Source organism: Paenibacillus wenxiniae, from assembly GCF_039822605.1.
GTDB classification, from domain to species: domain Bacteria; phylum Bacillota; class Bacilli; order Paenibacillales; family Paenibacillaceae; genus Saccharibacillus; species Saccharibacillus wenxiniae.
Window position 1 is genome coordinate 1 of the sequence record NZ_JBCGUH010000009.1, and the last position, 57,671, is coordinate 57,671.

Genomic DNA, 57,671 nt, shown 5'->3' on the forward strand with positions numbered 1-57,671 from the left:
ATAGGTTGGAGGTGGAAGTGCAGCAATGCATGGAGCTGACCAATACTAATCGGTCGAGGGCTTATCCTACTTCTAAACACGCGGTGATTCGTTTCGGATTCAGTTTTCAGGTGATTAACCTGTATCTGGTATCTTTTATAGAGGCATTCGATGTTCTCGCCGAAGATTCCACGAAGTCAACGCTTCGAAAACCAACGTTTGGTGATGATGGCGGAGGGGTTCCACACGTACCCATCCCGAACACGACCGTTAAGCCCTCCAGCGCCAATGGTACTTGGACCGCAGGGTCCTGGGAGAGTAGGACGTCGCCAAGCGAAATGTAAGACTTTGTTTTACTTAAGGTTTTCAATGAAATACTTGAAAGCTTTACTTTATGCCGGTGTAGCTCAGTTGGTAGAGCAACTGACTTGTAATCAGTAGGTCGGGGGTTCAAATCCTCTCGCCGGCACCATTTTCTTTTAAGAAAATAAAAAGTGTTTGTGGCGGTCGTGGCGAAGGGGTTAACGCATCGGACTGTGACTCCGACATTCGCGGGTTCAATTCCCGTCGATCGCCCTTTATTTTTCTTTTCATACCGTAGGGGGTTAGCCAAGCGGTAAGGCAACGGACTTTGACTCCGTCACGCATAGGTTCAAATCCTATACCCCCTGCCATTTTATTTTTGTGAGCCATTAGCTCAGTTGGTAGAGCACCTGACTTTTAATCAGGGTGTCGAAGGTTCGAGTCCTTCATGGCTCACCATTTATTGTATAGATGGTGAATGTTTTTAATGTGTAATATGCGGTCGTGGCGGAATTGGCAGACGCGCACGGTTCAGGTCCGTGTGGGCTTACCCCCGTGGAGGTTCGAGTCCTCTCGACCGCACCATATTATGCGGACGTGGCTCAGCGGTAGAGCATCGCCTTGCCAAGGCGAGGGTCGCGGGTTCGATTCCCGTCGTCCGCTCCATATAGATTCCAGTAGGTGCCAGAATGGGCATAATAGAAACGGTTTAACGTTTCCTATATTCCCGATCGAAGGCGCTTTTGTTTTGGGTTTAAGGCTTGAATTTGGCTTGTAGGTAGGCGAAATGAGGTTCAATGAACGATATTGAATGTTATCATTGTCGATTGCCGTGTATTCACAAAGCGTTAAACCTTGACCTCCTGATCCGCGAGTGTCGTTCTGTGGTAGAACGTCCGGTTTACGTGACCTGTAGTTACTGAACTGGAGCTTGGGTTCGAATCCCATCACCCGCTTAATAAAAAGAGGCTGTTCTCATGTCGATCATGACATGGAGAGCAGCCTCTTTCTGTATAATTTACCTATTCACAAAAGATAATAGCTACTGAAAAAAGGTAATAGCTACTGGACTGGAGCTTAGATTCGGGTGGATCTAATTTAGCAAAAAGTCTAGTTTAGTAAAAAGGGAAGCAATAGGAGTGAAGCCATAGGATAGCCTAGAGCTTTCAGATACTTCCTGATGGTGTGAATGGTTATTTTGTGGGGTTCCATTGAAGAAGCATACCCATCTGTGTTAAACCTGCGCCAAAGCCGTACAGGAGCAGTGTATTGCCTGCTTGTACTTTTCCGTCTTCTACACCTTGTTGTAGGGCGAGTGGGATCGAAGCAGAGGACGTATTGCCGAACCATTCGGCACTCGTTAATGTACGGGTAAAGGGTATACCGGATTTCTCGCAAATCGAATCGATCATTTTGAGATTCGCGCTGTGCGGAATAAACCAGTCTACTTGCTCGGTTGTCCACTCATTCTGTTCGAGCAATTTGCGCAATCCTTGTGGAACTGTACGGACAGCCCATTTGTACACCTCACGGCCATTTTGATAAATGTTGCCGTTGCCTTCCATTGGCGTCCCATTGATATGTGTGGAAAGGCTGCTGCGATATACATGCTGTCCGCCGCCACCATCGCTATCCATAATAACATCGATAAAGCTTGGCTGATCGGCGTCGTATTCAATCAGGGCGGCACCTGCACCGTCACCAAATAAAATGCATGTGCTGCGGTCGGTATAATCTAATGTTTTGGTCATCGTCTCACTGGCAATGACGAGAATTTTGCGATGCATACCGGATGTAACCAGGCTATTTGCCATATGTAATGCATACACAAAACCAGCGCAGGTTGCGTTCAGGTCAAAGACTCCTGCTTTGGAAATGCCAAAATGAGCTTGAATTTGTGCGGCTACACTGGGAAATACATAGTCGGCTGTCGTAGTCGCTACGATGATCAATTCCACATCGTCAATCGTAACCGAGTGATGTTGGAGCATATGCTGTACAGCTTCTATACCGAGCGAAGAACTAAATTGGTCGGGAGCAGCGACTCTGCGTTCTCGCATACCGGTACGTTGGACAATCCATTCATCCGAAGTGTCGACCATTTGCTCCAGATCAGCATTGGTCAGTCGTTTTTCTGGTACGTATGTTCCAAGAGCAGTAAGACGAGCTTTAGATTGAATCATCCGGGTCACCTCATTTTATAGTTATACAGCGAATAATGATGTAGTGTACATGTACAGCGATAGCAAGCGATTGGAACAATAGACGAACCTGCTTCATTTTATGATAAGTGTACAAATAGGTTAGATGGAAGCATTAATTTAATAGTATACAATAGCAGTGGAATGGTACCGGTCTGATCCGATCTGTATCGTGGTCGTTGATGGCTGTAGAGCAGTGAATGATGGTGCATGTTACTGTTTTAGAAATGAAAAGATTGGGATATTGCATGATAATGCCGTCAGCGCTTATAGTCTATTGCTTGCAAAGAAATGAATAAGTCAAAGAATGAGTTAGTGTTTTATCATAGTGATGATGGATGAGGTAATAACAAAAATAATGACCACAAGATAATGATGAAAAGCAATAACTAGAAAGCAACAACTAAAATAACGACTAAAAACAATAACTAAAAACAATGACTGAAAATAATAAATGAAAATAATGACATAAACAATAGAGTAGGTAGAACCTCTAACTTGTAATCAGTAGGTTGGAGGTTCAACTCGTATTGAAAAGATACAGATCAGTTTACATATACAGCGATTCAAACATAATGATACAGAGTGATTTTTATAATACCTAGTATTAGTATCTGGTACTAATACTAACAAATCGTGAAGTCGAAGTAAATAAAAATTATAATACGTGATCAACTTCAGCTATAACAGCGTTCTACTGGTCTTCTTATAAGATAGCACTGCATTTATTCAAAGAATATAATGCTTGGGCGAATCGTGAGCTGATTGGGTCGTTTACATGCGGCGAGCTAACTGAAGCAACGTGAGCATCGTTATAAGTATATTTGTACAAATACGTATTTATTTAAATGAAAATAACACTATAGCTGAGATGGGGGCTTACAGAGTAGTTTACAGAGTCGTAAGCAAGGGGAGGAAAAGGCACAGCACTGTATTTGGTACGTTTCCAAAAGTCTGTTATGATGTTGGGGGATGAAAGCGGTAGTCGAGATCGGCTATTTATAGAATGGAGGAGAATGAATTGGAAATCAGACAGTTGAAAGCAGAAGAATTTGAACAGCATATGGAGTTGTCGAGTTATGCTTTTCAATATAAGCTCAATGCGGAAGAGATAGAGCAGTCACGACAGTTGTTTAAGCCGGAACGTGTATGGGGAGTTTTTGAAGACGGTGTGCTGCAAGCTCAGCTAAAGCTGATTCCTTTTCAAACGTACATACAGCAACAAAGTATGGAGATGGGCGGTATTGCGGGTGTAGCCACGTGGCCAGAAAATCGTCGTCAGGGGCTGGTGGATCAGCTGCTTCGTCATGCTTTGCAACTGATGAAGCAGCAAGGACAGTCGGTCTCCTTTTTACATCCGTTTTATTTTCCGTTTTATCGTAAATATGGTTGGGAGCTGTATACGGAATATATGCAATACACGATTCCAACTGCATTATTGCCTGCAAAAGTGCAAACGGATGGATATATCAAGCGTGGTGTACGTGATCTGGAATTATTGCACTCGATCTATGGGCAATATGCGAGTCAGTACAACGGCACGCTTGTGCGCGATATCGAAAGGTGGACAAATGCAACGCTTCGCTCGGACGATACGCGTACAGCTGTGTATTATGCAAATGATGGACAGGCGCAAGGGTATATTTTGTATACCGTGCTCGATAAAGAAATGAATATTAGTGAGATTGCCTATACGACCGAGGAAGCACGTCGCGGGTTGTGGACGTACATTTCCAATCATGATTCGATGGTGCAGCATGTGAAGCTAAAAGCGCCACTGGATGACGGTCTTCCGTATTTGTTGCAGGACCCGCGGATTGAGCAGCAGAAGGTCCCTTATTTTATGGCGCGGATTGTCGATGTGAAAGCATTTCTGGAGCAGTATCCATTTGAGCACGGTACTACCGGGCAGCTGACGATTGAAATTAGCGATCGGGTGGCAGAATGGAATGCTGGCGTATGGCAGATCGTATGGGATGCGGACGGACATGCAACGGTGAAGCAGATGGAGTCAGATGAAGATGTGGCGCAATCGGCAAACGATGTTCAAGTGAAGGCAGATATACGGGTATGGACAGCGATGCTGATGGGGTACAAGCGTCCGAGTGAGCTATCTCGTTGGGAGCAGCTAGATGGCGATGAGCAGGCGATTCAATTGCTGGAAAAGCTAATTCCGAGACGTGGAACGCATTTGATGGACTTTTTCTAAGTGAAATATCGAGGTTTACTCAGGTTAAGTATAGCGGGAACGCAATACAAGTTGGAATGGGATATGAACTTGAGCACGGGTTAAACCTGAACATAATCTAAGCTGGAATTTGATGTGAACTGGAATACGATAGGAAAAGGTCTTTTTGCCAGGAGATATATGCTGATGGATGAATAAGAGGTGACTCTTCGGAGCCGATTGTTCATTTTACAGGATGTGTTGGATGGGTAGAAAGGCCTTTTTGATTGTGGGGACGTCTTCGATTTAGGCGTTGGATGATAGAGAAGAGTGGAAGCGTGGGAGATGTTTGTAAGGGGAATGGGTTCTGAGAAAAGAGGGGGAGCAAAGAGAAGTATGTAGGCATGCAAGGGGAACTAGAAGTGAGCAATATTACTGAATCGTCTGCATAATAGGTTGAATTATGGTACATTTATACATGGTATTTTTATAGCAATCAGGTTACCATTTGCGACGAACGACGAACGACGAACGACGAACGACGAACGACGAACGACGAACGACGAACGACGAACGACGAACGACGAACGACGAACGACGAACGACGAACGACGAACGATCAAACACTAAACACGATATTTGAATGCGTGATGGAATGCGCGTTTGTAAACTTGAAAAGAATTATCGATCGATTTTGGCTCACAAACGATAGGGCTAGTATCTAAATCAAGTTAAATAGTAGCTTTGATCATGTGCTGGCATATCTACAATTCAGGATTTGAAGCGAATTTAAAGTTAAAATAAATCGTGGTCAAAGTGTTAAAGGTATTAGTACATTGACCGCGTTAAATACGTAATTTGATAATATACAGCCAAGATGAGTTCATGGCGTGATGTATGCAGGTGCATATTTCATACAATAGAGTAGATTAGACTTTCGATTTAAGCTGGTCAAAGTAGCGGTCTTACAGGTCAATTGATACGCGGGAATGTCCAATTATCATAGTTATAATCATACGCGATCACTTTCGTAGATACACGAATATCGTTCACTGGAATGTATTGAATATTAGATGACGATGAAAAGCAGAACAGCCATTAGAATCCAAACGGAAATAAGAAGGAAACAGGAACCGAGAGAGGACGGCAACATTATGAGTAAAACGCTTGTACTGGCGGAGAAGCCATCTGTCGCAAAAGAGATTGCACGCGTGATGGGAAGCGATCAACAGCATAAAGGATATTTGGAAGGGCCGACTTATATTGTCACATGGGCGCTGGGACATCTAGTTGGACTGGCTGAGCCGGAAGATTATAACAAGCAGTATCAGAAATGGAATTTGGAAGATTTACCGATTTTACCGGATCGGATGCGATTGAAAGTATTACGTGAGAGTTCGCATCAATATAAAATCGTGCAGCATCTGATGAAGCGCAACGATGTAGGCGCTCTTATTGTCGCTACAGATGCAGCGCGTGAAGGTGAATTGCTGGCACGCTGGATTATCAATATGGCGGGCTGGAAAAAGCCATTTCAGCGCTTATGGATTTCCTCGCAGACGGATCGAGCGATTCGAGAAGGGTTTAACAAGCTGCGACCAGGTAAAGAATTTGATCGTTTGTACGAATCGGCACGTTGCCGGGCAGAAGCCGATTGGATGATCGGACTCAATGTGACGCGTGCGTTGACGTGTAAATTCGATGCCCAGCTATCCGCAGGACGTGTGCAGACGCCTACACTGGGTATGATTATGCAACGTGAGCAGGACATTCGCAATTTCCGTTCGCAGGATTATCAGACGTTGCAGATTGATCTGGGTGAATTTCAAGCACAGTGGCGGAGTAAGCAAGGAGACGGTAGATTGTTTGAAGCTGCGCACGTACAACAGCTTCAGCAGAAGCTGGAAGGCAAGGAAGCTCGTATTCGTGAGATTAAAAAGAGTGAGCGACAGGAGCCGCATCCGCTTGCGTATGATCTGACCGAGCTGCAACGTGATGCGAATCGACGCCACGGATTTTCTGCCAAGCATACGTCGAATGTGCTGCAAAAGCTATATGAACAGCACAAGCTCGTAACGTATCCGCGTACAGATTCACGTTATTTATCCGCTGATATGACCGATACGTTCAAAGAGCGTCTGAACAGTGTCGCTGTCGGTCCGTATGCTACACTTGCCCGTCCGTTGCTGCGTGGCAAACTGAATGTCACACGCCGAATCGTCGATGATAGTAAAGTAAGCGATCATCATGCGATTATTCCGACAGAGGAAACGGTGCTTTTGAATCGTCTGACCGCGGATGAGCGCAAGCTATATGATTTGATTGCACGTCGATTTATTAGTTTATTTTATCCGGCTGCGCGTTATGATACGGTGCAGGTGACGGTTGAGGCGGCTGGTGAGACGTTTCATGCAAGTGGTGTGACTGTGAAGGAGCATGGCTGGAAAACAGTCTATGATGAATCATGGCAGGACGATGAGGATGAAGAGACAGAGAACCATTCCCCTGAAATGGAGCGGGAACATGCGACTCAATCGTTGCCAGAGCTAAAGCAGGGTGAGTCACATGGGATTCAACGTACGCTTGTACGTAATGGACGTACTTTACCACCCAAACGTTATACTGAAGCTACACTGTTATCACGGATGGAAAAGCACGGACTCGGCACACCTGCTACACGTGCAGATCTTATCGAAAAACTCGTGTCATCGGATACGATTGAGCGTCAGGGGCATTCGCTTCATCCGACTGGTAAAGGGACACAGCTAATCGAGCTAGCATCGCCCCAGCTGCGTACACCGGAGCTGACTGCGCGCTGGGAAGCAGAATTAGAGCGCATTGCCCGCGGGCAAGGGAAACCGGAAGCATTTTTGCAGGACATTCGTGAAATGGCAGCTTCGCTCGTAAATGCTGTAAAAGCGAGTGAGGTAGAGTATAAGCCGCATAATCTATCGCATAGCCACTGCCCGGACTGTGGTACACGTATGTTGGAGAAAAAGTCCAAGCGTAGCAAATTTCTCGTTTGCCCGGCAGAAAGTTGTGGATATCGACGTTCTACGGAAAAGCAGCTTGCAAATCGTCGTTGTCCGCAATGCCACAAAAAGATGGAGATCAAAGATGGCAAGGCAGGTAAATATGTGCAATGTATTGGCTGCGGAATTACAGAAGTATTGAACAAGGATGGCGGACGTCCAGTGAACAAGCGAGAGCAGCAAAAGCTGGTGAAGCAATTTGAACAAAAAGAGGAATTTGGTTCGAGTCTGGGGGATCTGCTGAAAGCTGCTTTGCAAAATAAATCGGAGTAACTGTAACCGGTGTCTGTATTACCAGTTTATTCTAAATATTGCTTGCTTATACAAGTAGAGACTGAGATTCAGGCAGGGATTACGTCATAAAAGTCGTATATATAGCAGTAGAACATTCAAGTTGTTGAATGGTGCATAACAGGCGAATAGCCGATCACGCGGGCGCTTCACATGGAGCGCCCTTATGGAGGTTAACATGAGCAAGACAATTGCAGATATTGCCCGAATTGCCGGTGTGGCAAAAAGTACGGTATCGCGCTATTTAAACGGAGGATCGGTCAGTGTAGCTACACGCCATAAAATTGAACAGGTGATCAAGGAAACAGGCTATGTGCCCAATACATTTGCCCAGAGCCTGAAAGCCAAAACAGCCAACATTATCGGCACGATCGTTCCGCGGCTGGATTCCTTTGCGACCTCGCATACGTTAATGGGGATTGACGATCAATTGCGCAATCAAGGCTGTCGGATGCTGATCACCAATACAAGTCAGGATATGAATCGGGAAATTGAAGCGATCTATGAGCTAGCTCGGCAGAAAATATCCGGTATTATTTTACTGGCAGCACGTATTACAGACGAACATCTGGAAGCTATTGAGACGACTAATATTCCTGTATTACTTGTCGGGCAGCAACATGAACAGATCCATAGTCTGATCCATAATGATTATGATGCAGGCTACGAGCTAGGTCGCTATGTACTGGATCGAGGGCATCGTCGTCTTGCTTATCTCGGTGTCACCGAGCAAGATATCGCAGTCGGAGTACGACGGAAGCAAGGCTTTACACGAGCGGTGGAGGAAACCGGGGCATGTACAGTTGCTTATTATGAAACAAGCTTTCGAATGTCGGATGCACGCCAGTATGCACTACAGCTCCTGCAACAACCTTTGGATGCAACGATTATCGTCTGTGCGACAGATAATATCGCCCTGGGGGTTATGAAGGCAGCACATGAATTAGGGATTGAAATTCCCGGTCAGTTGTCGATAACTGGATTCGGTGGATACGATGTGACAGAAGTTGTTCATCCTGCATTGACCACGATTCGTTATCCGTATCAGGAAGCGGGTAAAATCGCTGCTCAAGATATCGTGAAGCTGGTGCATCGTCAACATGTGCAGATGGTCACCGTGATGGATTACGAATTATTACAACGAGAAAGCGTTGACAAATGCTAAATTCGGTTTTATAATAACTTTGGAATCGGTTCCAAATCACTGTAACCGGATACAAGATCATAGCTGATCATGTATGGCGACTCGCAGCAATGGAAGCTGTTCTGTATGGTTGGATGAACATCTGGATCAATATAAGCGATTGGATGAATGTAAATAATAATCAACAACTGATCTCCACCAGGAATCAGTTGTTATTTAAACAATTTTGGAACCGGTTCCTTAGAGGCGATGAGAGTAGAATACGAAGTGGTAGTATCAGTATGTGATCACCTTTTGAAATGTATCTTATATCAAAATATCTATATATAATTATTAAAACATCTATACACGATATTACAATCAGGGACACGGATCATCTGATCAAGTTTCAAAAATAGTATCATTTAGCAGGTCGTATACAACGCCTTACATACACTAAATGATATTATTTTTTAAGCGAATTGGAACCGGTTCCGTAAATATGGAGAATAACGATGAAAATGACGAGAGAACAGAAATACCGACGATTGGAAGATGTCGCTCCCCAGGAAATAGAGCAGTTGCTGCATCAAAGTGAATCTTCACCGTGGCGTCAGCAGTATCATATTCAACCTGCGATGGGACTGCTTAATGATCCGAATGGATTTGCTTATTATGATGGCTACTATCATTTGTTTTATCAGTGGTTTCCGCTCGGTACGGATCATGGACTGAAATACTGGTATCATCTAAAATCAACCGATCTGACCAACTGGATCGATTGTGGAATTGGTGTGAAGCCTGGCGATTGGTTTGATTCGCACGGTGCTTACTCCGGTAGTGGCATCACACATGATGGCAAGCTGTACCTGATGTATACGGGCAATACGCGTGATACGCAGTGGCAGCGACATCCTTATCAATGTATGGCCATTATGAATGAGGATGGTGAGATTCATAAGCTGAAGGAGCCGGTCATTGCCAATGTACCAGCAGGGTATACGGATCATTTCCGTGATCCAAAAGTATGGCAGGATGGCGAATGGTTTTACTGTGTGATTGGAGCACAGCGGGATGATCTGACAGGCGCAATCGTGCTATATCGTTCACGTCATATGCTGGAATGGGAACTGCTCGGTGAATTGCAGACCATGCTTCCGCAGTTTGGATACATGTGGGAATGCCCGGATTATTTTGAAATGAACGGGCAGGCGGTGCTGTTGTTCTGTCCCCAGGGAATTGCTTCTGAAGGAGAACAGTATCGCAATATTTATCAATCCGGCTATGTGAGTGGGAAGCCCCTTCAATTGCCACAGCTAGAACTGGAGCATGGTTCATTTCGTGAATTGGATGTTGGATTCGACTTCTATGCTCCGCAAACCGCACTCGGTCCGAATGGCAGACGTATTCTGGTCGGATGGATGGGATTGCCGGATATCGCGTATCCGACAGATGATCAGGGTTGGGCGCATTGCCTAACATTACCGCGTGAGCTAGAACTGCGTAAAGATGGAGTGCTGTTGCAACGACCTGTTCAGGAGCTGGCATTACGACGTGGGGAGAAAGCGGAATTTGCAGGTATCCTCTCAGAAGGTCGTAGCAGTTATGCGGGTATAGACGGAATAGCGTATGAGCTGGATTGCCGGGTGGATCTGACTGCGATGGATACGAATACCACAGCAGCGCAAGCTTTTGGCATGGAGCTGCGTGTTGGAGAGCAGGAGCATACTCTACTTCGCTATGAAGCCAATCGTCAACGTTTAATACTGGATCGTTCGGCATCCGGACAGCCGCTCGCTGAAGATTATGGGACGATACGTAGTTGCGAATTGGAGCGTCCGCTGGAGCGATTACAGATTTTTGTAGATGTGTCGTCGATAGAGATTTTTGCGAATGATGGAGAGGCTGTGTTCACAAGCCGTATTTTCCCGCAGCCTAGCAGTCAGGGGATTGTATTTTTTGCCGAAGCTGGGCAGGTGGGGCTTCATGTTGAAAAATGGAATTACTGCTTTAAATCGCAACAATGAATGTACCTAATAGCAGAGGTGGACATGTGCTGCAATGGCAGATATATAGAAGAGAGGATGAATAAAGATGGCGCAAAATCATGAAATTGCCAATGAAGTGCTGGAGGCGGTTGGAGGACGGGACAATATTGCTTCCTTCGCCCATTGTGCGACCCGACTTCGCATTATGGTAAATGACAAGGAAAAAATCGATCAAAACCGGGTCGAAAACATAGATAAAGTTAAAGGTGCTTTTTTCAACTCCGGACAGTATCAGATCATCTTCGGAACAGGCACGGTGAATCAGATCTATGAGGAAATGGAGAAGATGGGTCTGGACGGCTCCAGCAAAGAGGAAGTGAAAAGCCAGGCGAAGCAGCAAGGAAGCGGCTTCCAGCGTGCGATTCGCACATTTGGCGACGTGTTCGTGCCGATTATTCCAGTGCTGGTTGCGACCGGCTTGTTCATGGGGATGCGTGGCTTGCTCACACAGCCTGAAATTCTAGCGCTGTTCGGAATGACCAAAGAGACGATTTCGCCGAACTTCCTGCTCTATACACAGGTGCTAACAGATACTGCTTTTGCCTTCTTACCAGCCTTAGTAGCATGGTCGGCATTCCGCGTATTTGGCGGCAGTCCGGTACTGGGGATTATTCTTGGTCTGATGCTCGTTAACCCGGCACTGCCGAATGCGTATTCAGTAGCAGATGGTTCCGCGCAAGCACTTCGCTTCTTTGACTTTATTCCGGTCGTTGGTTATCAAGGGTCGGTTATTCCGGCATTCGTTGTCGGCCTGCTTGGTGCGAAGCTGGAACGCTTTTTACGTAAGCGCATTCCGGAAGCGCTTGATTTGATTCTGACCCCATTTCTGACGTTGCTCATTATGATCACACTGGGGCTGTTTGCGATTGGTCCGATCTTCCACTCGCTTGAAGAAGTCGTATTGAATGCAACAACGGCTGTGCTTAATTTACCGTATGGCATTGCCGGTATTGTGATCGGTGGTCTGCATCAGATTGTCGTTGTTACCGGGGTGCATCATATTTTCAACCTGCTGGAAATTCAGCTTTTGGAGCGTACAGGTGCAAATCCATTTAATGCGATTATTACGTGCGCAATGGCTGCGCAGGCAGCCGCTTGTCTTGCAGTAGGTCTGAAAACGAAAGACAAAAAGCTAAAAGCACTGGCACTGCCATCCTCGTTCTCCGCTTTCCTCGGTATTACCGAGCCAGCGATCTTCGGTGTGAATTTGCGCTATATGAAACCGTTTGTGATGGGACTGATCGGTGGAGCAGCAGGTGGTTTCCTTGCTTCCCTGTTCCATCTTGCTGGTACAGGTATGGCGATTACGGTATTGCCGGGCACACTGCTGTATCTGAACTCGCAGTTGCCGATGTACATTTTGTGCAATGGGGTAGCGATTGCGGTTGGATTTGTGCTGACATGGGTATTCGGGTTCAGCGATAAGATGTTGAATGAGATGAAGATTTCAGGGAAATAAGAGCTTGCTGGAAAAGGGTAGTGGATAACGTGTAGTAGTTATCCTACAGCTTTGCTAGAATTAATTAGTAGCAAGTAGCAAGTAGCAAGTAGCAAGTAGCAAAGTGCTGGAAGTGTGCTGTAGCATGTCGGACAGCATGTAAGAAATTCGTAGCGGGGTATGCGCGTATTTTCATAAGAGGCAGTAAAGCCAGCTTTGCACTTGAGTAGGTCCAAGTAGATAGCGATGTAGTAGCATATTGCTAGAGCTATTGCGGTCAAACACGACAAAATCGTAAATGATATAACATCATCTCTATAAAAAGCAGGCAGCCATCGCTCTCACGGTTGCCTGCTTTTTAGTTTTCATTTTGCTATAGTAAGCATACAAACTACGATATAGAAATGCGAATCATCCACCCTGTACATCATAAAATGATAAGCTATGACCTATACAGTGGATGATCCGGCAGGAGCGAATATTCATGACGTTATGGAAACAATTAAAACACACACAACATCTGACGACACAGGAGCGCCATGTCGTCGATTATATTGTAAAACAGCCACAGGTCGTGTTTGATCATAATGCGCAGCAGCTAGCACGTCTGACATTAACGAGTGCATCCACGATTGTGCGCCTATGCAAAAAGCTAGGCTTGAGCGGTTATCCCGATTTTCAATTAAAGCTGGCGTTAGAACTGTCGCCAGAGCAGCGCCAGGCGACGCAATCGTCACACGTACAGGACACAATCGGTGTAGCCCAGCATTTGCAGACGATCACTGATGTGTACGATGAAGCGCTGATTGAGACGCAGCGGATGTGTGTACCAGAAACACTACAGCAAGTGATCCAATGGATTAGCGAAGCAAAGCGGATTGATGTGTATGGCAGTGATAGCAATTATTATACTGCCGAGCTTGCCTGTGCACGTTGGAATGAGATCGGTCTAACCGCGATTGCGCAAAACCATGCCAATCATCATTATTTGTCCAGCCCACATATGGACCGATCCACCCTATCCTTCGTCATCTCGCACACCGGGCGCAATCACAGCATGCTCGATATTGCGCATACGTTGAAAAGTAATAATCGGCGCGTCGTCGCGCTCACCGTGCAAGATTCGCCGTTGTCAGAGTTATGTTATTATACGTTATATACGTATGCACAGCGTCCTGGCATGCTGGGAAAAATGTATGCGATGATGTCGGCGCAGTACGTATTTGATGTGCTGTATGCAGGTACGATAGCAGATAGGACAGATACAGAAGATTAGGAACAGAGGCAAGGAACTAAAGGGAGGGATGACTTCTAGTGTTAGCGATCTTCTAACACGAGGTGCAATGAGAAAGTGATTTTTGCGGAAGCAAAATATGTTACAGCTTCTAGTGTTAGCGATCTTCTAACACGGGGTGCAATGAGAAAGTGATTTTTGCGAAGCAAAATATGTTACAGCTTCTAGTGTTAGCGATCTTCTAACACGGGGTGCAATGAGAAAGTGATTTTTGCGGAAGCAAAATATGTTACAGTCTCTAGTGTTAGCAATCTTCTAACACGAGGTGCAATGAGAAAGTGATTTTTGCGAAGCAAAATATGTTACAGCTTCTAGTGTTAGCGATCTTCTAACACGAGGTGCAATGAAAAAGTGATTTTTGCGAAGCAAAATATGTTACAGCTTCTAGTGTTAGCGATCTTCTAACACGGGGTGGAATGAGAAAGTGATTTTGCGGAAGCCAAATATCACACTGCCTTTGAGCACGGGAATCTACAATGACTTGCTACTCCGTAGATTCCTGTACGAGACTGGAGTTTGTCCCCTTATTGCTTGCTAGAATCGTTTATGCCCAGCAAAACAGTTTGCGTACACGCACTAGTATGAATGAAACAATCGATCAAGCCGCATTTTTTGTTTTGCATTATGACAACACTGTTTGATCCAGCCTGCTATTCAATATTAATGCTGGCTTGACATCGCATCCGCTGTAAACACAATACCTGCATCGTATCGTGCCCTATCAAGCGTTTGCATCACCTCATAGCTATAATGAAGCAACTGATAACACTCGTCGTAATCGCCATCACGATACATGTTCACAAAGTCGACCAGTTCATAATAGAGCGTGTTGTCGGTAGTGTGTGCATTGTATTGCTCGGTTGTATCCCCGATATGCAAATGGATCGAACGACAGCCATTAGCGCCATTTTCCACATGAATAAATCCCTTTTCCCCTTGAATAAGTACAAAGTTCATACCCGTCGTATCTTTGCTGCCTACAGCGGTTGCGATAAAGCCATCATATTGCATGACCAGCACGCCTGACGTATCGATGCCATTATCATGCTTATTCGCTGTATAGCTGAGCTGCTGCGGCCTGCCGAACAGATTCATAATAAAATGCAGATTATACACATTAATATCCATCAGCGCACCGCCGGAAAAATGCGGATTGAACACATTGGGTGTCTCTCCAGCGAGTAACCGGTCATATTGGCGTGAATATTGACTGTAATTACACTGCACGATACGTAGCTGACCGAGGCGATGGATTTGCTCTTTCAGCCAGCGGTAATTGGGCAGATGGATATTCGTAATCGCTTCAAATAGGAATAGATGCTGCCCTTTGGCGAGTTGAATCAGCTGCTGCAATTCATGGGCATTGGATGTGAATGGCTTTTCGCAAATGACGTGCTTGCCATGCTGTAATGCTCGCTTTGCGTACTCAAAATGAAGACTGTTTGGTGAGGCGATATACACACAGTCCACATCATCGCTGGAGAGCATGTCCTCCAGATTAGTGTACAGATGAGCAATATTGTATTGCTGTGTGAACAGGCGTGCATTCGTTTCTTTGCGTGAATAGATGGCAGTACAAGTAGCCTGTTCTACTTGCGACAGAGCAGCGAGAAAAGCTTCGGTAATGCTACCTGTACTGATTATGCCGATTTTCATCATAGACGTTGTACGGTTCATTGCATAATCTCCTTTAGCATATAGACGAATAAAATATAACCATCTCGTAATGATAGCATCGGAAGATGAGATCAAATAGAGAATGAATGTCGATTGGTAGCTGTTTGCACCATTTAGCATATGATCGAACAAATGGTGAAATTCAATTTTAAAAAAGGAAGTAAATGGAAAGCGTAAAAAGAAATAATTTTATATTACATATCCATTGACGAAAATAGTTTTCTTAATATATGTTTAAAAGAAAATATTTTCAGGTGGTGAGCGTAGATGAAAACGTTTTTCGAAAAGGCACAGCGATTTGGCAAATCATTTATGTTACCGATTGCTGTATTGCCAGCGGCAGGGTTGCTGCTCGGTATTGGTGGCGCATTATCCAATCCGAATACGGTCAGTACGTATCCGCTGCTGCAAATCGAATGGCTACAGCATATTTTCAAAGTGATGAGCAGTGCGGGCAGTATCGCTTTTGACAATCTGGCGTTGATCTTTGCGATTGGTGTGGCGGTAGGGCTGGCACGTTCGGACAAAGGAACAGCCGGGCTGGCAGCAGCGCTCGCATATCTTGTCATGAATGCCTCGATCAACGCGATGCTTATCAATGCGGGCCAGCTGGCTGAAGAGAATCCAGCAGCAGCCGGGCAGGGAATGATTCTCGGCATTCCGTCTCTGCAAACTGGTGTGCTCGGCGGGATCATAATCGGTCTCGTCACGGCAGCGCTGCATAATCGCTATAACAAAATTGAATTGCCGCAGTTTCTCGGCTTTTTCGGAGGATCGCGTTTTATTCCGATCATCTCATCGTTTGCAGCCATCTTCGTCGGTTTGCTGCTATTCCTGATCTGGCCAACGATTCAGCTGGGCATTATGAAGCTGGGTAATATTGTCGATGCGACCGGGTATGTTGGGACATTGTTTTATGGATTTTTCCTGCGGATGCTTGGGCCGCTGGGACTGCATCATATTTTTTATTTACCATTCTGGCAAACCGGACTTGGCGGAACGTTGGAAGTATCTGGTAAGATATATGAAGGTACACAAAATATTTTCTTTGCTCAGCTAGGTGATCCGAGTACATCCAAATTTTTTATCGGCACATCGCGGTTTATGTCCGGACGTTTCATTACGATGATGTTCGGACTGCTTGGAGCGGCGCTGGCGATTTATCACACAGCACGACCGGAACGGAAAAAGATAGTTGGTGGGCTGATGCTGTCTGCGGCCTTAACGTCATTTCTGACAGGGATTACCGAGCCGCTGGAGTTCTCGTTCCTGTTTGTAGCACCTGTGCTGTATGTCATTCATGCGGCATTTGACGGATTGGCATTTATGCTGGCGCATATGTTCCAGATTACGATTGGACAGACTTTTTCCGGCGGACTGATTGACTTTATTCTGTTCGGTATTTTACAGGGCAATGCCAAAACGAACTGGGTAGTCGTTCCGATTATCGGGGTAGTGTGGTTCTGCCTGTACTATTTCACCTTCCGTTTCCTGATCGTGAAGTTCAACTTCAAAACGCCGGGGCGTGAGGATGATGGAGCTATCGCACCAGAGGGTACAGCAAGTACAGCAGATCGTGTGGCTGGAGCAATAAACCATGCACAGGATGGCGATAGGGCAGCAGCGCCGTCGATGTCCGCATCTGCATCTCACGCATCATCTGCGCAATCATCACGCTCCGAAACTATTGTGCATGCGCTGGGTGGAGTAAGCAATATTAAAGACCTGGATTGCTGCGCCACCAGACTACGGGTATCGGTGTATGATCCGGGTCAGGTGAATAAGGAGGCTTTTCCAGCGACCGGTGCGAAAGGTGTGCTCGTGAATGGAAATGGAGTGCAGGTCATCTATGGCCCGCAGGTGAGCGTGATTAAAAACGAAATCGAAGAGTATATGGAAGGTGAGTGATTGACGTATGGAGCTAGATTCCCTCGGATTACAACACAAACTGATCGTATCCTGTCAGGCACTTCCGGACGAACCATTGCATAGTTCATGGATCATGGGGAAAATGGCTCTGGCTGCTAAGCAAGGCGGTGCGGCAGGAATTCGTGCCAATTCGGTAGCGGATATTGTGGAAATTCGCAAAGAAGTGGATCTACCGGTCATCGGTATTATTAAACGGAATTATGGCGAGCATCCGGTGTTTATTACACCGACATTGCGGGAGATAGAGGAGCTGGCAACGACAGGTTGCGAGATCGTCGCGCTGGATGCAACGAGCCGTCCACGCCCGGATGGAATGGAACTGACAGAGCTGGTGCAGCAGATTCGCCTGAACTATCCGCAATTGCTGCTGATGGCGGATGTATCAACGGTGGAAGAAGGGATCGAGGCGCAGCGGCTCGGCTTTGATCTGGTGTCGGCGACATTAGTCGGGTATACGGCGTACACGCAGGGACAGAAGGTGTATGCGGATGATTTTGCGATTTTAAAAGAAATGGTGCGGCAGATTCGTACACCACTCGTAGCAGAGGGTAATATTCTTACGCCAGAAATGGCGGCGCGTTGTCTGGAGCTAGGTGTGTACAGTGTAGTAGTCGGTGGAGCGATTACACGACCGCAGCAGATTACGGGAAGGTTTGTGGAGCAGATGAATGAGGTACAGCCGGCTTCGGTGACAGAGGAGTAAAAAGGAAGACTCTCTAGTTGTTTTTTTAACTAGAAAGTCTTCCTTTTCATCTAAATGTATTTAAAAGAGATTATTATCTAAGTGATAATTTTTAATTATTTTTAATAATGTATCTTGATTAGAAACAAAATACAATTCGCCATCTTGTATTGTTAATTTCGGAAAGCCACCATCATGATAATGTAATACTTTATGATGGAATGGACACACAACTATAGCATTTTTATAGGTATCTAACTCGTCGTCAAATCCTAAATTGGATTCCTTAGTAATATTATTTAAAGCAATAATATGGTGAACTTCTACATAGTAGCTTCCGTCTTCTTTTTGAATAATAGGAATAACTGAGTCTTTAGTACAAAGCTGGCATTCATAATTGTATAGTTGTTTAAGTTTGCTTACTAAAGATTGATTCCTATTAATTTTTTCATCAATAGTTAAACTGAATTCTAAGCGTCCTTGTATTTTTTCTATTTCTTTGAGCTTACTTTTTATATCTGACATATCTGTAGAATCTTGAGTATTTGAGCTTTTCAAAAAACCACTTTGTTTGTTATATATCCTTTCAAAACCCAATTCTCTTATAAAGTTATCTAATGAAATATCTCTTCTTTTTGAGAAAGAATATAGTTTTTGATATAGTAAACTATCGCTTTTAATAATTACTTTATTTGAACTTTCCTCTATGAGGTATTCTTTTAATTCGTTTATATACTTTTGGATTTTAAAATCATAATTTGAATTGAGTCTACTTTCTATTTTTATATACCCTAAAAATTCAAATAATTCTTCTAGAATCATATTTGCTCTGGAAGCTCTATTAGTGAAGTTATGATAGTGTGGAGAATTAACAGGAAAGAAAACAAGATTATCTTCAATTATATATGTCTTGATGATCTCAACTAGTTCTTGGTCAGTTATAGTTCGATGATCACAATAACCATCTTTATAACCATGAATTTTACAGTACTCATCTAAAGTTAAATTCCGCTTTCTACAGTAAGTAGAAACTTGTTGAACAAAGTTTTTATCAATTCTTGCTTTTTCTAAACCGAGAACTGATACAGGAGTCATATATTCTTTAAATTTAAAGTCTTTTTCTCTAAAAGTATCTAAGTTATTGTTAGAAAATTTTGATATAAGTTGTTCGTTTAGATCAAATATAACTTTAACACCATTAGAAGTAACCAATATTATACAAGGAGTCATATAATTTGTTTTTATTGAAACAATTAATTCTTCTTCTTCATAATTAATTACTTGTTGCTCAATCATGTTTTCTAAAATATCTTCCTCTGAGTCATTCAAATTTTCAGCTACCCAGCTTGTGGTTTGCACTTTTCTTTGTAATTTATCATTTATAGCTTGTCTAGTAATTTTAAACCAATTTGCCATTTCTTGCTGAGTAACGCCAAAATCGTTTATTAATTTAATAGCAGTTGAATAATCAAATTTAGATCCAATTGTTCTTGTTTTCTTTTTATATATAAATCCGTTGGTTTCCAAGAAATACGTCAAATCAATAGAATTTTCTCGAGTATATCTGGATATTATTTGATATAAAGAACTATTATGCGAAGCAAAGTTTTCAATGATTTTATTGGGATATTGATTACTCAATTTTTGGAGAATATATTTTTTCATTGCATTTGCCTCCTATCGATTTTTAATAATTATCGGTAGGAAATAGAGAAAACGTTTACACTGATTATATTTGCTTAATCAATGTAAACGTTCTATTGAAAGTTATCTCATTCCTGCTCCGTCCGATACAACGCATCCAGCGTCTGCTGCCGCGCCATTTGCATTTGCTCATCCTCTAATAGCAACATCGAGATCATATCCAGTACATAAATAATCGCGAGCTGGCTATTCACAAACTGCACATCGCCCACTCGTTGTAAGCCTGGCGTGAACAGGCATAGATCGGTCGTTTCTGTAAAAGGGGTATGGTCAAAGTTCGTAATTCCGATAATATAAGCTCCGCGGCTGCGCGCGGTTGCCAGTGCGGTTGTGACTTCATCGGTATGACCGGAATTGGACAGTCCGATCACCACATCATGTGCATCGGTCAGGGCGGCATTCATCAGCATCATATGCGAGTCGCTGACGGCATCAATCGTCATATTCATGCGCATCAGTCGGTACTTGAATTCCAGCGCGGACAGACCGGAGCTACCGATGCCGTACACATAGACACGGCGTGCGTCTGTAATTTTGCGGACGACCTGCTGGACGAGTTCAGGCTGAATCATCTCGGCCGTAGCGCTAATCATTTCATTGTAAATATGCTGGGTTTGAGCGAAGACGTTCATATCGTCGCGCGGTTGAGCCACTTCGCGGTTCAGGTTAATTTTGAAATCGACAAAGCTGGAAAAGCCGACCTTCCGGCAAAAGCGTGTAATCGTCGACATCGATGCCTGCGTTAAAGCAGACAGATCGCGAATATTAATATTGTGAATGGAACCTCGGTTACGTATCACATAGTCAGCGATCTCCTTTTCTTTGGCGGACAGCTGCCGATATTTTAACTGTAGCTCGTCTAGCACACTGAGAGCCATCGTATTTCCTCCTTTTCCTTCTTATGTATGTATCATTATACGAATTAGGAATGAACGCAAGGAACCATGAAAATCATGGATCATGCCATTTTTTTCTGCCGCTAATCGTCCTACAATAAGAATGTAAGCGTTATAGTAGAAAGCGGACAGCACAGCACTGTTAGTATTGTAGCAGATATGGAGCATCGATATGGGTTTATTCAATGTCGTAGCTGGCGGATGCTTGTTGCGCAATACGGTATCGATCGTTGCGTGTATAGACGTCATCCAATGCTTGCTGTACCGGTCATGATTTGGGAGGAAGAGAAAGATGCCAATTTTATTTGATCAACAACAACAGCTTTTCCATTTGCAAACGAATGCGACGAGCTATGTGATTCAACTTGTTCATGACCGTCATCCTGCACATTTATACTGGGGTCCACGTCTGCGCCAGCCTTCGGTTAGCAGTTTGCTGTACCAGATCGAGCGTTGTTCGTTCAGCCCTAACTATCATGCAGAAGATCGGACATTTGCTTTTGATACATTGCCGCAAGAATATCCAGGTTATGGACGCGGAGACTACCGCGAGCCTGCCTTTGAAATTGCGCTGAATAACGGATCAACTGTCAGTGATCTGCATTATGTGAGTCACCGGATTACGACAGGTAAACCGAAGCTGGAAGGTCTTCCTGCGACGTATGTAGAGCAGGAAGCTGAAGCGGATACACTGGAAATTGTACTGAAGGATGAGTTGACTGGTATCGAAGCGGTTATGCAGTATTCGGTCTTTAACGAGCTGAATGCGATTACACGTTCGGTGCGTATAACGAATCAAGGTACAGCGTCGGTATCGATTGAGCGTGCACTGAGCAGCAGTGTGGATTTTAACGGTGATCAATTCGAGATGCTGCATCTGTCCGGTGCCTGGGTGCGCGAGCGTCATATGCATTATCGCAAGCTGGCGCCGGGTTTACAGCGCGTCGAAAGCAAGCGCGGTTCCAGCAGTCACCAGCACAATCCATTTATCGCACTGCTTGAAAAGGGCGCGAATGAAGAGCATGGTGGGGTATACGGCATGAGTCTGGTGTACAGCGGCAATTTTGTCGCTCAGGTCGAAGTAGAACAATTCGGTACGACTCGTATGCAGATCGGGATGTCTCCATTTGACTTCAACTGGAAGCTGGAGCCAGGTGCAGCGTTCCAGACACCGGAAGCGGTACTCGTATATTCCAATCACGGACTGGGCGAATTGTCTCGCACGTATCATCGTCTGTATCGCACCCGTCTGAGCCGTGGTGAGCATCGCGATCAAGTACGTCCGATTTTGATCAATAACTGGGAAGCGACGTATTTTGATTTTGACGCGCCGAAGATCAAAAGCATCGCTGCTGCGGGTAAGGAACTCGGTATCGAGCTGTTCGTACTGGATGATGGCTGGTTCGGTCATCGGGATAATGATCGTTCCTCGCTCGGAGACTGGGTAGAAGATCGTCGTAAGCTGCCGGAAGGACTGGGCAAGCTGGCACAGGATATCGTGGATACAGGCATGCAGTTTGGACTATGGTTCGAGCCGGAAATGATCTCGCCGGATAGCGATCTATATCGCGCCCATCCCGACTGGTGTTTGCATGTGCCGGATCGTAGCCGCACGATGGGACGTGAGCAGCTGATTCTCGATCTGTCACGCGCCGATGTGTGCGATTATATTGTGGATTCGGTGAGCCAGGTGCTATCTTCTGCGCCGATCACCTATGTAAAATGGGATATGAATCGTAATATGACGGAGATCGGTTCAGCACTGCTGCCTGCGGATCGTCAGCGCGAAACGGCGCATCGTTATATGCTCGGTCTGTACCATGTATTGGAGCGCATCACGACGGCATTCCCGCATGTGCTGTTTGAAAGTTGCTCTGGTGGTGGCGGACGCTTTGATCCAGGTATGCTCTATTATATGCCGCAAACATGGACAAGCGATGATACCGATGCAATGGAGCGTTTGAAAATCCAATACGGTACGAGTGTGGTGTACCCAGCAAGTGCAATGGGTTCACACGTATCGGCTGTGCCGAATCATCAGGTGGGACGTGTGACGTCGATTGCGACACGCGGTCATGTAGCGATGTCTGGTAATTTTGGCTACGAACTGGATTTGACCCGTTTAACCGACGAGGAAAAGCAGGAAGTTCGCGAGCAGGTAAACCAGTATAAAGAGCTGCGTAAGTTAATCCAGTTTGGCGATTTCTACCGTTTGCTCAGTCCATTTGAAGGGGATCAGACGGCATGGATGTTTGTGTCTGGTGATCGTAGCGAAGCTTTTGCTGGCTATTTCAAAGTGCTGGCTGAGCCGAATCCGCCACTACGTAGATTGAAGCTGCAAGGACTGGAGCCAGAGCGTCAATATCGGATGAGTATTAATGGTGTTGCCGAAGGGTTGTATTATGGCGACGAGCTGATGTATCATGGCATCGTCTTGCCAGAGCGCTATGGCGATTTCCAGAGTACGCTGTTTTCGTTTCGTGCCGAGTAACCGAGTCGATCTAAAGCATAGCTCTATTGCTTTCATATGATGAGGTTACTTAAAGAAATGAATGATGATATTAAGGGGTGTACTTTAAGAAATGAATGATGATAGGGAACACTGACCCATATAAACGATATCATTACAAATGAGAACAAACATTTACAATCAACCAAAACAATAACCAGACCTACGAAGAGAACGTCAGTATGACGTTCTCTTTGTTTGTTCCGAGCAACATGGCAAGGTATACTGTTCATAGTTCTTTGGCTTGGACTTACCCGAAGATGGTTGTAAGCTCTAGCATTCGCTATTAAGAACGAGTATAGGAGCTGGAATGAGGGACGGATGATGATCGAACAAATTTTGGACATCTGGCTGGTGGTCATTAATGTGATCGCGTATAGTACGATGTCATTGGATAAAAGCCGAGCGGTGCGCGGACGAAGTCGGCAACGTATTCCGGAAAAGAGATTATTCACGCTGGCTGCGATCGGTGGCGCTGTCGGCATCTGGATCGCGATGCTCACCCGTCGTCATAAAACAAAGCATCGCTCCTTTGTCATCGGTGTACCTGCTTTGCTAGTATTGAATGTACTGGTGTATGGGTATATCTTTTACTTTTTGTTGAGAGGGTAGAGTCAGAGGTAGAATCGCAGCATAATAATCAGTACCGCCATTGTTCACAACAAATAACCGGAAGCATGCTCACCCTATGCGTGCTTCCGGTTATTTGTTGTATGCAGTGTATTTTTGTTCTATGTTGCATTTTGTTGTCTGCGTTAAATTTTGCTAGAGCGTATGCGAGTTTGTGTATACGCCCTGTTCACTTGCCGCTAAGAGAGAATTGCCTGTATCTAAGCGACTGCTCCTTGCAGGCAAACTTAGCGACGCATATGTTGGCGATAGTGGCTCGGTGTGGAACCGAAGCGTTCTTTGAATTTTTTATGGAAAAAGGACGGGCTGGAATAGCCGACTTCTTCGGCTATAGCAGGAATAGCCATTTCGGAGTTCGTTAAAAATAAAGCCGCCCTGTTCAAGCGTTCCATTTGCAGTAAATCCATAAAGGAGTGTCCGGTTTCTTTTTTTAGAAAAGCAGATACATAATTCGGATGATAGTCGAACTGTGCTGCCAGTTCAATCAGATTGCAATCACGATAATGCTCCCGCACATAGCGCAGCATGTCCAGCACCATCCGATCACGCGTTTCTGGTTGTTCCTGTCCGGTGCCTGTGCTACTATGTCGCACTAGCTCGGTGAATAAAATAGAGCAATACGAATCGATAAGCTCAGCAGAGCAGAAGTCACGATCAAAATATTCGCACATGATCTGGACGAGTGTAGGTTGAAGCGATCGATCGGGCTTCGCTTTAAAATATAGATAGCCATTCGTCCGACGACGATCGATTAGCGAATGGATTAAAAACGGAGTCGTCATATTCGTACTGGCTAGACGGCTCGATAAACTGGCACATAAATAATCCCGTTTGAGCTTCACATCGATAATAATATCGTCTGTGCTCGTTGCATTGATCCGATGCGGCGTCTGTTTATCGATTAAAATGAGATCTCCTTGCTGCATCACCATTTGCTGATTCAACAAAGACACTGTACATTGTCCGCGATATACATACGTTAATTCGATATATTGATGCATATGAAATGGAATATACACGCCGGGAAGCTGCTGTGAGATTACGATACTGTCCTCGATGGGCACATCGGGCATATGCAGATGGAGATCGAACAGATACACTTGCTGTCCCTGTACGGTGACAGATGAAGGCGGATCTTCTGCCATCCATTGCTGCAATTGCTGTTCGTCAGACCCAGGGGGCTGATTATGTTCAAGCAGTAACGCATCCAGTTGTGCTGGGTTCATGAGTGTGCTCCTTTCAACAGGATTTCTATACACAGGTAAACCGGAATTGAAATTTCCTTAATTGAACGCAATGTTGATATATTGATTATACAACTCGTTCATGAAGAGAAAATGAACGGCAGTTAAATTGTTGAATAGATTGGCATAATTCGCTGCATTTCATCTATTCAAGTTTGTGAGAGAGCTTGTATGATAAGAAGTCCGCTTCTAATTGATGTATTCCAATGATGTATTTTGATTTTACCGGTATCGCGAGCGCCAACAGTAGCTCGTTGCAACGCCCTGCAAAGCCTTTTCGTTTCAGCAGGAAAGTGTTGCGGGTAATTCAATATACAGGCATATATCCGCATCTGTATTTGCTTATCACTCCAATGTGTGAAGTGGTTGGTATATCGCTGTATGCTGTTTATATGTTAACAATGGTATAATAGAAGTGGGCCTGATAATTGCCCGAGTATGTACATAACCGTTTGCAGCACGAATAATCGGGCAGCGGCTATTATTTTGACATCAGCACTACGCTGAGAAAGAGAGGGGAACAAACATGCTATTTTCTAACATTTTGCTTGCTTACGATGGTTCCAAAGCATCCAATAAGGCACTGAATCGTGCGATTGAGCTAGCTCAGGCGAATCCGGAGGCACATATCGACGCGATCCATGTGTTTGATTTTCCACGTTATTTTATGGGCGAAGGCATTGTACCTGTACCAACGACCTCGAATGAAGAGCTGTACGAGATGGCGATGCAAACGGCGAAGGAAGCGAAGCGTCGTCTGGATGAATCCGGGATTACGAACAAATACGATGTAGAAATGATTCAAGGCTCCGCAGCGCAGAGCATTCTTGAATTTGCTGACAGTCACAACTCTGATGTGATCATTATCGGTAGCCGTGGACTGGGCAGCATTCGTGAATTTGTACTGGGTAGTGTGAGCCACAATGTAGTGCAGCATGCTCGTATTCCGGTATTGATTGTAAAATAAAGCCGTTAGTGCAGTTAGTGCATGCGAAGAACAGATGTCCTGCTTGCGTTTGAAAGTTATACACCTTTAGAAGCTACACATCAATCATAGTAAGCAGAATAGCCATATTGTCTTTATCGATGTAAAACGATCGATGTAAAACAATCCATGTAAAACTGTAAAACCAGCCAGCGAGCTTCCTAGGAAGTGCGTTGACTGGTTTTTTTGTATAATCCTACCAAATTACTACAAAAATAAACATGATAACAGCCGATAACATACATACGTTGTGCATCGCGTTTGACGAATGCACAGATTGAATTTGATCCATAAGCATAAATAACTCGTTAAAAAGGTTAATAACAAAGTATACCAAATAGCAAGTAACGTCTTTTATTCGCCAATTGATGCAAATACGCTATACAACACAATACAGTGATGCAAGTGAGAAGGGAGCAATTATAAATGGAAATACGGCTGCAAGTATCGGAACAGATGTTAGGCAAGCTCGACCTGCTCATGGAGCGCATTCCTTATCTCGCTGAAGACATTACAGGTGTGACGTATAGTGAAGAGGATCGTGCGGTTGTTGTTGGGTTGGATACAGAAGTAGACGCTGCGGCGAATGAGTTGCGTGAAGACTATACGGCCCTGTGCGATAGTCTGATGCAGACGCGTGTGATTAGTAAAACGGTCGTGCGCAGCAATCAATCCCCTGCTGATCGGTCTGTGATGCCCTACGCATCGAAAGTAAAAGAAGCAGCGGTGTCTGCTGCTTATTTGGATGAAACGGACATTACGCTGCTGGAGCAATTGGATCGTGCGTTTATCGAGATTGCCCGTCGGCATGGCGCTGTGCTGCGCGAGTATCCGTCTACGTTTACAAAGGCGAATATGGCACGAAACCAGTATCATATTAACTTTCCACAAAATATTGTCGGTGTAGCGACCGTACCGCATCAGTTCAAAACGATCAATCGTTTTCGTGAGCAGGCTGCTACACATACCCATCATCAGTCGCTCGTGCCAACCGGGGAAATTTTGCAGCCGTGTATTTGTTATCATTGTTATGAAGAACAGCAGGGGAGCCGTTCCAGCACTCGCCGGATGATGACAGCGAAAGGCAAATGCTTCCGCAATGAAATCGCCTGGCGCAAAGATGAGTTTCGTCGTACCGAATTTATGATGCGTGAGATCGTATTTGTCGGTGATCAGGAGTGGGTGATGGACAAACGCAATGCGATCATGGACGAAGTATGGGAGCTGTTCACAGGTCTTGGCTTGATCGGTAAAATTGAAACGGCGACAGATCCGTTCTTTTTCAGTCAGGATGTGAAAACAAAGGGCACGTATCAGATGGTAAGTAATGCCAAGTATGAGCTGGCCGCGATGCGTGTGAATGGGCAGGAAAGCTCAATTGCCTCATTTAACTATTGTGAAGATGTGCTATGCGGCAAATATGATATTCGTGATGAGCACGGAAACGGCATGTATTCCGGTTGTGTCGCGTTTGGTATGGATCGCTGGAAAGAAGCCTTTTTGGAGCGGTATGGCCGTGATCAAAGCGAGTGGCCGACGATTGCGAAGGCGATGCCGAAGCAAGAGCAGGCCGTTGCCGTACCTGCTACGCAGGCTATGCAAACGAGATGTAATGAAGATGCAGAGGAAGCGATTTTGCATGTGCTGCATGATATTTTCCAGACTGAAGTGAACTTGAAGCCGGAGGAAGACCTGAATGAGGCAGGATTGGACTCGATTACGACGATCGATCTGATCGTTGGCCTGGAGGCACGGCTGGGCATCCATATTCAAGATCAGGATTTGACCGTAGCGAATTTATCGTCGATTCGTTCGATTACCGATATGCTGAATAGCAAATATTGCGTAGTCGTCTGATTGAGTGTTAAAGCATGTTTTGCATTGCATGTTTTGCCGTTTGCATTATAAATCAAGTATGATTTCTTGCTGGCGTGGATGTAGTGGCACGATGTCTACTCCCTATCCATAGAGATTACATTTGTAAGAGCAGAACAATGTCCATACCGTATACATCTGTACCAACAGGACGTACCGCACGATCGCTGAGTTCTTTGTCATAAAAAGGAACGTAAGCGATAGCGGTGCGTCTTTTTTTGTTGTTTTACAGTTTCCTACTCGCTATGAGGCGTTATTCATCATCAAAATACGAACAATGGAAATTGTGAACTTTTTAACGTTCGTCTTTTAAGTTGACATATCATGTAGCTGATTGGTACACTGTGTAATGAAGCTTATTAATAACGTGAATTGTGATTTGACTCGTATAACGCTGGGAATAAGGCCCGGAAGTATCTACCCGAAAACCGTAAATTTTCGGACTACGAGAGCAGGGAATGAACAGGCAGTAGCCGCAAGGCTGTCTGCATGCTGTGGCTGCATCCGGTACTATGCTCCAAACCAATGGAGCACCGGCGTGTCAGGCACCCGCATTTCATCCGTTCGGTGCTCAGTAGTCCGGAAATCCTAGAAAACAACAACTGTTTTCGCATGGGTTTGCGGATTTTTTTCTGGCTGGAAATCGAAGTGGCATAGAGCCATCCTTCATTTTCAGTCGCTAACATTGCGCGAACAAGCGAATGCTATGCTTGATAGATAAAGCAGCTAGATGTTCACCATTTATCCTTTCACAGAAAGTAGGTAATGTCATGTCAGTACAGATCGCTGTCGTGATGGGCAGCAAGTCAGATTGGGAAACGATGCAGCATGCCTGTCAGGTGCTGGACGAGCTGGATATCCCTTATGAAAAGCAAGTTGTCTCCGCCCACCGTACACCGGATTTGATGTTCCGGTTTGCTGAAGAAGCACAGGATCGTGGCATTAAGGTCATTATTGCTGGTGCCGGAGGCGCTGCACATTTGCCAGGTATGATTGCTTCCAAAACGCTGCTTCCGGTCATCGGGGTGCCGGTCAAATCAGCTGCACTGAACGGACTGGATTCCTTGCTGTCGATCGTGCAAATGCCGGGCGGTATTCCGGTGGCTACTGTAGCGATCGGTAAAGCAGGTGCGATCAATGCGGGACTACTAGCAGGTCAGATGATCGGTGCGTTTGACCGTTCCATTCTGGAACGTCTGAATGAGCGCCGTGAACGCATCAAGCAGGAAGTGCTGGAGTCGAGTGAGACGCTGGGAGCAGACGAATGATGAACGAATCTGTACAGGGACGCGAGAGGCGTATCATTGAGCCAGGGGCAACGATTGGCATACTGGGCGGTGGACAGCTAGGACGGATGATGGTGCTGCAAGGTGCCCCACTTGGCTATCGTTTTGTCACACTGGACCCGGCAGACCAAGCACCATGCGGACAGGTGAGCAGTCAGATTGTGGCGCATTATGATGATGTGGAAGCGGCGAAGCAGCTGGCTGAGCAAGCGGATGTGATCACGTATGAATTTGAAAATGTCGATGCAGGCGTAGCGGCATTGCTGGAAGAACAGTCGTATGTGCCGCAGGGCAGTAAATTACTGTACACGACGCAGCATCGTTTGCGTGAGAAACGTGCGATTGAGGCGGCAGGCGCAACGGTTGCCCCGTATGCTGAGGTGAAGAGTGCGGAGGAAACGTTAGAGGCGGTACGCCGTTTTGGTACACCATGTGTGATGAAGACCGCCACAGGTGGTTATGATGGCAAAGGTCAATTCGTGATTCGTAGCGAAGAGCAAGCGGTTCAGGCATACGAGGAATTAAGTGCAGCAGGCACCGACCTTGTGGTCGAGCAGTTTATCGACTTCGCTTGCGAGCTGTCTGTCGTAGCCGTGCGTAGCAGCAATGGCGAGATCCGGACATTCCCGGTCGCTGAAAATATCCACGTCGATAATATTTTACATCTATCGATTGTGCCGGCGCGTGTGACAGATGAGGTACAGCGTCGTGCCGAGCAGATGGCGGCGGCGATTGCGGAATCGATGGATGCAGTCGGCTTGCTGGCGGTAGAGCTATTTTGCACGAAGGATGGCGAGCTGTATGTGAATGAGCTGGCGCCAAGACCGCATAACTCCGGTCATTATACGATGGAAGCTTGTGCGACTTCGCAGTTTGAACAGCATGTGCGGGCGATTTGCGGATTGCCGCTCGGCAGCACGAAGCTGCATATGCCAGTCGTCATGGTGAACGTTCTCGGTGAGCATGTACCGGAAGTGCAGCAGCGTATGCTGACGGCAGATCATGAAGCAGAGCGATGGAATGTCATACCTAAGTACCATTTATATGGTAAAGAAGAGGCCAAACACAAGCGCAAGATGGGACATATCAATGTGCTGTGTCATAATAGTGAAGACGCTCTGAACTGGATAGAGCAAACTAACATATGGAGGACGAGAACCTATCATGATTGAACGTTATAGCAGACCGGAAATGCGCAACATTTGGAGCGAGGAAAACAAATTCAAAGCATGGCTTGAAGTGGAAATTTGTGCATGTGAAGCATGGGCAGAACTAGGTGTGATTCCGAAGGAAGACGTGGAGAAGCTGCGTGCGAACGCCAGCTTTGATATCGATCGCATCTACGAGATTGAGCAGGAGACACGCCATGACGTGATCGCGTTTACGCGTGCCGTATCGGAAAGTCTGGGCGAAGAGCGCAAATGGGTACACTATGGTCTGACTTCGACAGATGTGGTGGATACCGCACTCGGTTATTTGCTGCGTCAGGCGAATGAAATTTTGGAACGCGATATTATTAATTTTATCGAAATTTTGAAGGAAAAAGCACTGGCTTACAAAAATACGCCGATGATGGGACGTACACATGGCGTACACGCTGAGCCAACGACATTCGGTCTGAAAATGGCGCTGTGGCATGAGGAAATGAAGCGTAATCTGGAACGTTTCCGCCATGCGGCTGACAATGTGCAGTACGGTAAAATTTCCGGTGCGGTCGGTACATATGCCAACATCGATCCGGCGGTAGAACAATTCGTATGCACTAAGCTCGGTACAAAAGCAGCACCGATCTCCACGCAAACATTACAGCGTGATCGTCATGCCGAGTACATGGCAACACTGGCGCTCGTTGCCACATCGCTTGATAAATTTGCAACCGAGGTGCGTGCGCTGCAAAAGAGTGAGTTCCGCGAAGTTGAAGAAGCATTTGCAAAAGGGCAAAAAGGCTCGTCCGCAATGCCGCACAAGCGTAACCCAATCGGTTCGGAAAACATTTCCGGTCTGTCGCGTGTGATCCGTGGTCATATGGTATCTGCCTATGAAAATGTAACGCTGTGGCATGAACGCGACATCTCGCACTCGTCGGTAGAACGTATCATTTTGCCAGATGCAACGATGTTGCTGAACTATATGCTGAACCGTTTTGGCAATATCGTGAAAAACCTGACTGTGTTCCCGGAAAATATGCAGCGTAACATCCAGCGCACGTATGGCGTACCGTTCTCCGGTCGCGTGATGACGAAGCTGATCGATAAAGGCATGAGCCGTGAGCAAGCGTACGATACCGTACAGCCGCGGGCGATGCAGGCGTGGGAAGAACAGCGTTCGTTTAAAGATATCATTGCTGAGACACCGGAGATCACATCGCAGCTGAGCAGCGAAGAGATCGAAGATGCGTTCAATCCGGCATGGCATTTGAAGCATGTGGATACGATTTTCAAAAAGCTCGGTCTGGACTGAGGTTGAATTATCGATAATAACCTGAGGGAGAGGGAACGCAACATGACAGCACAGGCATTAGCTACGGCAGCGGATCTGATCGATGCGCCGCTCATTTATAAAGGCAAGGTACGGGAGTTGTACGATCTGGGCGAGCATTTTCTGATCGTCGTTACCGATCGTATCTCGGCATTCGACTATGTGCTTGATCCACCGGTACCGCATAAAGGCGAAGTGCTTAATCGTCTGAGTGCCTACTGGTTTGGTGAAACGAAGCATCTGATCGATAATCATGTCGTGCATATCGATGTCGATCAGCTCGGTGATATCGTGCGTGATCGTGAAGCGCTGCGTAACCGAATTATGGTGACACGCAAAGCGGAGCGGATCGATATGGAATGTGTCGTGCGCGGCTATATTACCGGTGGCGGCTGGCGTCAGTATGAGCAGACTGGCGAGGTGAATGGGATCGCCCTGCCGCAGGGCTTGCGCAAAAATGGCGCGTTCCCTCAACCGATTTTTACACCGGCAGCAAAAAACGATGTCGGGCATGATGAGGATATTTCATTTGAGCAAATGCAGCAGCAAGTTGGCGAAGAACTCGCTATCCAGTTGCGTGATAAAAGTATCGAACTGTATGAATTCGCACGCAAACAATGTTTGCAGCATGATATCATTTTGGCGGATTGCAAATTCGAATTTGGACTGATCGACGGCAAACTGATTTTGATCGATGAGATTTTCACACCGGATTCTTCGCGTTTCTGGGCCAAATCGAATTATGCGCTGGATATTGAAATTGACAGTATGGATAAGGAGCCAGTCCGCACGTATCTGGCAGGCACCGACTGGGATAAGAACAGTCAGCCCGATCCACTTCCTGCTGATGTTGTGCAAGCGACAGCAGATCGTTATCTGGCCATTTACGAAAAGCTGACCGGTTCCAAACTTTCGTAATGCACAGATTGTAACGATAGTGCAGTTGCATTCATTCCGCATAGGCGGGCGTATATGCCCTATACCTATATGTTCTGTAGCGAAACGGAACGCTGTTAGAAATGAGCCGACTCGTTTAAGCGCGCTAGCCTCTTTTATAAACCAATGGTCTGACTTCTGGTTGTGCCATTTCGCCGTATTAAAGCGGGATTTACCGATGAGCATGAATATCTGGTATATCCCCAATATGAACCGCAAGCTTACTCACCATCCCAAGGAGGAACAATTAACCCATGATCAAAGCGACTGTCCATGTGACCATTAAAGAAAGCGTACTTGACCCGCAAGGAGCGACTGTACAAGGAGCACTGCATTCTCTCGGATTCAACGAAGTAGAGAGCCTGCGCATCGGCAAATTTATGGAGATTGAGCTGGATACCGACAACCGTGAGGAAGCGGAACAGCGCCTAAAAGTAATGTGTGAGAAACTGCTCGCTAATACGGTAGTTGAAGACTATCGATTCGAACTGGAGGGTTAAGTCGATGAAATTTGCAGTACTCGTATTTCCTGGCTCCAACTGTGATATCGACTGCTTCAAAGCAGTAGAAGAAACACTGGGCGAGCCGGTTGATTATGTATGGCACACGGCAACAGACCTGTCGGCTTATGATTGTATTCTTGTACCTGGGGGCTTCTCCTACGGTGACTACTTGCGCTGTGGCGCCATTTCTCGCTTTGCACCGGTAATGAACGAGGTGATCAAAGCAGCAGAGCAAGGCAAATACGTGCTGGGCATTTGTAACGGATTCCAGATTCTGACCGAAGCGCGCCTTTTGCCTGGTGCATTGCTGCGTAACGAATCGATGAAATTCCGTTGTCATGATACGGTATTGACGGTAACGAACAATGAGACGCCATTCACACTGGATTATGCAAAGGATGAAGAGATCGTCATTCCGATCGCACACGGTGAAGGCAATTATTATTGTGATGAAGCAACACTGGAACAGCTCCAAGCGAACAACCAGATCGTGTTCCAATATGGTGATAATCCGAACGGATCGCTGCATGATATCGCCGGTATTTGTAATGAACGTGGTAATGTGGTCGGTATGATGCCGCACCCGGAGCGTGCGGTCAATGAACTGCTCGGCAGCACAGACGGCAAGAAAATGTTCACATCTATTTTGAAAGCCTGGAGGGATCAACATGACGCAGCAAACATCCGTTAAGGAACCGACGGCGGAGCAAGTCGCAGAACAGAAATTGTACCAGCAAATGGGCGTATCGGATACCGAATTCGACCTGATCTGCGGTTTCCTCGGACGTAAACCAAACTACACGGAAATCGGCGTATTCAGCGTAATGTGGTCGGAGCACTGTGCGTACAAAAACTCCAAGCCACTACTGAGACGCTTCCCAACGGATGGCCCGCGCGTATTGATGGGCCCAGGTGAAGGCGCAGGTATCGTTGATATCGGTGATAACCAGGCGGTCGTATTCAAAATTGAAAGTCATAACCATCCATCCGCAGTTGAGCCATATCAAGGTGCAGCTACTGGTGTGGGCGGAATCATTCGTGACATTTTCTCGATGGGCGCACGCCCGATCGCATCGCTGAACTCCTTGCGTTTTGGCAAACTGGAAAGCGAGCGTGTGAAATATTTGTTTGAGCATGTGGTCGCTGGTATTGCTGGCTATGGCAACTGTATCGGCATTCCGACCGTTGGCGGCGAAGTGATGTTCGATGAAAGTTATGAAGGCAATCCACTCGTAAACGCGATGTGTGTCGGTCTGATCGACCATGACAAAATTCAACGTGGTGTAGCAAAAGGGGTAGGTAACCCGGTATTTTATGTAGGCCCTCCAACCGGACGCGATGGTATTCATGGTGCGACATTTGCATCGGAGGAGCTGACAGAGGAATCCGAAGCACGCAAAACGGCAGTACAGGTCGGCGACCCATTTATGGAGAAACTCGTCATGGAATCCTGTCTGGAACTGATCGATAGCGGCATCGTACTCGGGATTCAAGATATGGGCGCAGCCGGTCTGACTTGCTCCAGCTCGGAGATGGCAAGTAAAGCAGGCAACGGTCTGGAGCTGTATTTGGATCAGGTGCCACAGCGTGAATCAGGCATGACGCCATACGAAATGATGCTGTCGGAATCCCAGGAGCGTATGCTGTTCGTCGTAGAACCTAAGGATGAAGCACAGGCGATGGAAATTTTCGAACGCTGGGGTGTCATTTGCGCCAAAGTTGGTAAAGTAACGGACGATGGTCGTCTAAAACTGTTCCATCACGGAGAACTGGTTGGCGATATGCCGGTACACGCGCTCGTTGACGAATGTCCGGTCTATAACAAACCATCCGCTGTGCCTGCATATTATGAGCAAATGGCAGACGTGGACACAACCAGTTATAACGAGGTGACCGATCTGTCCGGCGCGCTCAAATCCGTACTCGCTTCCCCAACGGTAGCGAGCAAAGCATGGGTATATGATCAGTATGATTACATGGTGCGCACAAGCACAGCGGTTCGTCCAGGTTCGGACGCAGCGGTCGTTACTGTGCCGGGCACACGTAAAGCACTGGCAATGACAACCGATTGTAACTCACGCTTCGTCTATCTCGATCCAGAAGTAGGCGGCAAAATTGCCGTCAGCGAAGCGGCACGCAATATCGTTTGCTCCGGTGCTGAACCGCTGGCGATTACGGACAACCTGAACTTTGGTAGCCCGGAAAAACCAGAAATTTTCTGGCAAATGGAAAAATCCGTTGACGGTATGGCAACAGCTTGCCGTGCACTGGAAACGCCGGTCATCGGCGGTAATGTCAGCCTTTACAATGAAAATGCACGCGGTTCGATCTACCCGACACCGGTTGTCGGCATGGTCGGTCTCGTTCACGATACGGATCACATCACTACACAGGTATTCAAACAAGCAGGCGATGTATTATTCCTGCTCGGCGAAACTAAAGCCGAACTGGGCGGCAGCGAATTCCAGTATGTTGTACACGGTAAAACAGAAGGACGTCCGCCAGCACTTGATCTGGTCATCGAAAAGCAATTGCTGGATGGCGTACTGGGCGCAATTCAAAGCGGTCTTGTACAATCCGCACACGATCTGTCGGAAGGCGGTCTGGCTGTCGCACTGGCTGAGTCCTGCATTAGCGGCAAGCTTGGCGCGGATGTAGAACTGCAAGCCAACGATCTGCGTAGCGATCTGCTGCTGTTCAGCGAATCGCAATCTCGTATTCTGTTGTCAGCAACAGCTGACAATGCAGCTGCACTCCTTAGCAAGCTGGAAGCAGCGGGCGTACCGGTAACACAGATCGGACAGGTAACCGCAGCACCAAATCTTACGATTCAAGTGGACGGCAAGCAAGTCCTGGCTGAAGGAGTAGACGCACTTCGCCAGGTCTGGGAGGATGCGATTCCATGTCTGATGAATTAAATGGATTACAACTTTGGACCGGTGACTATTACAATCAGGGAACCGGACCGAATGATATTTTCGATACGTTAAAGGAGGAATGCGGCGTTTTCGGTGTCTACGGACACTCGGGGGCCGCTTCCCTGTCTTATTACGGTCTGCATGCACTCCAGCATCGCGGCGAAGAAAGCTGTGGCATTTGTGTGAGTGATCGCAATCAGTTTAACTACCATCGCGGGATGGGACTGGTAAAGGAAGTATTCGATAAAGAAGTGATGGGCAGACTCACCGGCGATATCTCGGTCGGTCATGTGCGGTATTCAACTAGCGGCAGCAGTCATCTTGGTAATGCACAGCCGCTCGTCTTTCGCTATCGTGCAGGCGAGCTGGCATTGGCGACAAATGGCAATATCGTGAATGCACCGCAAATTCGGCGTGAGCTGGAAGAAGCAGGTTCGATTTTCCAGACGACGAGTGATACGGAAGTGGTCGCGCATCTGATCGCACGTTCATCCAAACCGCTCGTCGAAGCGGTGAAAGATGCTTTTCGCCGTATTGTGGGTGGCTTTGCTTTTCTCGTCATGACGAATGAGAAGCTGATCGTAGCGAGCGATCCGAACGGTTTGCGTCCGCTCACAATGGGACGTCTCGGAGATGCGTATATTTTCACTTCGGAGACATGTGCATTAGAAACGATTGGTGCGGAAGCGATCCGTGATGTCAAACCAGGCGAGCTGCTCGTACTGGATGAGCACGGATTGCATGAAGATTCGTATGTAGATGAGCCGCAACGTAAAGCGCTGTGCTCGATGGAATATATTTATTTTGCCCGCCCGGATAGCGATATGAACGGCTCCAATCTGCATTCGGCACGCAAACGGATGGGTTCGGTCATGGCACGCGAAGCGTTCGTCGATGCCGATCTTGTGACCGGCGTACCGGATTCCAGTATCTCGGCAGCAATCGGCTACGCCGAGCAGACCGGTATCCCTTATGAGCTAGGTATGATCAAAAACAAATACACCGGACGTACATTCATCCAGCCAAGTCAGGAACTGCGTGAACAGGGTGTGAAAATGAAGTTAAGTGCGGTACGCCGCGTCGTAGAAGGCAAGCGCGTCGTGATGATCGATGATTCGATCGTGCGCGGTACAACGTCACGCCGTATCGTCAATATGCTACGCGATGCAGGGGCAACCGAAGTACATGTACGCATCACATCGCCACCTTTTAAAAATCCATGCTTCTACGGCATCGATACCCCCGATCGACGCGATCTGATCGCTTCATCCAAGACGATTGAAGAAATTCGCGAGGAGATCAACGCTGATTCACTGGCATTTCTGAGCCATACCGGACTGGTGGAAGCGGTCGCTGGCGATAATAAGGACGATTACAAAGGCGGCATGTGCATGGCGTGCTTCGACAACGACTACCCGACGCAAGTAGATTTCGGCGGCGAAGAACAATTCGGATGTGGGTGCTGAGAAGTGGTTTTCTGGATGGTGGAAAAAAGGGTGGGGAGTGGTGCTGGGAACGCTCCGGGCGAGGAATAGGCCGCCGATCGCTTGTTGAACTCGGGTGCCTTGGATTGGATAACCTCTTGTAGAGGTAGGCACCCGAGTTCAAAGGCGATCTCTGACCTATTTCCTCGCCCTCCGCTCCGCACACTCTCCATCCATTTTCCAAGTCAGAGAAACCATTCTCTAGGTTGGATTGGCAGGGGGAAAGATTAAAGCTTTAAACCAACCTTAAATCTTAGAGCTTTAAAGAGTACAGATTTACGTTCTTTAAAGAATAGTGGTGTAAAGCTTAGAACAGTGACATCGTACAGGTACGATGTGATTGGAATAGGGGCAAGTGCAAGAAAGCGTAGAGAAAAAGAAAAAGAAAAAGTTAAAGTCAAAGTTGAAGTCAAAAGCAAGTAGGACTTGCAGAGATTCCAGACAATTAACGAACGATCGAACTCAAATAATGAAACTAAAAATTAATGACTGAATAGAACAATATGACGTAACACAACGTGTGTGGAACAATATATAAACAACACAAAAAACAACAAGAAAAAACAACAAAGAAAACAAAGCATCTAAAACCCAATACAACAATCAATACAAAACACCAAACCCAATCTATACATTCTCCATACAATCCAATATAAGTTGCCATAATAAATAACTCAACAATGTAGCATGATGTAGCAGTTACAGTCTTTATCCGGCTACTCCCCCTAATGAGGCGGAAATGGTTTTGGAGCGCAGGAGCTTACTGCACCTAGCGGAGGGGATGGAATCGATCGGGCGCAGCATTTGTAGCTGGCTTTTGACCGCTAAGCGGTCGTTCCAAAAAGCCAGCTACAACGGCGAAGCCCGACCGATCCATCCCCGTAGCGCCCGTCGCAGTTAAAGCTCCTCCCGCCCACATCCATCCCCCGCCACACATTTTACATTTGAAAGGTGCGATGGCAGTGTCAGAAGCGTATAAAAAGGCCGGTGTCGATATCGCGGCAGGTAATGAAGCAGTCGAGCGGATGAAAAAGCATGTGAAAACCACGTTTCGTCCGGAGGTCATGACGGATCTTGGTGGTTTTGGCGCGTTGTTTGGTCTGAACAAAGATAAATACGAGGAGCCTGTACTCGTATCCGGTACGGACGGTGTCGGCACGAAGCTGAAACTGGCTTTTGCCATGGATAAGCACGATACGATCGGGATTGATGCGGTAGCGATGTGTGTGAACGATATCGTCGTACAGGGTGCAGAACCGTTATTTTTCCTCGACTATCTCGCTTGTGATCGTGTTATCCCTGAGAAAATCGAAGCGATCGTATCCGGTATTGCGGATGGCTGTCGTCAGGCAGGCTGTGCGCTGATCGGTGGCGAGACGGCGGAAATGCCGGGCATGTATTCGGAAGGCGAGTATGATATTGCTGGCTTTACTGTGGGGATCGTGGATAAGCCAAAAGTGATCACAGGGAGCGAGATTGCTGCTGGTGATGCGGTGATCGGTCTCGCTTCAAGCGGCGTGCACAGTAACGGATTTTCCCTTGTGCGTAAGCTGCTGCTGGAAGATGGCGGCTATGAACTGACAGCTCAGGTCGCTGAACTGGACAATGCGGTACTGGGCGATGTACTGCTCGAACCAACACGCATTTATGTAAAATCATCGCTGGCGTTGCAACAAGCGGTACAGGTCAAAGGCATGGCGCATATTACAGGCGGTGGCTTTATTGAAAATATTCCGCGTATGTTGCCGGAAAATGTAAATGTACAGATCGAGTATGGCAGCTGGCCGATTTTGCCTATTTTCCAACTGATGCAGGCGAAAGGTGCAATCAGCAATCGCGATATGTTTACAACATTTAACATGGGTATCGGGATGGTGATCGTTGTACCGGCGGAGCAAGCAGAGCAGGCATTGGCAGTATTAGAGCAGCATGGCGAGCAGGCATTCCAGATTGGTACTGTAACCGAAGGCGAGCGCATCGTTACGTTTACCGGAGCGGACGTGTAATGAAGCCTGTAGCGATTGCCGTATTTGCATCCGGACAGGGCAGCAACTTTCAGGCGATGGTCGATGCGCAGCGTAGCGGTCTGCTCGGTCTGGCTGAAGTGAAACTGCTTGTTTGCGATAAGCCGAACGCGCCAGTTATTGAACGAGCGCAGCGTGCGGGTGTAGAAACATTCGTGTTTCAGCCGAAACAATATAGCAGCCGTGAGCAATATGAAATGGAAATTGTGAGCGAGCTACAACGTAGACAGATCCAGTATGTAGTGCTGGCAGGTTATATGCGCTTGCTCACTCCGACGATGGTGAATCCGTATATGGGACGGATGATTAACATTCATCCGTCACTGTTGCCTGCTTTTCCAGGTAAAGATGCGATTGAACAGGCGCTGGATTATGGTGTGAAGCTGACCGGAGTCACGGTTCATTTTGTCGATAATGGCATGGATACAGGGGCGATTATCGCTCAGCAGCCTGCGGCTATTCATCCGAACGATACGGCTGACACGCTGGCTGAACGTATTCATCATATCGAGCAGACGCTGTATCCGCGTGTCGTTTCTCAGCTTGCCGCTGGCAAGATTCGGCTGGCGGACGATGGACGGCATGTGATGGTGGAGCAGTAACAGGGACGTTGTATCCTAGTTACGTTTATAAAAGTAGGGTCTCATTTAAACTGTTGATAGATGCAGTTCATGATCGCCTGATGTGTGGACAAGTTTAGATATATGAAATCTCTATGTTTGATGGAGAAAAGGAAGTACTTTGATCAAATTAAATTGTAGATTTGATCGTGTACTGGCGTATGTATAACTCAGGAATTAAAGTTACACTCGGTCCATATAGTCGAAGATCGAGTAGCGTGCCGATGTTGCTATGGGTATCGATGTTATTCGTTGATGCCATGCTGTTTTGCCGATAACGTTATATGGATCTATTCAGGCTGTACCCATTTGAAGGAGGAATCCCTAATTATGAGTATCAAACGAGCGCTGGTCAGCGTATCCGATAAAACAGGTGTCGTTGATTTCTGTCGCGAGCTGTCCGAACTGGGCGTAGAGATCATTTCAACCGGAGGAACGAAAAATCTACTCGCAGATGCAGGCGTACCGGTTATCGGTATTTCCGAAGTGACGGACTTTCCAGAAATTTTGGACGGACGTGTCAAAACATTGCATCCTGCTGTACATAGCGGTCTGCTGGCGATTCGTGATAGCGAGGAGCACCAGAAGCAGATGCAAGAGCTTGGACTTGGCTATATCGACCTTGTCGTTGTGAATCTGTACCCATTCCAGCAAACGGTAGCGAAACCGGATGTCGTGTATGAAGATGCGATTGAAAATATCGATATCGGCGGTCCGACGATGTTGCGCAGTGCGGCGAAAAACCATGCGTTTGTAACGGTCGTTGTGGATGCAGCCGATTATGCGAATGTGCTGGAAGAAGTGCGCGCAGAGGGCGATACGACACTAGCGACACGTAAAGGACTGGCTGCTAAAGTATTCCGTCATACGGCAGCTTACGATTCGCTCATTTCCGATTATCTGGCAGGCGTACTGGAAACACCATATCCAGAGCGTTACACGGTAACGTATGAGAAAATTCAAGACCTGCGTTATGGCGAGAATCCGCATCAAACCGCTGCTTTTTACCGCAAGCCACTTGCGCCAGAAGGCACGCTAACGACAGCGGAACAGCTACATGGCAAAGAGCTATCCTATAACAACATTAACGATGCGAACGCAGCGCTCCAAATCGTGAAGGAATTTACCGAGCCTGCGGTTGTCGCGGTGAAGCATATGAACCCTTGCGGTGTTGGCGTCGGTACAACGATTGCAGAAGCATACAACAAAGCGTATACGGCTGATCCTACTTCGATCTTTGGTGGCATTGTAGCTGCTAACCGTGTGATCGATGCGGAAACCGCACAGCCACTGAGTGAGATTTTCCTGGAGATCGTGCTGGCACCGGACTTCACACCGGAAGCATTGGACATTTTGACGAAAAAGAAAAATATCCGCCTGCTGAAAATGGGTGAATTGGCTCCTGCTGGCGAGCGCAAAGCACAGCCGATCGTGACGATGGTGGAAGGTGGCATGGTCGTACAGGATAGCGATGTACATGCGATTACCGAAGCCGATCTGAACATCGTGACCGATCGCGCACCGTCTGCGGAAGAAATGAAGCAACTGCTGTTCGGCTGGAAAGTTGTAAAACATGTTAAATCGAACGCGATTGTGCTTGCCGCAGACGATATGACCGTTGGCGTAGGCGCTGGACAAATGAACCGTGTCGGTGCAGCCAAAATTGCGATCGAGCAAGCAGCGGATAAAGCAAAAGGTGCGATTCTTGCATCCGATGCCTTTTTCCCGATGGGCGATACGGTAGAAGCGGCTGCCAAAGCAGGCATTACCGCAATTATCCAACCTGGTGGATCGGTTAAAGATGAAGAATCGATCAAGGCAGCGAACGAGCATGGCATCGCGATGGTATTCACTGGAGTGCGTCACTTCAAGCATTAAGATCGGTCACGTATGAGGCGGTCATCCATACCATGAATGAGCCTCTACATGCACCATATATATAACCTTCAACCTGCATAGATGCTGTATCGGAGACAGCACTTCTGTGCAGGTTGTATTCCATTTGAATGAACGGAGAGTGACCTATGGATATTCTCGTTATCGGCAGTGGTGGGCGTGAGCATGCCATCATCTGGGCGCTGGCAAAAAGTCCAAATGCGCATCGCATCTACTGTGCACCTGGCAATGCAGGCATCGGACAGATTGCGGAGTGTGTACCGATTGCCGTCAATGAATTTGAAAAACTAGCTGATTTTGCAGCTGAGCGTCAGGTGGGTCTGGTGATGGTTGGCCCGGATGATCCGCTGGCGGAAGGAATTGTGGATGTGTTTGAAGCGCGTCAGATCCCGGTCTACGGTCCGCGCCAAAATGCAGCTATTATTGAAGGCAGTAAAACATTTATGAAAGACCTGCTGCACAAATATAATATTCCAACTGCCGCTTATGCCAAGTTCGATATGTATGAAGCTGCACTGGCTTATTTGCAACAACAGCCGATTCCGGTCGTCATTAAGGCAGACGGATTAGCTGCCGGTAAAGGCGTAACAGTCGCTCGTAGCATGGATGAAGCGATCGATGCACTGCAAGCGATTATGCAGGATAAAGTATTTGGCGAAGCAGGCAGCCGCGTCATTATTGAGGAGTTTATGGAAGGACAGGAGATGTCGATTCTAGCTTTTGTCGACGGTGAAACGGTACGTGCAATGCCAGCTGCCCAGGATCATAAGCCGGTCTACGATAATGACGAAGGACCAAATACAGGCGGTATGGGCACATACTCTCCGCTTCCACATATCGATGAAGCGATTATCGATGAGGCGTTGGAGACGATCGTTATTCCAACCGCGAAAGCGATGGTTGCCGAAGGCCGTCCTTTCCGCGGCGTACTGTTTGCTGGTCTGATGATCACACCGGATGGCAAGCCGAAAACAGTTGAGTTTAACGCACGCTTTGGTGATCCGGAAACACAGGTTGTATTACCGAGGCTGAAAACCGATCTGCTCGATATTTTCCTCGCCAGTGTGAACGGCACGCTTGCCGAGCTGGAGATCGAATGGTCAGATGAAGCTGCTGTATGCGTAATTTTGGCTTCCGGTGGTTATCCAGCTTCCTATCCGAAAGGACTGCCGATTCACGGTCTGGATGCTGTCGATAGCTCGAAAGCGCTTGTGTTTCACGCCGGTACAGGCACCAGTGCTACAGGCGAATTGGTGACCAATGGTGGTCGTGTGCTCGGTGTTGTCGGTCTGGGTGCAGATATCGCTTCTGCCCGTGTAGCCGCGTATGAACAAGCGGAAAAGATTACGTTTGAAGGCAAGCATCAGCGTAGTGATATTGCTGCGAAAGCGCTAGTTAGCCAGTAAGACGAAGGGCTAGTCTCGTTTTTCGAATCGTTTGCAATGGAATAGCCCAAGCCAATATGTATCATCTATGTTCCTCCATACACGGATTCATCTTGTATCTGACTCAAGTAGTGTTCAACTGCTCGGGTCAGATACAAGATGAGATCAAACGTATGGAGGATTTTTGGCGTTGTGCATGCTTCGGTATCATTTTAATCTAAAGCAAACCTTATTATTTGAGCACGACAGCACATGTATAGCGATACATATACAGACTAGTTTGTCAAAATTTATATAAGTAATTGAGCATATTTTAAAGTGTTTATATATCGGTTACTTTAACGAATAAATGTATAGTTCTAAGTGTTTAATTAAGTAGTCTATAAGAACCAATAACTAAAATTTTTATTAAAAAAATAATACTACCTCCGATATAAATAAAATGACATATAAATAGTATGAGTATATGATTTGTAGCTTGTGTAAAGTACCATGCTAAGTCAGGCGAGTATGATCTTAAAACGAAGGCGAGGGGAGAAGGCAAATACCGTTATTAATATGACGATGATTATAAAGCTGCAAACAACAGATTGGTAACATCAGTATATTCAGGTCAATATATTCAGGTCAGTATATTCAGAAGTGATATCGATAGGAGGAGTTATGTAAATCAAGTATACCTCTATTCATTTGGAGCAAGTACGAAACGAATTAGCAATCATTCAAGTAAGGGAGCGTTTAATATGCTTAGATGGATAACCAGAAAAGTGATGATCGTTCTGTTATGTGTAGCTTTCACAATGATCGGTAGAGCTGTGTATGCAGCAGATTATACGTATGATTCGCTAAATCGAGTCATTTCAGCAGAGCATGAAAATGGTGTAACAACGTACAAGTACGATGCTGGAGGCAATTTGTTAAGTATTACATCGACACATACACCAGCTGTACAAAAAAGTAATGTGATTCAAGATTGGACGGCTTATATTACACCCGGCATCAAAGCGCGTTATGAAACGGCAACTGCTGACGTGTACGCATCGTCCGTGACCGATGATGTGTATACAAACGCTACACCAACCGTAACGTCCAATGTGTATGCCAATTCTGGCACAACCACAACCGTAACTTCAGATGTCTATACGCCACCGACAGACAGTCTAGTTGCTCAGTGGATGACCCTTGATGCTAGAAAAGCAGGCGGTGCAAGCATTTATCGCGATATCCCGGTACAAAGCAATACAAGTTATACATACAAAGGCTGGGTGACATCCGATCAATTGCAAAACGCCGTCGTACAGGTCGTCATTAACTACTACAATAGCCAGAATCGTTTGATCCGCTATGATCATGTGCTTGATTTGCAGCAAAATACAACATGGGCACCTTACGCAGCCAGTCTGATAACACCAGCAGGTGCAGTGAAAGCGAGAGTGCATTTACAGGTCGTCTTGCTCAAACCTAATGCTCACGCCCACGCTGGCTTTGCTGACCGCACATTCAAACAAGCGGAGGCGACGTCATGAAGCAATTTCCTGTCAAAGAGTGGTGCACGGCGGTTATGCGCACACGATATCTCAAATGGCTTGGTCTTGTTTTATTTGTATCGTTAGGAATCATGGCGCCACATGTGCAGGCGGCGCAGGCGAATACCATTACGATACCGGCTGGCTGGGAGTATTCGTATACCCATTCCTATTCCAGCGGTATTGATGTGTATGTGCAAGGTCAGCAATTTGAATATGCCGTATACAATCCAAAAGGTCATGCCGAAGAATACGGAACCTATTCCGGTCGCCGAGCTATTTTGATACCTGCGGGTTTCAGCATGGAGATTGCGAATACGTCGTCCAGCGATTTGACGATCAATTCAGGCTCACGACAATTGCAACAAGGTGGCGGTTTCTATCCGGGGCATGCGTTAGTCAGTATGACGCTGCAACCTGGCGATAGCGTTGACGCGCTTAATTTGAGCAGTACAGCAAGCAATACGATTCATATCGGTGGCATCAGTGCCTATCTCAAAACGAATGGCTCTGGAACAGAAAAAATATTTAACCACCACAGTTCAGCGAGCGTTCAAACGGTTGATCAGGGTGGAGATATACTGATTACAAACCGCGATACGCAGCCTTATCTTGTCTATGCGGCTGGAGATAGCTTTTCACTAACGAGCACAAGTCAACCTGCCGATTTTAATTACACGTTACCTGTACAAGGCTCGCTGCAAATGACCAACACCTCTAACAAAACGAACTATGTGTATGTCACGGCAAAGGGCCAGTATGAATACTTTATTTATAACGCGGACGATTCCACGTACAGTTCCGGTCTGACCACATCACCAGATAAAGCGGTGCAAGCGGGTCAGCGACTCGTCATTACGAATACCACATCTGCACCGATTACACTGAATGGGCCATATTATGCATTTGCGACCTCGACCCAGATCGATCCGCCGATGACGACGTACACACTTGCACCAGGAAAAAACTTAAAAGTACAAAATACATCGAACGGCACGGATAAGTTATTTTTAAATGGCGTATATGAGCATGCCGAATACGATGCCTCCGGTAATGTGGCTAATTATAACAATGGCAGCACATTATCGACGTATATGCTCCCAAGCGGCAATACGGTTGTATTTACGAATCCGAGCAGCAGCCAGTCGATCACGATTCGTGTACCGAGGGAAGAAACGAGTGTTTCCAATTCGGATGATCCGGCATTATACTACAACAATTTAGCACCCGGTGGTTCGCTGGAAGCGACTAATCTGACGGGCGGTTATGCGAGCATACAGACGAATAGTCGGTATGATTATGCATTTTACGATAGTCTGGGCATTATGAATTATCAGGCTTACGCTGCTATCAATCAGTTGCAGGTACAGGCTGGACAACGAGTCGCGTTTACGAATGTGGGTGTAACGGTAGACCGGATCTATACGCCTTATGAAGCATTCCGTTTTAGTGTCCATACTCAGCCGATCACATTCACCCAAACCCTGCAACCAGGACAGACGATCAAAGCTGTCAATACGTCACGCTATCCATTTCATGTGAGTGCAGACGGACAGCATCATTATGCAATCTATGGGCAAAAAGACAATAGTGTGTCCGATTATGGATTCCCTGTTAAAGGTGCCAGTTATCTGGTAACCAACAACCAGCTGATCGTTATTACTAATAGCTATACAACGCCGCTAACGATTTCCGGACCTAATGATGCGTTTACGTGGAGCAACCGTACAGCACCAGCATTATACAAAGGTTATCTAAACTCCGGCGATAGTATAAAGGTTACCAATAGTAGCCCGAATACATTCCAGCTGTCTGTACAGGGCACATATGATCAATCGACGTATCAATCCGATCAGTCGCTACAGTCGCTGAATCATAACAGCACAGCAGGCTTGTTGCCACTATATGTCGGTGACCGGACTGTCATTACTAACTCGGGCAATGCGCAACTTGTGCTGCTGGCGCCATATGATGTGACCGGTCTACAATCCAGCGCTGAGCCGGCATTGCTGATGAAGCAACTTGCGCTCAATCAAAGTGCCGAATTTACGAATGTATCCAATGCAGCGGCAACCGTATATTTTACAGGCAAGCATGATTTGATGGATTATGATGCAAAAGGCAATCCGAATACGTATATTCGACAATCGGTTAGTGGCGATCACGAGCTAAGTGCTGCGCAAAAGCTAGCAGTTATGAACCGGGATAACGGACCGATCGACGTATATGGTGCTTATGAATTGTTCAAAGCAATGAATCGCGAGCATCCGGTGACGTTCCACGAGGTGCTAACGAATACGAACAGTCTGAATTTGACCAATACGGCAGGCAAATTATTCAATCTGTATACGAGCGGCGGCGCTTACGATTATGTGTTGCGCGATTCCAATGGGAAGATTAGCAGCATGCAATTGATGGATACCGATCCGATTCAATCGATCGACGCAGGTAATAAGCTGGCGGTGACTGGCTCAACGACGACGCCAGCGGTGCTGGAAGGGCCGTATGATGCCTTTAACATTGAAACTAGAACGAATCCTGCATTGATCAAGCGGACGCTCCAACCAGATGAGTACGTCGATGCGGTTAATGTCGATTCCGGTCCTTCATTACTTGGTGTACAGGGGCATTACAGTCTAGCGAATTATAAAGCTGATGGCAGTCTGAGCAAATATGTGAATGAGATGGCACCTGGAAATACGGCGCTCGCTTCCGGTATGCGCGTAGGTGTGCAAAATGTAGACACAACCGCTACGATCGTTTATGGACCGTATGAATCGTTTGTGTTTAAAGATCGTCAGCATCCGGTAACGTTCAAAACGGTGTTATCGTCCAACGAAACGATCGCCTATGTACAAAATGCACTGCCGAATCTGACACTGTATACGACTGGCACATACGATTATGCGCAGTACAAACGCAATGGTGCACCGGAGAGTTATGGTGTACAACAGACAGAAACGGGCGGTTATATCTGGCAAGGCGATCGCATCGTCATTTCAGGCAGCCCGAATGAACAGGTGACAGTATCGGGTTCCTATGATGGTTTCCAGGCTACACCGGTGCAAGAAAGACCGGTTCTGACCAAAGTGCTGCAAACAGGCGAAAATTACTCGCTACGTAATATTTCACCAGGCGGATTCAGCTTGAAATTAAGCGGTACACATGCTTATCAACTGTATGATGCTTCTGGCAAAATGACGTATAGTTTGGATCATAGTACATCCGGTCTGCATATTTTACAGCCCGGTGTGCGGATTGCGATTACGAGCGAGGATGCCAATTCCGTAACGGTTTGGGCACCAACAGAAGCCGTTCGTGTTACACAGGGCGATGATCTGGCATCCAAAACGCTTGCTCAAGGTCAGAGCATGCGAGCAAACAATACGTCTGCCCAGGCGTCCAGTCTGCTAATCGATGGCACATATGATGTCGCTATATACGATGCATCCGGTCAACCAACAGACGAGTATGGCTATAAAAGCACAGATGAGGCAAACGGAGCCGTATCGATTCCTGTCGGTGGCTATGCGATTGTGACCGCAGAATCGAGCGCAGGCATTATTGTACGAGCGGACAAAACAAGCATTACATTTGCCGATGCGAATCATGCGGCATTGTCGCTGTACACGCTATCTAAAGGCAATATGCTCAAAGTCGTCAATGTGACCGATCACAATCATACATTGTCGGTTAACGGTAGCTTCAACTATTGGACGACGCAAACGGCTGAGCAGCCGGGCAATGGAACAGCATTGATCGGTAGCGGCGATACTGCCATTATTCGCAATACGAGCGCCGGTGCGGAGACGGTGTACAGTCCATACGGATTGTTCCAATGGGCAGAAACGACCGACCCAGTCATTACGCCACCAGCGACTGGCACGCCGATCAGCTCGCTCAATCCGGCAAGTGGCGATCCGCAGACATTTTATGCTGATCCGATCGATACGTCTACCGGTGCACAGATGATTAACAAAAATGTACTGACCGCACACGGCAGTATCGATATCCCGTTTCAGGCACAATACTATTCATTACTGCAAGGGAACGGTGCACTGGGCAAAGGCTGGAGCGATAACTATGCGATCCGTCTGCAAAAAAATGCGACTGACGGCAGTGTGAATGTGTACTGGAATGATTTCCGGTTCAATACGTTTACACGTCAATCGGATGGATCGTACACATCGAATCAAAAAGAAGTTCGTTATGACGGGCTGATTGTCAATGCGGACGGAAGCTATACGCTAAGTCGATATAACCGCACGGCATTGCATTTTGCCGCAGATGGCACATTGCAATCGATGAGCAATAGCGATGGCATCACTGTAAATATGCAGTATGATGATTCCGGCAAATTGACGGCGGTGATCGAGCCGTCTACTGGAGCGAAACTTGTACTGACCTATACTACAACAGGACATGTCGCTACGGTGGCGGATCAATCCGGTCGCAAAGCATCATTTACGTATGACGATAACGGTCAATTGACAGACATAACCGACCCAACCGGCATGGGGACGACATATACGTATGATGCCAATCACCGCATCACTACAGGTGCGCTTGCTGGAAAACAGCTATTCGCCAATACGTATGATGATACCGGACGTGTGACAGAGCAAACGGACGGCATTCCAGGTCATACGACCAAGCTGGCATATAGCACCGCCAATGGACAGATGACGACCACGATCACCGATCGTAACGGCAATGTACAGCAGCGTGTGCATGACGCGCAATATCAACTGGTACAGGTGCAGGATGCATTGGCAGGTAAAACGACGTATACGTACGATGAACAGGGCAATCGCACCAGTATTACGAATGCGCTGAATCAGACGACCCATTTTACGTATGATGACAAAGGCAATGTGCTCAAGGCAACCGACCCATCCGGGCAGTCGATCACCATGACCTACGATAGTCTGGGCGACTTGCTGACAGCGACCGGGCCAGACGGCAGCACGATTACGAGCACTTACGACAATCGCGGTCGTCTGCTAACAACAACCGATACCGAAGGTCATCAAATCAGCTACGCCTACAATGAGCAAGGACAATTAACTTCCGTCACCGATCCACGCGGTGGACAGACACTGTACGGCTATGCGGATCAGCATTTGAGCCAGATTACCGAGCCGACCGGCGAAACGGTAGCGATCGGCTATGATGCAGCAGGACGTATGACCAGCGAAACGAATGCGGCAGGCAATACCGCTCGCATCGTCTACAATGACAGCGATCAACTGGTCGCTACGCTGGATGAGCTGAAAAACAAAACGAGCTATACGTATGACGATCAGAATCATCTGGCCAGTATTACCGATCCAAAAGGCAATGTGACCCACTACAACTACGATGCGAACGGCGAATTGACGGGCATCACGGATGCACTGGGCAACAAGACGAGCATCGCTTACGATGCCGAAGGACAGATGACTGGTGTCAACGATGCGCTTGGACGGACGACGACATTCACCTACGATGCGGACGGGCATCTGCTGAGTGAAACGAATGCGAAAGGCGAAAGCCTGCGTTATACGTATGATGCACTCGGTCGCCCGATCGCCGCTTACGATGGATTAAATCACCAAAGCTATACCGTGCAATACGATACCGCAGGTAATCCAATTAAGTTAACCGATGCGCTCGGCAATACGTATACAAGCACGTATAACGAACTGAACCAGTTAACAGAGACCGCCGATCCACTCGGTCACAAAACAAGCTACAGCTATGACAAACGCAATCAGCTGACCGATGTGACAGACGCATTGCAAGGCCACACTTCCCAGACGCTGGATGCGTTTGGCGATATTACCGCGATGACCGATGCCAACGGTAATGAGGCGCAGTATAAGTACGACCTGCTCGGTCGCCTGACCCGTGAACAGGATGCCGCAGGTGGCAGCCATACGTATGTGTACAACAATGTCGGTCTGGTGAGCAAAGAAACCGATAAAGACGGACGCGATACGACGTATGCGTATGATGCGACCGGACATCTGGTTCATTTTACAGACAACGCAGGTGAAGTGTCGTATGGACAGGATGCGAACCATAACATCGTTTCGGTAACCGGCAGCGACGGCAAAGTGATTCGCCGCACGTTCGATGCGCTCAATCGAGTGGTGAGCTATACTGACGGAGATGGGCATACGATCGGGTACACGTATGATGCGGCTGGACAATTAACAACATTAACGTACCCGGATGGCAAAAAAGTACACTATACGTATGATGGTGCAGGACGCATGTCCACGGTAACCGACTGGGCTGGGCATCAGACAAGCTACACCTACGATGCAGCAGGTCAGCTGGTCACAACGAAGTATGCAGATGGCACACAGGAAAATCGTGCTTACGATGCCGCTGGACAATTGACGAGTTTGACGGTGCTGAATCCAGATGGCAGTACGCTGGCGCAAACGACATATAGCTACGATGCCGCAGGCAATGTGACGAACGAAGATGGTGGGGAGATCGACAGTCCGGCAGGCAGTGTGACCGGAGATGTGTATGGACCGGGGTTATCGCCAGATCCGGGAAGTGATGCGGGTAATAATGGCGGTGGTAATGCGACTGCTGTTACAAACACAAACCAGGTGCAGATGCAAAGCGGAGCAGCTTCCGGTTCTTCTACCCAATCTGCCAACGAACCAATGCCAGCTCCAGCAACCGATACAGCTGTACAGGCAGATGTGTATAGTGGTAGTGATGCTGCTGGCAGTAATCCAGGAGCAGGAAGTGCTGGAATAACCCATCCAACGGTTACGCAGGACACCTATGGCTTACTCGGCGACCTGACAATGACCTATACCGCCGATAATCGTCTGGCAACAGTGAACGGACAAGCAGTACAGTATGATGCCGAAGGCAATATGCTGTATGGTCCCCTGCAAGGCAGTATGCAGGATTACAGCTATGATGCACGCAATCGATTGATCGCAGCTGGCGACGTAAGCTACGGCTACGATAACGAAAACAACCGGACATCGATTACGGTAAACGGCGTGACCACCAAACAGATCATCAACCCACAAGCCGTGTTGTCCCAAGTGCTGATGGAAACGGATGGTAGCGGCAATCCGACCGCATGGTATGTGTACGGACTGGGCTTAATTAGCCGTTACGATGCCAGCGGTAATATGCAAACGTATCATTATGATCTGCGTGGTAGCACGATTGCCCTGACCGATGACAAAGGCAATGTGACGGATACGTACACCTATGATACGTATGGTGAAGAACTCAGCCACGACGGTACGACGAACCAACCGTTCCAGTATGACGGACGGGATGGCGTACAGACCGATCCGAATGGACTGTATCAAATGCGTTCGCGTTACTATAATCCGGAGATTCGTCGCTTTGTGAATCGGGATGTCGTAACGGGTACGATTGCGGATGGTTTGACGATGAACCGGTATGCGTATGTGAATGGCAATCCGGTATCGTATGTTGATCCGTTTGGACTCAGTGCAGAGCGATCCGACCTGATGCGTACAGGATTCAGTATGGCACTGGATGCGATTCCGTTTGTCGGCACGGTGAAAGGGATTCAGGAAGTGTTGACGGGCACGGATTTGATTACGGGTCAGCAGTTGTCGGTAGCGGATCGAGTGGCAGAAGGCGCGGGGACGTTGCTCAGTTTCTTGCCGGATGGGAAGATACTGGGGACGTTTGCAGCGAAGGAAGCGATTGATGGTGGGGAGTGGGCTTGGAAGCAGGTTGGGAAAGAGGCGGAGAAACTTACTGAGGGAACGGGAGATCTTGATTATAAAGAATGGTCAGACATGCCTATTAGCGGTGAAGTACGATTAAATGCTAAGGGAATAAGACTGTTAAGTATTAAGCAACAGAAACAGTATATAAGAAAAATGAAGGATTTATACGGTATAGAAGTGCAAATTGATAGAAACGGAAAAATTTTATCACCAACTCAGGCAGGGGGGTTTCATCCCGAAGATTATTATATTGTACTACAAAGAAATCCTAGTATTTTAGCGGCTGAACATGAAGCATATCATGTTGCTCAATGGAATGAAATTGGCAAAGAAAAATACCTTGAGCAAAGCACTTTACAGAGAGAAGAACATGTTTACAATGAAATTATGAAAAATAAAAGTAGATATAGTGATACTGAGATTCTAGAGGCACAAAAATATATATATTATGTAAGAAATGGTCAATGGCCAATTCAAGGTTGGAAAGGTTTTGAAGAGTAATGGAGGTAGAGAAGTGAAAACAAATATATCAGCAGAACAAGCATTACAAGTTGCTAAAACTTATCATAAACAATATAAAATTCCAGGTATCATTGTAAATGATATAAATAAATCGGTAGTATTCTATGAAAGTATTATGGATATTGACGGCTTTGCTTGGGTGGTATTATCGAAATTAGATTCAGATGGATTTGAAGGTAATGATCATTTTTCTTTAGTTATCTCTGATAGGAAGTCTACTGTAGAGTATGTGCTGGATCATAACGGGATGTCACATGCATATCATCTGGACAATTATTATGACAGTATGACTGATGAAGAATTTGAGGCCTATCTAAAGGATGATAGTGATGTCTAAGTCTTAAAGGAAGTATTTACTTGTGACAAACGAGTATTGCTGCTTGTCCGACGTTTCTTTATATTTAGTCGAAATTTAAGTTATTTCAATAATTTAAAGTAAACTTAAGTTACAATCCCACAGAAGATGGCAACATAAAATCAATAACGCCACATTGCGAGCTAGCCGCTCGTGATGTGGTCTTCTTTGTTTATTTCTGTCACTGTCTCAGCGGTTGATGAATAGAACCCACCCAGTGCGGGATGCATCGGGTGGCTAAGCTCAGGCAGATTTGACCCATGTAATACTTATATAAATATTTCTTCTTTTCGGTTGTATGCACATCAAATGCTTTAATTTTATAACCTTATCTAAAACAAGTCGATTATGTTCAGATACTACCATAATTGACCTGTTTTTTCTTATCCTTATTTTTTAGAAATCACTCGCAATTATAGACTACCCTATCATGATTATAAAACGAAGATAGCAGTAAATCATATCTTTTAAGTGGTTGATATGTCTTTAAAAATTCTTGGTATTCCGTCATATCAGTATCAATTATGTAGACTATAAGAAGGTTTACTCGGCGACCTGACAATGACCTATACCGCCGATAACCGTCTGGCTACAGTGAACGGACAAGCAGTTAAGTATGATGCCGAAGGCAATATGCTGCATGGTCCCCTGCAAGGCAGTATGCAGGATTACAGCTATGATGCACGGAATCGATTGATCGCAGCTGGCGGCGTAAGCTACGGCTACGATAACGAAAACAACCGGACATCGATTACGGTAAACGGCGTGACCACCAAACAGATCATCAACCCACAAGCCGTGTTGTCCCAGGTGCTGATGGAAACGGACGGTAGCGGCAATACAAACGCATGGTATGTGTATGGACTCGGCTTAATTAGCCGCTACGATGCTAATGGTAATATGCAGACGTACCACTATGATCTGCGCGGCAGTACAATCGCGCTGACCGATGCGAAAGGGAAGGTAACGGACACGTACACCTACGATACGTATGGTGAAGAACTCAGTCACGACGGTACGACCAACCAACCATTCCAGTATGATGGACGGGATGGCGTACAGACCGATCCAAACGGGCTGTACCAAATGCGTTCGCGTTACTATAATCCGGAGATTCGCCGCTTTGTGAATCGGGATGTCGTAACGGGTACGATTGCGGATGGTTTGACGATGAACCGGTATGCGTATGTGAATGGCAATCCGGTATCGTATGTTGATCCGTTTGGACTCAGTGCAGAGCGATCCGACCTGATGCGTACAGGATTCAGTATGGCACTGGATGCGATTCCGTTTGTCGGCACGGTGAAAGGGATTCAGGAAGTGTTGACGGGCACGGATTTGATTACCGGTCAGCAATTATCGGTAGCGGATCGGGTTGCGGAAGGCGCGGGGACGTTGCTTAGTTTCTTGCCGGATGGGAAGTTGCTGGGCACGTTTGCAGCGAAGGAAGCGATTGATGGTGGGGAGTGGGCTTGGCGAGAGTTGAGTAAAGAGGAACGTTATGCTAAACCTTCTGAATTATTTAGGGAAGGTACTTATGCACCTGCTGGTCAAAGAATTGCTCCAAAGAACTTATACCGTGAGTTAAATAAATCTCAAGTAGGTAAGGAAACAATCAATCTAATTGAAAGTAATAATACAAAAATCAGGCTTGATTATGGGGAAGTTCCAACAGACGCATCTGGTAATCAAATTCTTGGGAAGGCTAATATGAATACTAATACTGCTACGGTTTTTGTTCGAGAAACTGAATCTATAGTTAGAACTGCACAAACTATTATCCACGAAGTAACGCATACTTCACTTAATAATCCTATTTATACACAACGTGAAGAAATTATTGCGTTTATGAGGGAGGCTCAACATATAAAAAATAACCTTTCTTACGGTGAGATTCGAGCTATTATTGAAGAAGTAAAATCACTTTACCCTAATATTCCTTATAGATAAGGAGATGATTCTATGAACCCTTCTGACAATAATGATTTGGAACAAGATATTGATGTAAGAGTAATAAGAGGGGATAAAGTCCCCTGTCCAATATGTGGACAAATATTGATATATCAACAAGCAGAGGATGGAAAACACCCTGCTATTATTTGCCCTAATGAGGACTATTCGGTATTGTTGGAAGTAAAACAAAATGATATTTTAGAAAAATTAGGACTTAGAAAGAAAAGATAAACTGAAAATTATTAGCTTGTTTGTCCTTGATTGACTTGAAGTCTTTCAAGGACTTTTTTTATTTTAGGAAGCGATTGATGGTGGGGAGTGGGCTTGGAAGCAGGTTGGGAAAGAGGCGGTTGAAGATGTTCGTAAAAGCGTGGGTAGTGCATATGATCACGTATATACGTCCACTAAACCGCTAGATGATCTATTCCCTGAACTTAAGGGAGTCAATCCGCATTATGTAGACGGGGCTGGAGCTGGAGTCAATATTAATTGCGTTTCTTGTACCAATGCTGCTCATCAACGAATTATGGGTATTGACATGAATGCCGTTGCTGAAAAATCAACTAGATACGGTACGATGAAAGAACTAGTTCCATCTGCGCCATGGGGATTTCACATGAGAAATTTAAATGTTGATGAGGTCAAAACAATTATGCGTGAAGCTGGAGATGGTTTTGCAACGGCTCTACTTTTGAATCAAGGCCCTATAAAGCATGTTATTAATGTAATCAATAAAAATGGAGAGATTTATTTTGTTGATACTCAAATAGGAAAGATAGTTGAGTTAAATCCAAATGTCATATTAGATGTGGGGAAACCATAAGATGAAAAATACCGATAAACAAATTACATTTGAAACTGCACGAACAATTGCAGAGAAAGCTGCAAGCGAGCAGTTGAAAGACTATGCGAATGAAGAAACATCATTTTTAAGCCATGAGTTTATGGAGGCAGAATACTGCTGGTTTTTTTTCAGGAATAAGAATATCTTCGGACCGCCTGAACAAGTATTGAGATGGGATTGTGCATTTGCAGTCAGTAAGAAAGGTGAACTTAATCTTATCGGAGATTTCTCTGAAGATGCTAAAGAACTAGAAGATTATTTGCAAAAAATGTCTAACTATTTTAAAGAACGCGGACTTTGATTTGAGAGTCGTTGTTGTATAATTCATATCTAATATTAAGCTCTCATATTAGATATGTTTATGTTCAAAGACCTTGAAGGTAAAAAGCCTTTCAAGGTCTCTTTTTTAGGGGATTACTGAATAAGAAGACTTTAGTAGAACAGGTGAGTATCTGTCTTCTCGCTACTAAAGCCTAGAAAGAATCGCAATATAGTGACGGGCACAATTACCGATGGGTTAACAATGAATCGGTATGCGTATGTGAATGGTAATCCGGTGTCGTATATTGATCCGTTTGGACTGAGTGCGGATGGAGCGGATTGGCTGAAGCAGGGCGGAAGCTTTGTAGCGGATGCGATTCCATTTGTAGGTACGGCGAAGGGACTGCAAGAGGTGTTCACTGGCGTGGATCTGATTACAGGGGAGCAGTTGTCTGTAACGGATCGAGTCGCGGCAGGTGGAGGAACGCTGCTGAGCTGGTTGCCGGGTGGTAAGGTGGCTGGAAAATGGGCGGTGAAAGGTACCGTTGAAGGCGGGACCTGGTTAGTTGGAAAGCTTGGGAAAGTCAAAGTAAATGAAGTTCAAGCTGTAGAGAAGCAAGGTTTGCGATTGAAGCTGGATTTGCAGTTGTTTGCTAAGAAAAAGGATGAAGGTAGTGGTTTGTTTGTGCCTGATGAATATTGGGGAAGAAAGGCTCCAATTTATAATACACCAGGTTTAAAATATGATCATTATAGAGAATACAAAGGAAAAGTTGAGAGATCTACAGTGATCTATGATAATTTTGGAAGACAAAGTTATCGAGTTGACCATTCGGATCATAGTATGCCTAAAGATCATTCAATTCCCCATTTACATGAATATAAGTTTGAGACAGGGTATGCTGACCAGGGTAAAGAGTTTGATTATCATTTTTGGAATGAT

Annotated in this window: 38 protein-coding genes, 7 tRNA genes, 1 rRNA gene and 1 riboswitch (1 of these 47 running past the window's edge); of the genes, 40 read left to right on the top strand and 6 right to left on the bottom strand. The window is 46.3% G+C overall.

The annotated features are described in order from the left end of the window. Positions 1–197: 197 nt before the first annotated feature. From rrf to AAHF22_RS16215, 8 genes are all read left to right on the top strand, one after another. Positions 198–314: ribosomal RNA gene (rrf, locus tag AAHF22_RS16180) — 5S ribosomal RNA — on the top strand. Between the two features lie 61 nt (positions 315–375). After that, positions 376–451 (top strand) — tRNA-Thr (locus tag AAHF22_RS16185). Between the two features lie 31 nt (positions 452–482). Continuing rightward, a tRNA-His gene (locus AAHF22_RS16190) sits at positions 483–555 on the top strand. A 23-nt stretch (positions 556–578) separates the two neighbouring features. Continuing rightward, positions 579–653, top strand: a tRNA-Gln gene (locus tag AAHF22_RS16195). A 12-nt stretch (positions 654–665) separates the two neighbouring features. Then, positions 666–741: transfer RNA gene (locus AAHF22_RS16200), tRNA-Lys, on the top strand. A 39-nt stretch (positions 742–780) separates the two neighbouring features. After that, positions 781–867, top strand: a tRNA-Leu gene (locus AAHF22_RS16205). A gap of 6 nt (positions 868–873) precedes the next feature. Further along, a tRNA-Gly gene (locus AAHF22_RS16210) sits at positions 874–948 on the top strand. A 204-nt stretch (positions 949–1,152) separates the two neighbouring features. Continuing rightward, positions 1,153–1,238: transfer RNA gene (locus tag AAHF22_RS16215), tRNA-OTHER, on the top strand. Positions 1,239–1,475: 237 nt separating this feature from the next. On the opposite strand, the gene AAHF22_RS16220 is transcribed toward AAHF22_RS16215, so the two are convergent. Beyond that, positions 1,476–2,465 (bottom strand): ketoacyl-ACP synthase III, encoded by a 990-nt coding sequence (locus tag AAHF22_RS16220; RefSeq protein ID WP_347326070.1) that lies wholly within the window; start codon positions 2,463–2,465, stop codon positions 1,476–1,478. Positions 2,466–3,504: 1,039 nt separating this feature from the next. On the opposite strand from AAHF22_RS16220, the gene AAHF22_RS16225 reads away from it, so the two are divergent. From AAHF22_RS16225 to AAHF22_RS16250, 6 genes are all read left to right on the top strand, one after another. Beyond that, positions 3,505–4,692: a GNAT family N-acetyltransferase gene (locus tag AAHF22_RS16225; RefSeq protein ID WP_347326071.1), complete on the top strand. Its 1,188-nt coding sequence runs from the start codon at positions 3,505–3,507 to the stop codon at positions 4,690–4,692. A gap of 1,112 nt (positions 4,693–5,804) precedes the next feature. Next, a complete protein-coding gene (locus AAHF22_RS16230) occupies positions 5,805–7,955 on the top strand; it encodes a DNA topoisomerase 3 (RefSeq protein ID WP_347326072.1) in 2,151 nt (716 codons plus the stop codon). A gap of 196 nt (positions 7,956–8,151) precedes the next feature. Beyond that, positions 8,152–9,138: a LacI family DNA-binding transcriptional regulator gene (locus AAHF22_RS16235; RefSeq protein WP_347326073.1), complete on the top strand. Its 987-nt coding sequence runs from the start codon at positions 8,152–8,154 to the stop codon at positions 9,136–9,138. 473 nt (positions 9,139–9,611) lie between these two features. Next, on the top strand, positions 9,612–11,123 hold the full coding sequence (locus tag AAHF22_RS16240; protein ID WP_347326074.1) for a glycoside hydrolase family 32 protein: 1,512 nt from the start codon (positions 9,612–9,614) through the stop codon (positions 11,121–11,123). A gap of 67 nt (positions 11,124–11,190) precedes the next feature. Beyond that, complete coding sequence (locus tag AAHF22_RS16245) at positions 11,191–12,603, top strand: sucrose-specific PTS transporter subunit IIBC (protein WP_347326075.1); 1,413 nt, start codon at positions 11,191–11,193, stop codon at positions 12,601–12,603. 463 nt (positions 12,604–13,066) lie between these two features. Next, the gene (locus AAHF22_RS16250; protein ID WP_347326076.1) at positions 13,067–13,858 is read left to right on the top strand and encodes a MurR/RpiR family transcriptional regulator; all 792 of its coding nucleotides are present in this window, start codon (positions 13,067–13,069) and stop codon (positions 13,856–13,858) included. Positions 13,859–14,536: 678 nt separating this feature from the next. Here AAHF22_RS16250 and AAHF22_RS16255 read toward each other — a convergent pair. Continuing rightward, positions 14,537–15,532: a Gfo/Idh/MocA family protein gene (locus tag AAHF22_RS16255; protein WP_347326205.1), complete on the bottom strand. Its 996-nt coding sequence runs from the start codon at positions 15,530–15,532 to the stop codon at positions 14,537–14,539. A gap of 288 nt (positions 15,533–15,820) precedes the next feature. Here AAHF22_RS16255 and AAHF22_RS16260 point away from each other — a divergent pair, with 288 nt between their 5' ends. Together AAHF22_RS16260 and AAHF22_RS16265 are read left to right on the top strand one after the other, a co-directional pair. Continuing rightward, positions 15,821–17,461, top strand: a complete 1,641-nt coding sequence (locus tag AAHF22_RS16260; protein ID WP_347326077.1) for a maltose/glucose-specific PTS transporter subunit IIC — start codon at positions 15,821–15,823, stop codon at positions 17,459–17,461. Positions 17,462–17,468: 7 nt separating this feature from the next. Further along, complete coding sequence (locus AAHF22_RS16265; protein ID WP_347326078.1) at positions 17,469–18,185, top strand: N-acetylmannosamine-6-phosphate 2-epimerase; 717 nt, start codon at positions 17,469–17,471, stop codon at positions 18,183–18,185. A gap of 60 nt (positions 18,186–18,245) precedes the next feature. Here AAHF22_RS16265 and AAHF22_RS16270 read toward each other — a convergent pair whose 3' ends face one another. Further along, positions 18,246–19,829 (bottom strand): HNH endonuclease, encoded by a 1,584-nt coding sequence (locus tag AAHF22_RS16270; protein WP_347326079.1) that lies wholly within the window; start codon positions 19,827–19,829, stop codon positions 18,246–18,248. A 107-nt stretch (positions 19,830–19,936) separates the two neighbouring features. Further along, the gene (locus AAHF22_RS16275; RefSeq protein WP_347326080.1) at positions 19,937–20,746 is read right to left on the bottom strand and encodes a MurR/RpiR family transcriptional regulator; all 810 of its coding nucleotides are present in this window, start codon (positions 20,744–20,746) and stop codon (positions 19,937–19,939) included. Positions 20,747–21,056: 310 nt separating this feature from the next. Between AAHF22_RS16275 and AAHF22_RS16280 the strand changes: the two genes are divergently transcribed. Beyond that, on the top strand, positions 21,057–23,255 hold the full coding sequence (locus AAHF22_RS16280) for an alpha-galactosidase (RefSeq protein ID WP_347326081.1): 2,199 nt from the start codon (positions 21,057–21,059) through the stop codon (positions 23,253–23,255). A 342-nt stretch (positions 23,256–23,597) separates the two neighbouring features. Further along, positions 23,598–23,885, top strand: a complete 288-nt coding sequence (locus tag AAHF22_RS16285; protein WP_347326082.1) for a DUF1294 domain-containing protein — start codon at positions 23,598–23,600, stop codon at positions 23,883–23,885. A 245-nt stretch (positions 23,886–24,130) separates the two neighbouring features. Here the strand turns inward: AAHF22_RS16285 and AAHF22_RS16290 are convergent, their stop codons facing one another. Then, positions 24,131–25,129 (bottom strand): AraC family transcriptional regulator, encoded by a 999-nt coding sequence (locus tag AAHF22_RS16290; protein WP_347326083.1) that lies wholly within the window; start codon positions 25,127–25,129, stop codon positions 24,131–24,133. Between the two features lie 544 nt (positions 25,130–25,673). On the opposite strand from AAHF22_RS16290, the gene AAHF22_RS16295 reads away from it, so the two are divergent. The 10 genes from AAHF22_RS16295 to purF all read left to right on the top strand — a co-directional run bounded on the left by AAHF22_RS16295 (position 25,674) and on the right by purF (position 37,594). After that, positions 25,674–26,114: a universal stress protein gene (locus AAHF22_RS16295; RefSeq protein ID WP_188778537.1), complete on the top strand. Its 441-nt coding sequence runs from the start codon at positions 25,674–25,676 to the stop codon at positions 26,112–26,114. Between the two features lie 444 nt (positions 26,115–26,558). Continuing rightward, entirely contained in the window at positions 26,559–27,989 is a 1,431-nt protein-coding gene (locus AAHF22_RS16300; RefSeq protein ID WP_347326084.1) for a phosphopantetheine-binding protein, read from the top strand. Between the two features lie 382 nt (positions 27,990–28,371). Beyond that, a riboswitch (purine riboswitch) is annotated at positions 28,372–28,473 on the top strand. A gap of 304 nt (positions 28,474–28,777) precedes the next feature. Next, positions 28,778–29,275, top strand: a complete 498-nt coding sequence (gene purE / locus AAHF22_RS16305) for a 5-(carboxyamino)imidazole ribonucleotide mutase (RefSeq protein ID WP_347326085.1) — start codon at positions 28,778–28,780, stop codon at positions 29,273–29,275. After that, a complete protein-coding gene (gene purK / locus AAHF22_RS16310) occupies positions 29,275–30,465 on the top strand; it encodes a 5-(carboxyamino)imidazole ribonucleotide synthase (protein ID WP_347326206.1) in 1,191 nt (396 codons plus the stop codon). Before purE ends, purK begins: the two co-directional genes overlap by 1 nt. Continuing rightward, positions 30,458–31,753 carry an adenylosuccinate lyase gene (gene purB, locus AAHF22_RS16315; protein WP_347326086.1) on the top strand — a complete coding sequence of 432 codons (1,296 nt, stop codon included), beginning with the start codon at positions 30,458–30,460 and terminating at the stop codon, positions 31,751–31,753. Before purK ends, purB begins: the two co-directional genes overlap by 8 nt. 42 nt (positions 31,754–31,795) lie before the next feature. After that, a complete protein-coding gene (locus AAHF22_RS16320; RefSeq protein WP_347326087.1) occupies positions 31,796–32,689 on the top strand; it encodes a phosphoribosylaminoimidazolesuccinocarboxamide synthase in 894 nt (297 codons plus the stop codon). A gap of 272 nt (positions 32,690–32,961) precedes the next feature. Then, the gene (purS, locus tag AAHF22_RS16325; RefSeq protein ID WP_188778527.1) at positions 32,962–33,207 is read left to right on the top strand and encodes a phosphoribosylformylglycinamidine synthase subunit PurS; all 246 of its coding nucleotides are present in this window, start codon (positions 32,962–32,964) and stop codon (positions 33,205–33,207) included. A 4-nt stretch (positions 33,208–33,211) separates the two neighbouring features. Continuing rightward, positions 33,212–33,901, top strand: a complete 690-nt coding sequence (purQ, locus tag AAHF22_RS16330; RefSeq protein WP_347326088.1) for a phosphoribosylformylglycinamidine synthase subunit PurQ — start codon at positions 33,212–33,214, stop codon at positions 33,899–33,901. Further along, a complete protein-coding gene (purL, locus tag AAHF22_RS16335; RefSeq protein WP_347326089.1) occupies positions 33,879–36,128 on the top strand; it encodes a phosphoribosylformylglycinamidine synthase subunit PurL in 2,250 nt (749 codons plus the stop codon). The genes purQ and purL overlap by 23 nt, the downstream gene beginning before the upstream one ends. Continuing rightward, the gene (gene purF, locus AAHF22_RS16340; protein WP_347326090.1) at positions 36,113–37,594 is read left to right on the top strand and encodes an amidophosphoribosyltransferase; all 1,482 of its coding nucleotides are present in this window, start codon (positions 36,113–36,115) and stop codon (positions 37,592–37,594) included. Before purL ends, purF begins: the two co-directional genes overlap by 16 nt. 787 nt (positions 37,595–38,381) lie before the next feature. On the opposite strand, the gene AAHF22_RS16345 is transcribed toward purF, so the two are convergent. Continuing rightward, positions 38,382–38,531, bottom strand: coding sequence for a hypothetical protein (locus tag AAHF22_RS16345; RefSeq protein ID WP_347326091.1), 150 nt, complete (start codon positions 38,529–38,531; stop codon positions 38,382–38,384). 43 nt (positions 38,532–38,574) lie between these two features. On the opposite strand from AAHF22_RS16345, the gene purM reads away from it, so the two are divergent. The 12 genes from purM to AAHF22_RS16405 form a co-directional block, all read left to right on the top strand. Next, entirely contained in the window at positions 38,575–39,618 is a 1,044-nt protein-coding gene (gene purM, locus AAHF22_RS16350) for a phosphoribosylformylglycinamidine cyclo-ligase (protein WP_347326092.1), read from the top strand. After that, positions 39,618–40,238, top strand: a complete 621-nt coding sequence (gene purN, locus AAHF22_RS16355; protein ID WP_347326093.1) for a phosphoribosylglycinamide formyltransferase — start codon at positions 39,618–39,620, stop codon at positions 40,236–40,238. Before purM ends, purN begins: the two co-directional genes overlap by 1 nt. 348 nt (positions 40,239–40,586) lie before the next feature. Beyond that, on the top strand, positions 40,587–42,134 hold the full coding sequence (purH, locus tag AAHF22_RS16360) for a bifunctional phosphoribosylaminoimidazolecarboxamide formyltransferase/IMP cyclohydrolase (RefSeq protein WP_347326094.1): 1,548 nt from the start codon (positions 40,587–40,589) through the stop codon (positions 42,132–42,134). Between the two features lie 146 nt (positions 42,135–42,280). Further along, entirely contained in the window at positions 42,281–43,558 is a 1,278-nt protein-coding gene (gene purD, locus AAHF22_RS16365) for a phosphoribosylamine--glycine ligase (protein ID WP_347326095.1), read from the top strand. Positions 43,559–44,280: 722 nt separating this feature from the next. Continuing rightward, complete coding sequence (locus AAHF22_RS16370; protein ID WP_347326096.1) at positions 44,281–45,063, top strand: RHS repeat domain-containing protein; 783 nt, start codon at positions 44,281–44,283, stop codon at positions 45,061–45,063. Continuing rightward, positions 45,060–53,294: a zincin-like metallopeptidase toxin domain-containing protein gene (locus tag AAHF22_RS16375; protein ID WP_347326097.1), complete on the top strand. Its 8,235-nt coding sequence runs from the start codon at positions 45,060–45,062 to the stop codon at positions 53,292–53,294. The genes AAHF22_RS16370 and AAHF22_RS16375 overlap by 4 nt, the downstream gene beginning before the upstream one ends. Positions 53,295–53,307: 13 nt before the next feature. Further along, positions 53,308–53,652, top strand: coding sequence for a hypothetical protein (locus tag AAHF22_RS16380; RefSeq protein ID WP_347326098.1), 345 nt, complete (start codon positions 53,308–53,310; stop codon positions 53,650–53,652). 579 nt (positions 53,653–54,231) lie between these two features. Then, positions 54,232–55,620: an RHS repeat-associated core domain-containing protein gene (locus AAHF22_RS16385; RefSeq protein ID WP_347326099.1), complete on the top strand. Its 1,389-nt coding sequence runs from the start codon at positions 54,232–54,234 to the stop codon at positions 55,618–55,620. A gap of 12 nt (positions 55,621–55,632) precedes the next feature. After that, a complete protein-coding gene (locus tag AAHF22_RS16390; protein ID WP_347326100.1) occupies positions 55,633–55,854 on the top strand; it encodes a hypothetical protein in 222 nt (73 codons plus the stop codon). A gap of 139 nt (positions 55,855–55,993) precedes the next feature. Beyond that, positions 55,994–56,446, top strand: coding sequence for a toxin glutamine deamidase domain-containing protein (locus AAHF22_RS16395; RefSeq protein ID WP_347326101.1), 453 nt, complete (start codon positions 55,994–55,996; stop codon positions 56,444–56,446). A gap of 1 nt (position 56,447) precedes the next feature. Next, positions 56,448–56,768, top strand: a complete 321-nt coding sequence (locus AAHF22_RS16400; RefSeq protein ID WP_347326102.1) for a hypothetical protein — start codon at positions 56,448–56,450, stop codon at positions 56,766–56,768. A gap of 192 nt (positions 56,769–56,960) precedes the next feature. Next, positions 56,961–57,671, top strand: the 5' portion of a protein-coding gene (locus AAHF22_RS16405; RefSeq protein WP_347326103.1) for a pre-toxin TG domain-containing protein. The gene runs 9 nt beyond the window's last position; the window shows 711 of its 720 coding nt (coding positions 1–711); the start codon lies at positions 56,961–56,963; its stop codon lies beyond the right edge, outside the window.

Bases quoted from the DNA above. Each gene is read 5' to 3' on its own strand.
- purH (WP_347326094.1), top strand. From the start codon at position 40,587: ATGAGTATCAAACGAGCGCTGGTCAGCGTATCCGATAAAACAGGTGTC.
- purL (WP_347326089.1), top strand. From the start codon at position 33,879: ATGACGCAGCAAACATCCGTTAAGGAACCGACGGCGGAGCAAGTCGCA.
- purN (WP_347326093.1), top strand. From the start codon at position 39,618: ATGAAGCCTGTAGCGATTGCCGTATTTGCATCCGGACAGGGCAGCAAC.
- AAHF22_RS16280 (WP_347326081.1), top strand. From the start codon at position 21,057: ATGCCAATTTTATTTGATCAACAACAACAGCTTTTCCATTTGCAAACG.
- AAHF22_RS16345 (WP_347326091.1), bottom strand. From the start codon at position 38,531: ATGTGGGCGGGAGGAGCTTTAACTGCGACGGGCGCTACGGGGATGGAT.
- AAHF22_RS16250 (WP_347326076.1), top strand. From the start codon at position 13,067: ATGACGTTATGGAAACAATTAAAACACACACAACATCTGACGACACAG.
- AAHF22_RS16260 (WP_347326077.1), top strand. From the start codon at position 15,821: ATGAAAACGTTTTTCGAAAAGGCACAGCGATTTGGCAAATCATTTATG.
- purB (WP_347326086.1), top strand. From the start codon at position 30,458: ATGATTGAACGTTATAGCAGACCGGAAATGCGCAACATTTGGAGCGAG.
- purD (WP_347326095.1), top strand. From the start codon at position 42,281: ATGGATATTCTCGTTATCGGCAGTGGTGGGCGTGAGCATGCCATCATC.
- AAHF22_RS16290 (WP_347326083.1), bottom strand. From the start codon at position 25,129: ATGAACCCAGCACAACTGGATGCGTTACTGCTTGAACATAATCAGCCC.
- purK (WP_347326206.1), top strand. From the start codon at position 29,275: ATGAACGAATCTGTACAGGGACGCGAGAGGCGTATCATTGAGCCAGGG.
- AAHF22_RS16320 (WP_347326087.1), top strand. From the start codon at position 31,796: ATGACAGCACAGGCATTAGCTACGGCAGCGGATCTGATCGATGCGCCG.
- AAHF22_RS16275 (WP_347326080.1), bottom strand. From the start codon at position 20,746: ATGGCTCTCAGTGTGCTAGACGAGCTACAGTTAAAATATCGGCAGCTG.
- AAHF22_RS16255 (WP_347326205.1), bottom strand. From the start codon at position 15,532: ATGAAAATCGGCATAATCAGTACAGGTAGCATTACCGAAGCTTTTCTC.
- AAHF22_RS16390 (WP_347326100.1), top strand. From the start codon at position 55,633: ATGAACCCTTCTGACAATAATGATTTGGAACAAGATATTGATGTAAGA.
- purQ (WP_347326088.1), top strand. From the start codon at position 33,212: ATGAAATTTGCAGTACTCGTATTTCCTGGCTCCAACTGTGATATCGAC.
- purF (WP_347326090.1), top strand. From the start codon at position 36,113: ATGTCTGATGAATTAAATGGATTACAACTTTGGACCGGTGACTATTAC.
- AAHF22_RS16375 (WP_347326097.1), top strand. From the start codon at position 45,060: ATGAAGCAATTTCCTGTCAAAGAGTGGTGCACGGCGGTTATGCGCACA.
- AAHF22_RS16300 (WP_347326084.1), top strand. From the start codon at position 26,559: ATGGAAATACGGCTGCAAGTATCGGAACAGATGTTAGGCAAGCTCGAC.
- AAHF22_RS16285 (WP_347326082.1), top strand. From the start codon at position 23,598: ATGATCGAACAAATTTTGGACATCTGGCTGGTGGTCATTAATGTGATC.
- AAHF22_RS16265 (WP_347326078.1), top strand. From the start codon at position 17,469: ATGGAGCTAGATTCCCTCGGATTACAACACAAACTGATCGTATCCTGT.
- AAHF22_RS16270 (WP_347326079.1), bottom strand. From the start codon at position 19,829: ATGAAAAAATATATTCTCCAAAAATTGAGTAATCAATATCCCAATAAA.
- AAHF22_RS16235 (WP_347326073.1), top strand. From the start codon at position 8,152: ATGAGCAAGACAATTGCAGATATTGCCCGAATTGCCGGTGTGGCAAAA.
- AAHF22_RS16245 (WP_347326075.1), top strand. From the start codon at position 11,191: ATGGCGCAAAATCATGAAATTGCCAATGAAGTGCTGGAGGCGGTTGGA.
- AAHF22_RS16230 (WP_347326072.1), top strand. From the start codon at position 5,805: ATGAGTAAAACGCTTGTACTGGCGGAGAAGCCATCTGTCGCAAAAGAG.
- AAHF22_RS16220 (WP_347326070.1), bottom strand. From the start codon at position 2,465: ATGATTCAATCTAAAGCTCGTCTTACTGCTCTTGGAACATACGTACCA.
- AAHF22_RS16370 (WP_347326096.1), top strand. From the start codon at position 44,281: ATGCTTAGATGGATAACCAGAAAAGTGATGATCGTTCTGTTATGTGTA.
- AAHF22_RS16385 (WP_347326099.1), top strand. From the start codon at position 54,232: ATGACCTATACCGCCGATAACCGTCTGGCTACAGTGAACGGACAAGCA.
- purE (WP_347326085.1), top strand. From the start codon at position 28,778: ATGTCAGTACAGATCGCTGTCGTGATGGGCAGCAAGTCAGATTGGGAA.
- purS (WP_188778527.1), top strand. From the start codon at position 32,962: ATGATCAAAGCGACTGTCCATGTGACCATTAAAGAAAGCGTACTTGAC.
- AAHF22_RS16295 (WP_188778537.1), top strand. From the start codon at position 25,674: ATGCTATTTTCTAACATTTTGCTTGCTTACGATGGTTCCAAAGCATCC.
- AAHF22_RS16400 (WP_347326102.1), top strand. From the start codon at position 56,448: ATGAAAAATACCGATAAACAAATTACATTTGAAACTGCACGAACAATT.
- AAHF22_RS16240 (WP_347326074.1), top strand. From the start codon at position 9,612: ATGAAAATGACGAGAGAACAGAAATACCGACGATTGGAAGATGTCGCT.